This is a genomic window from Massilia jejuensis (assembly GCF_042656795.1).
Taxonomy (GTDB): Bacteria; Pseudomonadota; Gammaproteobacteria; order Burkholderiales; family Burkholderiaceae_D; genus Telluria; species Telluria jejuensis.
This window is the reverse complement of the sequence record NZ_JBHSMS010000026.1, coordinates 55737-112403: the sequence shown is the minus strand read 5'-3', so window position 1 is coordinate 112403 and position 56667 is coordinate 55737. Positions and strand designations below refer to the sequence as shown.

Sequence of the window (56667 nt, the reverse complement as noted above, 5' to 3'; positions counted from 1 at the left end):
GCTCACTTTTTCAATTGCCGAGTTGTCGCAACGAACAGTGCACACCAGGCCTTCCGCGTCGTTCGTCAGCGTGGTCTCGCGCACATCCACACCTGCCATGCGCACCATCTTCGTCCGGATCACGCGGCCGAAAAGCGCCAGCGGCAGCCAAGGACGCTCCACGTAGCGCAGCGACAACGCCACCATGCCATCCTGGTACGACACCGAAGACGCGTACTTGCCGTGACCATCCGGATGCGCATGGGTAGATGCGTGCACCGGCGCGACTGGATGTCCTACTGGTTTAGTCATGTCGTTCATTGGTTGTCCTCTTCTTTCGGGAAGGCTGCTTTCGAGCCGGCCATCAGTTTTGTCATCTGTGCATCCTCGAACTCGCGGCGGGCGATCGCCTCGGTAGCATCGAAATCCGAATCCGCACCGGGCTTCGGCACGCTGTTCATGCCAGCGCCCAGAAGACCCACCACGTGCTCGCGGAAGAGATCGGAGTCCAGTCGAGCTTGCTCTTGCGTCATCCGGCCCCAGAGCGACTCCTCCGTCTCCCCAGCATTGGCGGTGCGCCAGAAGTTGTATTCGTCCTCCAAGCTCTTGAGCGCCGCCACGACGACCGGCAGGATTGGAATGCGGTTCAGGCGCTGGCACTTCTGCTCGTGCTCCCAGTGCTCGTGCGCGCCGGCGGCTTCGGCAAAAGCCGTGCGTTGACGGCCGACACTGTTGAGCGCGGCATACAGCGAGTTCGCATTCGGGCGCAGCCAGCCGACGAATTCAGCCGTCGTGACCTTGCCGGCGCGCTTGCACAGCTTGTAGACCTGCATGAGATACGTGACCGAGAAGTGGTGCGAGCGCCAGAGGTTATTGAGCAGCGGGTGAGCCCGGTACTTCTGGTACTGCTCGTTAGCCAGGCGCAGGTCTGGGGTTTGCGTTTCGTTCACAGCCGAGTAGTTCAGCTTGTCGAGCAGATCACGGAATTCCCCAAGTCCATCCTTGCCGTGGATGGCGGCCGGTGCCAACAGAGCGAAGATTGCCTTCTCCCAGTCATTCAGGCGATCAGCGAAGATGGTGTCGGATTTATCGATCCCTGGACGATAGACGCGCGTGCCGAGCTGGGAGAGCAGGTAGTGTTCGGCCTTCTCGTGATCGAGGTCGCCGTTTGCCTTGGCCAGGCCGAAGTGCTCGACCACCTCATGCGGGTGCCAGGGTGCGTGCCAGCGTGGATCTTCGTTCTTGTACAGGTGCTTTGCGATCGGCACGATCGGTGCGATCGCCGAGTGGATCTGCGCCTGGTAGCGCAGCAGCGCGTCGACGCTCAGACGCCCTCGCAGGCCGCCTTTTTCCTTGCCCATCGGGTGCTGCCAGGCCGTCCAACCGAGGCGAAGCGCCAGGCCGGCGACAATCAATGCCGGCAGGCGCCAGGCGTCGCTCGTCCATTCGTAGAACTTGCCGACGGTCGGCGGCTTCACGACATCCTGGGCGATCTCCATGCGGTACGCGTGCACGGAGTCGATCAGGTCAAAAGGCCACAGCATGTAATAGGCCATCTTGCCCGAGCCATAAAACAGCCCCTGGCCCATCGCGAACCACAGGATGGCAAACAGGACGACGATCAGCATCGGGATAACGAAAATGCCGGAGACGTCCGCGTTTGGTGTTTGCGAGTTGCGCGCCATCAGAATTTGCCTTTCGAGGTCATCTGCTTGTAGGCGCCATACACCAGGCGCACGTACTTGACGTGGTGCTTTGGCGTGCGCGAGTGGTAGTTTCCGATGCCCTTCCAGAGGTCGCCGCCGGCACCATTGATCTCGGTGCGGATCGCAAACCCCATCCCACGCACCGCCTGGCACATGTCATTGATCAGCGCCTCGCGAGGAATCTTGTATTTTTCGATCAGGAGCTTTGCCCACGTTCCAGTATTGAATTGACCAGGGCCGAGGTCGTCGGTGCCGTTGGTGTTGCGGGAGACGAGGCCCATCCTGCCGCCGCTTTCCACCTTCATGACCGACAGGATGATGAGCGGATTGAGGTTGTAGGCGCTCGCGCTCGAATGAATGCAATGTGGCGGGATGTGCTGGGGCACCAAGACATCGTATCGACCGGCATGGCTCGCCGCCGGCGCTTCACTGCGGGCCGGCGCTGGGCGCGGCGGCGCAACAAGGTACCGGGCAACACGCTCGTCTGCACTCTCGGGGTAGCCGGCGCCAGCTGGAGCAGGCGCGATCATGGCCGGCAGCGGCGGCTGCGGCGGGGTGTTTTCGATGGTGACCATAAATTAGTCCAGGAACCAGAAGGCGCGCCGCCAGATCCAGGCATTCGGCCGAGCGATAAGCTGGGTCAGGCTCCACAGGGCGCGCTCCTGCAGCTGGGTATAGAGGCAGGTGGTTTTGATGCAGGTGGCGGTCAGGTAGAGAGCCGCGGCACTGCCATAGATGATCGGCCTGATGCCAAACATGATGGCCAGCCCGACGGTAATGATGACGGTGAAGATAAGGAGGCAGAAGCGGATCGCATGGCCCCGTGACAGCGCGCGCATCTTCTCGATCAGGGCTTCCTCAGTCCACCCGAGCTGCTCGGCCATGTAATCAAAGCGATCATGCTCCTCCAGGCTCAGAACGATTTCGCGGCCTTCCATTTCCAGCTCATGGCGCTTGAGCTGGATGTCGTCCATTTCCTCCGGCCGGACAGTCTTGCCGCGGCGCGCCATCTCCCTGATCCTGGTGATCGATTCCTTGGTGCTGACGAGGTTGCGCCAGGCGGCGACCGGGAAGACGGCCCACAGAACGCCCCTGCCGACTTTGCGTGCGGTTTCGCGGATCTTCATTCGAGACCGCCTCCAAATTGTGACTGGTATTGCAGGACGTCCTGCGTGATGCGGCGGATCTTCGCCGGCGCCAGCAGGTTTGACAGGCCGACAGCGCGTAGCACGCGCGCCAGCATCGCCTTGGTGCACGGCATGTGGTTGAGCAGGCGGATGTCCTTCTGGACGATCGTTTTGATCAGGGTGCGAACTTCCTGGGCATGCAGGTTATCGATCAGGCAGGCGTCGATAACGCCGACGGCGAGCGTCAGCCGATCATTCACCTCGGCCGCGCCCAGCTGTTGAATAAGCGCGTCGCAGAGGTTGAGCATGTTCTGCACTTCCTCGTCCGTACCGCGATAGGGCTCTTGGTAGATCACCTCGAACTGCCGGGACGACAAAAGGGCGATCACGTGCGCATCGGACATGCTGTTGATCACATTCATGACCGGATCGGGCCGGGCCACGACAGCTTCGGACATCGGCGGGGGGTTTTGAGTCATGAGGGCGGTCGTCCAGGGGTTGCTTAGAGGCTTACGGTATTTTCTAGGAACAACCTTTGTGCTACATTGTAGCTATAAAACGTGACAAAATACAAGAATTGCCACGTGGCAATCACTTGTTTTCGTGCCTTCTTCCCATGACAGCAACGCAAATAACCCCGCAGCCGAGTGTCGCCCCGAGCTTTGAGCTGGTTTGCCGCCCGCTTGTCTCTATGGCCGCGCGGGGATTCGATAAGGCGTGCCTGTTGCAAATGCAGGACGCAGCCTTCCGATACGCTGCACAGTCGCTCCAAAACAACAAACCGGGTACCGCTGAATACGGTATTTCGCTCTGGGAGATCGTCGACCAGCGCCTGGGCGGCGCCGGCCACGCGCACGCCGACGTATCACCGGGCCATATCGCGGCCTACATGGGAGCGAAAGCCCTTCTCAGCCAGTTCGTACAGCGGGACGCGATGTTCGACGTCACCGTGCTGCTGGCGGCCGCGCCACACTCAGCAGCTGGGGCCGGGCCGCGCAACCGCTGGCTTGCCCGCACCCTGGTCGACCTGCAGCGCGATGCCGATCGGCTCTCCGCGACCACGCCTATGTTCGCGTCGGAGATCTCGACGCTCGTGGGGCAGTTCACGTCGAACCGGGATCTGACGCTGGCCATGCGCGCCGTCATGGAGAGAACCGAGGAAGCGGCGGCCGATGAGCAGTCCGGCGCCGACGAGCACCACCGCCCTACCTATTGCTGACCTATGACGATCCACAATTCCACCTTCGGCTTCATCGACTATTTCATCGCCGACTCCCGGCAGCGCGTTCCCTGCCAGTTCTTCCGCGTTGGGAAGGAGATGCTCGCCCGCCTCGATGCCGGTGGCGCCGCACCAGTGCTGACGGCCGTGTCGCCGCTGATGCAGGCAGAGGTCTTGAGCTCGTTCCCGACCGTATTGGCACGCTACAAGGCCGAGAGCTGCGTGGTGCTGACGGCAGAGAACTTCTGGCACGAGTGCGAGGCAGGCGGTGCGGGAGCGCTCAAATTCTTCCAGGTCGTGCACCACATGCGGCTTTTCGGCGCGAGCGTTTCCCAGGCTATCGACGCGACCATCGCGCATGCTCGGAAGCTGCGCGCCAGCGAAACCAGCGCTGCTCGCGCGATCTACGACATCTTTTCAGCCGACCTGGCGCGCTTGGGGATCGATGCGCTACCAGGCACCCATGCTCCGATAGCGCCGCGAGCTGCAGCCTATTCAAGCCTCTCCTAAGTGAACGTCATGAGTACCACTGAAAGCATGCAAGCCGGGCCGGAGGGCCTGCCACCGATGGAGGAGAAGCGGTTCCGGAGCATGTGGGGCCAGCTGTTCGGCGACGCCTCGGTTCAGGTCTACTTTGCCGACAGCGAGCTAAATGCGCGCGTCTATACGCTTGACGGCGAATCTGGCTATAAGGTGCAGCACAAGAAAGTAGGCGGTACGCATCCTGTTGACGAACCGGAAGACTTGGCGAGCCAGCGCCTGGCCTTCCCGAAGAAAGCGCGCCGTGGCGAAAAACACGGACGGGCGCAGCTCGACGAACATGACGTGCGCGCGATCCGTGCCTGGGCGGCCGAGCTGGCAGCCAGGAAGGCCACGCCGACGTGGACGGCAAAGGCTAGAGAACTCAACGTCAGCGAGGGCACCCTGCGCGACATCGTGAGCCGTCGCACGTGGACGCACCTGTCGAGTGACCCAGTTACGCTGCCGCCGAGGGTTCGACTTGAAGATCATGAGGTGATCGCACTTCGTGATTGGGCAGCAGAGGAAGAGATGAAGGGAACCCCGGACTGGGCTGGCAAAGCGAAGGAACTCAACGTCAGCGAGGAAACCGTGCGCAGCATCGCCACTCGGCGAACCTGGACGCGCTTACCAGGTGGGGAGCCAGCCGCTCCAAGGGCCAAACTGGACGAAAGTGATGTGCGAGCGATCCGGCAGTGGGCCGCCGCCCTGGAGCAGAACGGCGGAACTCCAAACTGGGAGGAAAAGGCGAAGGAGTTCAATGTCAGCGAAAGCGCCCTCCGCCATATCGTCACTCGCCGAAGCTGGTCACACCTGGATTGACGGACGCCGGCTGACTCTCCGCGCGCGCGGCTTCCTCCGCAACCCTACGAAACAACACGCGCCTGGCTGCGCAGGCCCTCGCCACACTCAGTCCGAACGCCACTTCCGCATACCGCAGCAGCATCCCGCGAGGGATGTCCCCGCGCGGAGTACGCACCATCTCCGCCGGTGATCGGCCGGCTGCCAGCTCGTTGCGGAGCTGACGCATCGAGCGCCTCAGTTGAAGCAAGTTCCTTATCTCTACCGCGATGGTGCGCCGGTTCGCGGCGAAAGGCTTCTGGGTCATAAATCTCATTCCTGATGCTGTAAAAATGGCGCTGGCTGGGTGCCCAGGGCTCCCGCGCTTGACGCACGGGCGCTCTACCGGAGCGATCGACTGCGCGCTGGCAGCCGGTGACCGGTCAAAGCCCAGATGATGTAAAACGCGACCCCGGCGCTTACCGCGCGAGCGAGCGCAGGCGGGACGGCCAGGTACAAGCCCTTAGCGCAAGCTACGGCTCCCACCACAGCCCCGATCAACACTCTCCCCAGCAGGTGCGTCGCCTTCCATCGCGGCGCTCCAGGCGCGCATCTCGGGCAGTCGCAGCGGTCGATGTCGACAGCAGGAGCAGTTGAAGGGGTCGGGCTTTTCATGTCACGTATTATGACGATCCCACGCCACATCTAACAAGAGTTGAGTGCAACCACGGGCGCGAATGCGAGAAATAATTCGGCACCTCCATTACCTTTAAAAGAACCGATATGTCCCGAATTGCGATCATGGTGCGTCTGGCCGGCGGCGGCACCGACCATAGCAGTCATGAAGAAGGCACCGACCAGCCGCAGCTCTACCCTCTCTTGAGCGAGGCGAGGGCCGAGCTGCAGACCACTCTCCAGGACGTCGCCGAAGCTGTGCGGGCCGGCCATATGGATGACGACTATCCCGTGACGGACTACTTCCTCCACGATACCCAGACCGGCCGCTCCTACGACGTAGCCTGGGCGCCGGACAAGAGCAGCGTCCTGTTGCGCATCTCTCATGAAGAAGCGCTCGCCCAGCTCGTGAAGCTCCTGGCCGAGCAAACGTGCCCGGCCGAGGAACGGGCCTTCCAGCTCGATGTAGCCAAGACCGCCCTCGATTTCGGCCTGGCAGATCACCGTGATACCGTGGCTATCCTCCTCCCATCGCAGGACGGGCCGAACTGGGATAAATACGCGACCGCGCCAAGCAGCATGGCTGGCGCCGTGGCGCTTTCTTTCGTCGACCAAGCATCTCTGCGCGCGAACGACCTGCAGGCTGCGATCGACGTGGATGGGTTTGACGACGACGAATTGACCGTGGCCGATCGCATCGATGTTTATCTGGAGGAGGCCGGTTTTACTGTGCTATCAAACGATGAAGGGAACCTTCGTATTGCGACGCCCTGGGACGCGGAGCCCGAGGTTGCCGATGAGCCCTCGTCTTCCCCTACTCCATAATTTCCCTCTCCCTCTAATTCAACCGAGGCGCGCTCCCCCTGGCTCCCTGGTTTTCCCCGGCGTTTTACGGCTGGTGTTGTTGCGATCCACCCTCCCAAAAATAAATTGAAATCTTTCGTCCCTTTCGTTGTGAGAGTGAAAGGTCGATTGCTAAAATGTGTGCATAGGGCAAAACAAGTTGTCCAAATTAACGGCTCACAATGGAGATTTAAATGCAAAACAAATTCGCTCTGACCACCATCGCTGCAACCCTGTCGATCGCTCTCGCAGGCTGCGGTGGCGGCGGCAGTGATTCGCCAGCAAGCACCCCTGTAGCGAACACCCCGGCTCCAGTTGTGCCGACCCCAATGCCGACTCCTACCCCTCTCGTCCTTACTGCTACCACCCAAGCTGCTGTGGCGCCGACCTACATGGTAAACTCGCAGGAGCGCCGCGCTTTCGACGCCCTGGCGACCTTCCGCAACGCCTTGAACCTCGGCCCTGTGAATCAGAACGCCAAGGTCGATCTGGCAGCCAAGGCGCACTCGGACTACGTGGCCACGAACAACGGCGGCGCAACCCCCCACGATGAAGTCGTCGGCAAGCCTGGCTTCACTGGCGTGACTGTGAAGGATCGCCTCGTGACCGCTGGCTACGCTGCGACCGACGCAGCCGAAGTGATGGGCTGGACTAGCGCCAACGCCGACGCTGCCGAAGTGATCGAAGGTCTGGCCGCTACGGTGTACCATCGCGTAATTATGATGAACCAGGGCTGGACCGATCTGGGTATCGCCCCACCAGTTGTCTCGGCCGACATCAATGCCACCCGCCCGTCATTTATCGACTTCGGGACGCTGACGTTGAGGCAGAACGTCGCTGGCAATTACGTGGGCGTCTACCCAGCGAATAATCAGACCGCAATCGGCCTGACTCACGCGCCAGAAGCGCCGAACCCGTTTGTTGACGTTGACGGCACTGCTGGCTCGTTCTGTGCTAAGACGAGCTACCCGATCAGTCTGATGGTCCAGCAAAGCACTAAGCTGGCGGTGACTTCGTTCACCGTGACCGAGGAAGGTCAGATTACGCCAGTTGAGGTGCGCCTGTTGACCAGCGAAACTGACAAGACTGGCTTACTGCCGCAGTACGTTGCCTTTATCGTCGGCAAGCTGCCATTTAAGGCAAGCACCAGATACAATGTCAAATTCACCGGTACTGCAACTGGCTCGGCGACAGGTGCTACAAACGGCGTCATGAGCATTGACAAGTCGTGGAGCTTCACCACCGCCGCCAAGGACTACCGCTGCCAAGGTTAAATAGTGATTTACCCTGTAGCGTTTTTTCTCGCATCCCTTGTCCCGTAAAATAGGGCAAGGGATTTTTTTTCGACCCGACTAATGTTCTTGTCAGGTTAAAAAGGGTCGAAACCATCCATGGCTTCGACCCTTTTTCAAAATCGACGAAGTGCTCAATAATACAAAGAAGTAAAAGCGACAGTTTACTTCAACGTCGTGTAGCCGGTCCGGCAGTTCCTGATGCCTGAATCTATCGCACCCGACTTGGTACGCGAGGTTGACCCGTCGGAATATGTGCAAACATCGTACTCAGTAAAAGTCACTGTTTCCTGGAAGTAACCGGATGCGCAGTTACGCGGTGAACCAGAGGTGATTGTTTCTTCCCATTCGACGGTACAAGAAGGGGCGGTACTCACACACGATGAACCGTTCCAAGCGGAGCCAGCAGGACAGGTCGGAGTATAGGTGCAGTTTCCAGTATTCCAGGTACCGTATGTGACCGCGCCAGTGCAGTCGTTTCGAGTCACTGTACGGTACGCAGAGCCGGAATAGTTAGCGGGACATGCCCCCGTTTCATTCCATGATGAGCTACCACACGACTGGGTACAGTTCGCGTATGACCAGGCGCCATAGGACGTCCCGCTGCACGAATTCGTGGTCACGTTGCGATAGGCAGTGCCGGTATAACCAGCCTGACAAGAGCCCGACTCAGTCGACGTGCTCTCGGTACAGGCGACAGTGCAGTTCGAGTAGTCCCACGAGCCATAGCTCGTGGAGCCGGCGCAGGAATTTGTCGTCACCGTCCGGTAAGCCGTGCCGTTGTAGCCGGCCTGGCACGAGCCGCTACTGGTGGACGTAGTGGTGCACGGGCTGCACGACGCCCCGTTCCAGTATTCACCGGCCGAGCAGCGCGCGACACACGATGGGTTGCCCAGATAGTCATACGTGACCTTCTCCGATGAGAGGCAGACTGGATCCACATTCACGCAGTGGGCGATCCCACTGCCGGCCGTCGACCATTTCTTCCCGACCGGGCAGGACTTTGCAATCGGCGCCGTCAGGCATGCTTCCGGGTTGGTGAGGCACTTGACTACATCCTGGGCATTTGCCGAGAGTGCTGTGAGCGCAAGCCAGAGGCCCACGAGTAGTTTTTTCATTGCGTTTTCTCCTTTTCTTGTTGATCCTGGAGGCGTGCTGTACTGCCCCCCTCTTCCCTAATTACGCCCTCGCCTGCAGCCTTTTCATCAGCGCAGACCAGATTGTCGTACTCGTCGCGCTGGGCGGGCTTTCCGTCCGCGCAGTTCCTGTCGTCCTCCACGCAGTGAGCAAAGCCGCTGCCCGCTGACGACCAGTGGCGCCCTTCCCCGCAGCCTCGTGCGACCGGATCGGTCATGCAGAGGTCAGGCGAGATCGAGCAGTCGACCTGGTACTTGCTGGCCGGCGCCGCCGCCGGCTTTGGCCGTACCGGCTTCGGCTGGGCGGCGGGACGGCTGCCGCCGCGCTCGACGGGCACGGCCGGGCCAACCAGAGCGACCAGCAGCACTACGGCGATAAATTTCGGTGTGGCGCGCATGCCGCTCTCTCTTATGGGTATTTGCATTCCAGGTACATGAGTGCCTGGAGGTTGTAGACGTTTGCCGAGGTCTGGTTGCCCATGTCATCACGCAGCTTGTAGGAGACCGTCCAACTGTTGGCGTTCGCGATCGCCGTGAGATTGGTGACTTGCTTCGGGGGAGCCGAGCTGACGTCCACGGCGGTCTGCACCATGCCGAAACGGAAGGTAGGGGTGCCGCCGACGTCGCATGTTGCGTGAGGCACTACTGAGCCGTCCACAACGCTCTGGCGGCTAATCTCGACGTACTTGCCAATCTGGTTTGCCAGCGAGACGTAGGTGGTGCCGCGACACATCACAGCTTCATCTGTCGTCCAGGTCGTTGCGAGCTGGCCTGGTCGCGTACACGCATCACCTTTCTCGGCGAATGGCCCGACGTTCGCACGCCAGGCGTTGCCGCGGCATACGAGCACGGCTCCATTCGCGGCCGTGCCGATGGCGCGCAGGTCGGTGCAAGAAGCGCCAGGTGTCTGAACGCCTGGGGCGAAATATGTGCCCGACACCTTCCCGTTGGTGGCGGTGATGTTGCCGCTTGCGGTCGTGATCGAGCCCGAGCTAGTCGTGATCGAGCCCGAGGTCGTGGTGATCGACCCCGTGTTGGTGGTGATATTGCCGCCGGTGGTCGAAATGTGGCTCGTCGCAGCGATGGTCGACGCGTCCGCGATCGGATTGCCGCCCAGGCGAAGTGTCCCCGCCATTGGCCGGGAGCCGTCACGCGGCAGCAGGTGATCCAGTCCATTGGAAGCGACTGACCCGTATCCGACCCGCATGGCCAGGATGCCAGGGACGTTACCGCGGGGGTTAGTCAGCGCCCAATCGCCGGCCGGCCCGGTAAGAAGCGTACCGGCGCCGACCTTGGAGCTCGCGGCATCGATTCCGATCTTGTTCGCGATATTGCCGACTCGCTTACCGTCGGCCATTGCAGGATTCGTTGTCGGGTCAAGGAGCGGAGCGACGGAAACCACGGTGCCGGTGACGTCAGTGCAGTTTACGTTCGGTGTGCAGCCTGCCGGCAGCAGCGACAGGTTAACCGTATAGGTCATGCCGAGCTGGTTGGCGAGGTTGTAGCCAGACGGGATGTATGGATTATCTGCGGGGCTTGCCTGCAGCTCCCGCATAGTCGGGGCGAAAGGGGCTGAGAATCCAGTGATCGCCGGCGCGGCGCTGTTAAGGAAGGTCAACCGGTTGTCGTTGATGTACTTATTGACACCAGCCTGGATTAGGACGCCGTGTTTCGCTACACTCGTATCGGTTTCGTCCATGGAACGCGCAACCTGAACCCGGTTCCACACTAGGAGCATCGCACCTGTAGCCGCGACCAGTACCAAGACCTCGATCAAGCCGAATCCTGACTGTCGAGGCGTGCGCCCAGAGCGCGCAACCTGCTTTTTGCTATACCAATTGATCACTTCAGCTCTCTCGCCTTGAATGAAAGAAAGCGATGGGGCCGCAAGGCCCGGCATCGCTTTCGCTGCTACCAGAAAAACAGGTTTATTGCGGCGGCAGCGATCGAGTGAACGTCGCAACGATCGTCTGGTTGTCGTTCGTTGCTGTTGCATTGCACTGTGCACCCTTAGTGTCGGTGTTCAGCTCTTGACGCAGGGCCTTGACGTTGGTGCCATTGACCGTCATCAACCAGGCGCTCGTGTTGAGCTTGTCGGCCACTGCGTTGCACATCTCGTTCGACAGCGCTGGGAAGGTCAGCGTGTAGCCGTCGTTCTGGCCGGCGACGACAACCGACGCTGGTGCGCAAGTAATCTGGCTGTTCGGCTCGGCGCTATAGAAGACCGTAGGCGTTGCCGGGTTGGTGCGATCAACGCGGAACGACGTGCTGGAAAACACGCTGTTGTTGGCCAAGGTGGCGCAGGTCAGGCCGGTGAACACGCCTGGGTACACCTTCGGCGCTTCGTTCTGGACGGCAGCGACGCTGTTATAGAGCGCCTGGGCGTTCGTGGTGACCTCGGCACCCCGTTTCGCCCGCATGATGGCAAACGTCGCGATCCCGATCAGAGCCATGACACCGATGAGCTCGAACAGGGTGAAGCCACCCTGGCGCGAGCGACGGCCGAAGACTTTACGAATAGTAGTTTTCATTACAACAAAATCCTTGGAGGAGTGGTTTAGATTGAAATATTCGGCGGCGTTTTTCGCCTGTTAATTCTTGTTACGTTTCATTAGCACAAAATAACACACGGAAATTGTTGATGCAAACCAAAATTGAGACAAAACGTCAATTTTTTGGGTGTGGTCAGCGCCGTTGGCTCGTATCGCTCGACATTGCCTGGGACGCTTCCGAAAAGCCGACATTGCCGAGCATGAGGATGCCGACAAAACCCAGCAGCACCAGTACCGAGAGCATGGTCACGAACTTGGCCGTGACCTGCATGCGCTCAACCATGCTTTCGGTTTCGTCCATGCAGCTCTTGATCACCAGCTCAGGCAGCGCGTCGGCCAGCTTTTCCTCACCAGCCAGCACAACGATCCGCGCTGCCAGCATTTTGGGGAGCGGCAGCTCGCGCAGCGATGTCAAGACGGGCCTGCCCCTTCCGGTGTGGACGCGAATCTTGTCCATCTGGTAGGTCATCCACGCAGAGCCATTCGACGCGACCTTGTTGAGCGCAACCGTGTCAGCGATGTTCGCCTGGATCATCGAGCAGATCGCTGTTACGCTTGAGATCAGATCCATCTGCGCAAAGAGCGTGTACGGCGGCATTTTCCTGTCTAGCCAATCGCGGCCGGGGCCGGTGTAGTTGGGAAGACTCCAAGCGACCCAGGCAGCTAGGCCGACCACCGCCGCCAGCACGCATGCTCCGCCGAAGCCAGTCGAAAATTCCAGTACGGAGTATGCGAACTGCCCGTAGCTCGGCCAGTATTTCAAGGGCACACCCTTGAGCATGTCTGCGTAGATCACATTCTTGAAGAAGAAAAGGATGCCGATTAGCACCAGACCTGTAACCGCCGGCATGATCAGGGGCAGGGTTACGGCCCGGATCATCGAAGCTCGCTGCGCGAGATTGGCCGCATACATCTGGTAGAGCTTGCCCGCGCCCGACGGATTCATTTCCGCGGCCGATATGATGACGGTGTCGCCCTCGGAAACCAGGCCGCTGGTGGCCCGCGCCAGGGAGTCAGGATGCGCAAGCATTCCGTCGCCCCAGAGCGTCATCATCGGCCCGATGCCAGGCACATCATGTTTCGCGTATTCACTGATTAGGCTGTTCAGCGGCGCTCCGGCCGTCAGCGACGCCCCGAGGTCTCGGTAAAACGCTGGCCGCTGCTTGTTGAAGGCGCGACGCGCGCTCCAGACCTGCATAGCTTCGGAGATAGAGCTCATTCCGCTTCCTTATTTATTGCGCGCTCACACGCTGGGGTTCGGGCAAGGCCATGACGGTGCTCACGCTTGGCGCCGGGCGAGTGGCGGGCACGAAACCAGCTGGATTGACCACCGCCGCGTCCTCGAAACGGCCGCAGAGACGTTCGACCGAGCGCAGATCTACCCCGCCCTGCAGCGCGGCTTTCAAGCCGACTTCAAGGGCAGTGTTGCCGCGTGTGCTGGTCATATCGTCAAAGCGCGAATGAGACTCGCGCCATTTCCGCTCCAGCGAAACGAAATCGCGCTTGCTGATCAGGAGCCTATCGTCGCTGTCCGGCTCGAAATACTCGGATAGAATCCGGCGACCCTGGTATCCGATGCGCGATACGTGGCCTTGAGCCCGGCATACCTCGCAGCCGTCTGGGTTATGTGCGTCAAGGCTGTCAACGTTCACCTGGTAGTTCTTGTCGATGTGGCGCAGCAGCTGCAGCCCGAGCGCTTCTTTCGCTTTGCCGCCGCGCAGGGCGCACGTGCAAAGCTTTCGCACCAGCACCTGGTGCAGGTTCAGGCCCAGAACAGCGGAGTGCGACAGCAAATCGGCTTCCAGCCCCATCTTCGAGCTAAGGAAGTACGGGATCTGGCCGAGCACAGAATCGGAGTGCGTCGTCGTGTAGACTGGGTGCCCCGACAGAACGATGTTCATGACCATCTCCAGCGTCTCGCGCGAGCGCACCTCGCCCACCAGCAGGGCGTTCAAGTCTCCTCGCTTCAGCCGCTGAAGGAACAAGTCGATCGCGGCTGCAGTCGAGACGTTGATCTGGGCCGTGTCGGGGTGCGTGTTTTCGATCGGATCTTCACCGGCGTATTTCGCCTGATTATCGGGGACGAGCGCGAAAACCGAGCGCAGCGTCGTCGACTTACCCATGTTCATCGAGCCGGAAATGCACAACATGCGCTTGTGGTTCGCATTGAAGCGATGCACGGCGTCGATCACGTCCGGGAAAAAACCAAGGGCTTCCAACGTCGGGATTTCCACGCGGTCGACGTAAATTAAGCGCAGGACGAGTTTGAACGGTTTATCGCCGTTCGCCGCTACGGCGTCGCCCAGATCGAAGGTGGTAAACCGGCCCCTGATGGTCTCGGCGCGGGCGCCGACGACACGATCATTGAGCGTGGCTTCCAGGAAGTTGCCAGGGTTAAACTGCGTATCGGAGCGGTTCGAGCACAGCTCGTTGTACATGTAACCGATCATCCCGCGCAGCTCGGCCGGATCCTTCATTGCCGGCGGCAGGTCTTCAACGGTCACAATCTCGCCGTCGACCCTGAACTGGATCAGGGAGCGATTGCGCTTCGTTTTTTTGTCTTGGTCATACCGGACGAAGATGTGGATATCGGCCGTGCCCAGCTTGACGGCTTGCGTCAGTAGCTCGTTGATCATTCCATTAAAGCGGTTGCCGGACTGTGCCTGACGCTGCTCATGGTCGCGGCGAATGATCTTCGCCTCGTGCTTCGACACCCCTTCACCGGCTTGATGCACGTTCGCGTCGACACCATTGATTTCGGCGATCAGGTTGCGTGAGGCTTCCAACGGTTGCGCTGGATCGAGCAGCACACTTTTCTGCTCGGCGATCGCGCCTAGCTCGCGGTTAATCGCCAAGCCGTGGCGCATGTTCTCCGGGCTTTCCGACCAACCGGCCACCGACAGGCGCACAGTACCGAAGCGCTTCGTGCCAATTGAAGGAACGGGGAAGGCAATAACCGCAACGGTGTGCAGCAGGGAGTCGGTCACGCCCAGGCGACCGGAAGGCGCCTTGTTCCCGCTCAGGGGAAACCAGCCTGCGGGCAACTGGTCAGCGCTGTCAAATACGGTGCCCGGTGCGATGTGCAGCTCACTTTCCGGCATGTAGCCAGCAGTCGCAACGACGCCAGGCGCGATTACGCCCTTTTCCGTGTCGCCTTTAGCCGAGCCTTTCAAAAATCCGAAGAGTGTGGAAAGCATGTTCTTCTTTCTTTAGCGATCGCCGCTGGCCAGCTTCGGGCTCGGGAGCGCACCGGCCTGCACGATGTTCCGTGCGCCAGGGGTTGGCTCACTCGCCGCAGCTGCGGCAGCTGGCTCGACGACGATGGAGCGAACCTGCAGGGCCAGCGGATAGGTGACGGCGCCTTTACGCAGGGTTACCCACTCGTCCTTTACGTCAACGACATTCCAGCCTTGGACGGTCTCGCCGATCCGGCGATCCTCGAACTGGCCGCTGGCCGTATAGAAGCGGATAGTCGTGTCGGGATTAACACCGAAGATGGCGCGCACCTGCAGGCCCTCGGGAACGACCGGCTTCGGTACCGCCTTCACTTTTTTCTTCACTGGCGCCGCCACAACTGGCTTATCCTCGATGCCCTTCGCCTCGCGCAGCGCGCGGCGCTGCTTCTCGAATTCGACATCGCGCTGCATGTCCGCGAGCTGGCCGAGCGTGTACGTCTGCACTGGAGCTGCCGGCGCGGCCACGGCCGCCGGCGTTGCGCTCGCCATTGCGGCAGGCGTGGCTACCTGGGCGCTCGCCGCACACGGGAGCACCAGCGCGATCGAGGTCAGAAAGGCCTCAAGGATTCGTTTTTTTTGCATACAATTCTCCTGCCAGGGTGACTGCGCCGCTGCCGGCGGTGAGCGTTTTCCAATTGATGGCGTTGGTGAATACCCCACCAGCTGTCGGGATCTCAACCAGATCCCACAGGGGATAGGTCACGGCGACGCCAGTCGAACGCACGATCATGGGCACGGCGGCCTCGTTGATGCCCAGGTTCTGTGGGAAAACCTTGTATTCCTTGGTCAACGTGCCAGACACCTTCTGCGTCAGCACGAGCTTCTGGATTCGCGGCCAGAAAAGGAGCGGCGATTCGGTCTCATTGGCCAGGCCGTCGAGGCTCGGCACCGTCGCCGCCGGCAGATTCTGGAGCGTCATACTCACTTCCACAGTCTGTCCGTCCTGCCCGAAGGAAGTGACCACGAACTGGCGGCGCACATCCGCGATGAAGTCGTTGAACGTGGCCGAGCTGTCGGCATCCTTCTTGTAGCTGAAGGTGCAGGTGCCGCTGATAATGTCGCACGTGACCGGCGTCGAAATCTTGAAGCCGCCCACGTATTCCCTGACCTGACGAATGTGCTGCTGCATGGCGCGCGCGCGGCCCAGGCTACCCCATGGCTGGGTCGACCACTGGGCGTTCAGAGCGTTCTGATAGACGACACTTGGGGCCTGCTGCTGCGCCAGCGCCTGTGCATTCTTGGCACTTTGCGCGAGCTGATAGTCTTCCCAGGCCAGGTAACCCAGGAAACCGGCGCCGGCAATTACGATAGCCGTCGCGAGCTGGCGCACATCGGTGCCCACCGCGCGTACCGCAGGCACGGCTGCAGCATTCAGAGCCAGCTTTTCGAGGGTCAGGCTGTGCGCCACAGCACCCCAAGTGCCGTACAGAGCCGGCTCGCCAGTCGTTCCCAGCAGACGCAGCTGCTTTTCCCAGTGCTGTAGCGTCGATTCAACGGCTGAGGCTGGAACAACGACATCGAAGTCGCCTGGTGCGGGGTGGCCGTTGATGGACGTGCACATGGCGAAATCGGTTTCGCCTGGGATCTGCGCGATTAAAATCGCGCAGACGGGAAGGCTCGGCTGTGCGCTGAAGAGTTCTGCCAGCGAGTACACCTTGGCGAAGCGCGGCGCCTTGCTCAAGGCCCGCTTTTCCGAAGCAGTCAGGTATCCCCAAGCATTGCGCGTGCTGCCCGCTGCATGGGTCGCCTTCTTTGCGGAGATAAGCGCACTTTCGCTGACGGCACCGATGCCCTTCGCGGGCTTGGCGAATTTCGACAGGAACGACTTGCTCTTTTTCGCGCTTTGCTTTTCCGACTCTGGATAGAGCCAGTGCATCCCAGCAAGCAGGAGCACTCCGTCGGCTTTGATAATCTGCGCCATTGAATACCCTGTGCTATCAACGCAACCGCATCGTGACGACCAAGTAATACTGGTCGTCCGCGCTATTGCCACCGATGTTGCCCCCGAAAATGGCCGACACGTGCTTATCCAGGGTCTGATCAGTGCCTTCATTGGTGCGACCACTGATGGATGCCACGACGCGCGATTCCCCGTTGGCCAGCGTGACGCGTTGACGCGCCAGCTCGGTGTCTTTGTCCAGCAGCTGAACCGTGGTTTGGCTGTCGCCTTTGCCACTAGTGTTGGTGCCGAACGGGTTCTTGACCGATTCGCGGATCGAGATGTCGACGGTCGCTTCCGACTCGCCAGTGAGGGCCGGTACCAGCATCAGGGTGCGACCGGCGTTCTCTGTTTTCGTTTTTTGGCCAGAAGACACGCCAGACAGCGATGACGCTGCCGATACCTCGTTCACGTAGTCGAAGGTCTTGTTAGCGGCATGCATCACACCGATACGGTTCTGGGTTTCCAGCATAAAGCGGCGTACGACGGTCGCCTGCCCGGTCTCGTTGAGAGCCGAAATCAGCGCCTGCGAACCTGCGAAACGGTTTTGCCCATCCTCGCCGCCCATCAGGGTAGTGCCGAGGATGCCGGCGCCCTGCTGGATCGCCTGCACCGGAGCCAGGTAATTCGTGCTGACATCCTTCAAGGCCTTTGCGCGCTGATACACGACTTGCCAGTTGAGTCCGGTCTTGCCCGCGTTCTTGCTGGAGTAGCGAACGACTTCGACGTCGAAGATCACGCCGCGGTTCATCAGGCGCTTCTCGCTGTCGATGTATTCGCCGATCTTGTCCAGTGCTTCGGGCGTATCGGTGACGGTCAGGGAGCCAGTTGCCGGGTTGTAGGTTGGCTCGGGCGCGCCCTTGCTCATCCACTGCTTGATGCCGGGAATGAGGGATTTCGGCGCATCTATCTCCTGGAAGGTCGACTTCATGCTGGAAGTGGCGCTGAAACCGCCTTCACCACCACCACTGTCTACGCTCATCGTGCCGCCGGCCGTTGCCGCTGCCACACCGATCACGTAGCGGCGAGTGGTCGTGCGGAAGAATTCCAACTGGCCGTTCTCGAACTCGGTATGCACGCGATAGCGCGCCGCGAGCTGCTCGAACAGCGGCACCAAGCTACCTTTCGACGCCACCGGGATTGTGACGGACACGACTTTTCCAGCTTCATCGAGCAAGGCGTCGGGCTTCACGCGCACCGGGATGCCGGTAGCGACATTGATCTTCTGTGCGAAGTCGGCCAGCGGGATGATGGTATTTCCGTTCGTGTCGAGCACGTTATCGGCGAAGCGGAGATTGACTTGGGCTTCGCGACGCAGCGCGGCCGGCCACTGGGTCGACTTGTGTGGCGTGATCTGACGGCTGCCGGTGTACGGTGTGTCGACGTCCTCGACCATACCGCGCACAGCCGCTTCCTTGCGCTGCTTGTCCAGGCGCCACTCGGCGATCGTGCCTTCGTTCGATTTCACGGTCGAGTGCGCCTTGACCGAATCATTGTGCGCCGAGAAGCCAGCGCAGCCTGCTAGGGCGAGGGAGGCGGCGATAACGGTCAGCCGCAATGTGAAGGTCGTGGCCATCAGATGTTTCCTTTGCAGCGCTCGTCGAACTTGATGATGCGCAGAACATTTTTCGGTTTGTTAGGGTGAATGCAGGCGCGCACGCGCGTGCTGCCGGCCTGTTCGGTCTGGCTGGTCTGCACGGAGGTCAGCAGGTCGCGCACGGCGACGCGCATGTCGGTGCCCCAGTCGTTCTCAGCACTGATCTGGTATTCCACGCCGCTCGGCTCCCACACGTACTGCATGTTTGCCTGTGCGGCCCAGCGCTGGAGCACGGCCGAGACCTGGTAATCGGAGCCCGTCGTGGTAAAAGAGGCTGGTGCCGCCGGCGCCGGCACTGCTGCGCCACGTGGCGCCGCTGCGCCCAGGCCATCAGTCGCCTGAGCGCCAGGTGCGCGCACTGGCGCGACAGGACGGTCGCTGATCGTCACCCGTTTGTTCGCCTGGTCGACGCCGATGCGCACTTGAGCGCCGACTGCCGCCTGGCCCAGCAGCTGAGCCCAGGTACCCGAGCCGCTGATCTTGACGTGTTTCTTGCGCAGCTCGGGAGCCGCGTAATCGATCTTCACGTCACCAGGGACGATGTCCGCAATCAGGTCTTCAACCGAGATCGACTTGTAGTTGACTTCGATAACCGCGTCGCTTTTGCGGTTGTCGACAAAGGCTGCGTACGACGAACCGGCGCCCATCATGAGGGCCATCAGAAGTGCTAATTTTGTGATTTTCATTTGCTTTACTCTCAATATTTTCCGGTTCGTACATATCGCCAATACCGCGGCGTGCGGGCCAAAATCACTCCTCGGCGGAGCCAGTAGCGCGCCCTGCGCCACAACCACTGCATCGAGCGTCCACGGAACGACATGTAGAAACTGACCCCGGCGTAACACATCAAGAACACGATCGTCGCGTAGTGGAAGACGACCGCCGCCAGCAGGATCGGGAACACGACGGAGCCGTCGATCTTCCCGATCTTTGTTCGGTACCCTGCGTTTCGCCAGTCCATCAGCCCCTCGCCTTGTCGAAGTAGAGTTGCGCCTCCTGGCGACCCATCTGGGTGATCTCGCGGAACTGCCGAAGGCTCATCTCACCGCTGCGGATATATGGAACGCACTGCGAGGCGAAGTCCTGTCCGTGCTCGATCAGATAGTTGCGCACGAAGCGCGACCAGCGCGCGTACGGCCACTCCTCGCTCTGCAGCGCATCCTTGATGTCGGAATCGAAGGCGATCCACGAGGTCAGAGGAACCACCGGGCCGTTGTCCAGCTTGATAATCTTGCGCGAGCAGATCATGCGCAGCGCGCCGAGCATCTTGGAAGCCGCGGCTGAGCGCACCTCGGGCGGGAACATCTCGACCAGGCGGAACACCGTCTCGTTCGGGGTATCCGCGTGGATGGTGGCCAGCACCGCGTGGCCGGTGATCGCCATCTCGACGGTCTTGTCGGCCGTCTCCTGATCGCGAACCTCGCCCATGAGGAGAATGTCGGGCTTGGAGCGCATCGCCGCCGGCGCCGCGCGGTGCCAGCCATGCAGGTGCTTACCGATCGCCGCCTGGGCGACCAAGGGGCCGCGGCCCAGACCGGCCATGCCGTAGCTGATTTCGATCGGCTCCTCGAATGTCTGGATGCTGGGTGCAGGCGATTCTTTGGTGCGCTCATGTAGAACAGAAGCGATCAAGGTCGTCTTGCCCGAGCCGGTGGCGCCGCTGACCAGTACCAGGCCTTTATCGACCAGCATGTCGTCGGCGACGCCTTCAGGCAGCCCTTGCTTATGCAGTTCCGGAAGGTTTTCCGTGATGGTACGCATGGTGATCGACACACCATTTTTCTCGCCGCCGACGCGAGCAGCGATTGCATGCAGTCGCAGACGGACGAGAGCACGGTCGGCGCCTGGGCGGAAGAATTCTGGATCCTCGTCGACCTCGTCGCCCTTACCGAGCTTCGGGATCGCAGCCGGGCCGCAAAGGGTAGACAGGATCTTCTTGGCCTCAGTGTCTTCGAGGGTGCGGGTCGTCAGCGGGTACCAGCTGCGGCGCCAGTACACGGTGACGTAATCGTTGCTCTGGACTTTGATGTCGGAGCAGCCCTGGTCGAGGGCGGCTGTGATCATCTGATGCGTCTCACGCTCACCGAATCCAGCATGCAAGGTGAACGGAGTGAGCCCCTCGACAGTCGCCGGCGTCATTTCGTGGCCTTCCAGTCGGTACCGTTGCCGTTGAATTCAGGCTGCGCGGTGATGAGGAAAACCGAGTCGCCGATGATGATCGTGTTCGGATCCGGGCGGCTGACGCTATCGGTGGCCGCGGCGAACTTCGGCGCGCTCACCAGGCCACGGCCGTACAGCGTGTAGAACAGGCGCATGCCGTTGAAATCGCGCTCCAGGCGCGCCAGGTTGAGCTCGAAGATCTTGCGCGATTGCTGGCGCCCTTCCGCGTGCGCGGCCCGCACGATCGACTCCCAGTACGCCTTCTCGACGTCGTCCTTCGGCAGGATGTTGCGCTGCGCGTCGCCGACGATCTGGTCGTCGTTGTCGGTGAGGCCGAGGTAGAGGTAATTGCGCCAGTTGTTCTGGTTGAAGGTCGACGGCGAGACGATGCGGTACATGCGTCCTTGGACGCGCATCGAGTATTCGGTGATGGCGATGACGTCGCGGGCTTCCTCGATCACTGGTGGCAATGCGCCCGAAGGAAACGTCAGCGATCCGAAGTTGAACTTCGTGTCTAGGATGGTCTTTTCCTTCGCGATCTCCGCGACGATCAAGCGGCTTTCGTCTGCCAGTCCCGCGCGCATACCGAGGCCCACTCCCAGCTGCTTGAGAGCTGCGGCGCGCACTTCGGAGATGCCGGAAGGGATGGTGGAAACGCGATTCGACGCAGACAGAACCTTTTCCAGGTTCGACTGCGTCGAGGAGGGAGCGGCGGTCGCCAGTGGAGCTAGGGCGGCACAGGCGCACAGCACCGCGGCCCGGATAAGATGTCTCGCCATGTCAGTACAGCTTCGAGCGGAGTTCGATGGAGGAATCGTTCAGGATCACGTCGGCACGGCCTCCGCACTGTTCGCCAATCGCGGCCAGAGCGTCGGTCAGCGTGACGTCCCGCAGCTTGATGAAAACAGGCAGCGCCAGGCGAGGTTGCGGCCCGGTGTGCTTGAAATTCAGCTTCTGGGCAGCAGCGATGCGCGCCAGGATTTCTGCTGCGTCGCCTTCCCAGATCACCGACATTGTGTTGCCGGCCAAGCTCGCGGGCGTCGCTGCATCGGCCATCTCTGCTTTCTTCGCATCAGCCCGCACTGCGGCTTGGACGATTGAAACCCGGACACCAGGAGTGTCGTCTGGTTTTGCAGGAGGCGGCGGCGACGCGCAAGCACCGAGCATACCAACGACGACCAGCGCGATCGCCGAGCGGGTTTTCGTGGAAGTGGTGCGCGTCATTTGTTCTGTCCTGTAGCCATAAAATGAATCAAGTCCGTAATTTAACCTGTCACGTGCCATAGCGCAAGAAAAAGGATGCATTCAGGCAATTCGTGTAGCTGGCAGAGAACGCAGAGAAGGCGCGCACGGCCGTGGAGCAAGCGCGTGCAGATCGTGGCCACGGCGATTGGCCTGGCAAAGCTAAGGCTTCCATGTGCACAGCTGCTGGCCGGCGACAGTTCGTTTTTGCTTTTCGCTTTTGACGTTGGGTTTTAAAGTTTTTTCTTCAAAAAAAAGCAACAACGACGACAGGCCGACGACAGGCGGCTTGTTGTTGTTAACTTTAAAAAACAACACCTTTAAAATCGTTTACGTTCCCCAGAGCTACAGCCAGTGCGGGTTACAGAAGAGTTTCGCCATAGTTTACGGGGCGTCATGCCATAGTTTCCGGGGCGAAGCGCCATAGTCCTCGGGGTATCGCCATAGTTTACGGGGCGTATTGCCATAGTTTTCGGGGCGGTTTTCGAGGGAATCCAGGCTATTGCCATACTCTTCGGGGCAGACAAAAATGCATCATTGCCATCTTTGTAATGGTGGTTGTCATCTCAACCAGTTGCTTTATAGCAATAACGTCTTGCCAGTCACAAAATACGTGCAAAACGTGCAATCTTGCGGATATTTACTTGCTCCTGATCCAAGGAATTAACAAAAGTTGCATAGGATTTAACAAAACGGGTTGACAGCTACCATTTTCAATGATCGTGCTATGTGGATGCCACATAGGGAAAATTCCCATTTTCGCCAGCTGTGGTCGTGTCATATGGTTGCCTTCTGCAGCGGTAGTTGTGCATTGCACCACTCAAGGGTCGCGCTAATGCCATAGTTTTCGGGGCGTGGTTGCACAAAAGCACCTAGAACATCCCGTAATGCCATAGTTTTCGGGGCGGATCACCACGTTTTTTAGGGGGCAAATGCCATGAGTGCATTTTTTGGCATTCAATTGCCATAGTCTTCGGGGCCAATGCCATAGTTTTCGGGGCGTGGTTGCACGGCCGGACGTTTCAACGTGCTTTACCATCCGCCTGCCCGTGTCGCTGGAACCCATCACACCCTGGAGCACGGGAAGCTAAATGCATCGAATTGCCATACTCACTGTTGTGAGACTATGGCTTCAACTGATAGCATTTCAGCAGTCCGAGAAATCCTGGAGTCGTTATGCCCCGCAAAACAGCAGCAAGCCCCGCAGATCAGCCATCTGGTGTGGCCAGTGAACTAGCCGAAGGCACGCCTTCGGCCGAGAGTGGTTCTCTCACCACAGTAGTCGTACGCTCAGCCATCCGTCGCGGTGAGATCGTAGGAGGGAAGCAGGAGGTGAAGAAACACGTCGCTGCCATCCACACCTCGGGTGAGCTGGGACTCGTCGAGCGCAAGCTGGTGAACATCCTCCTGCTCAACGCGTACGACGAGCTTGCGACGGCGCGGCAGCACCGGCTGCCCACGAAGATGCTGATGGCAATGCTTGGGTGGACTGAGAGTGACGATACTGTCGGCCTGAAAAAATCCTTGCTGCAAATTGTCACCACCCCAGTGGAGTTCGATCTGATGGAGACAGGGGACTCGCCGACGAAAAAACCTCGTTGGACAGCGACTGCGCTTCTCGCATCAGCTGACCTGGAAGACGGCTTCTGTGTGTATGAGTATTCGACACGCCTGGCAGAGGAGCTGGCCGATCCTGACGTCTACGCAATCATCAACGTAGGCATCCAGCGGCAGTTCAAGTCGGGCTACGCCCTTACGCTCTACGAAAATTGCGTCCGCTTCCGGCGCACGGAATCGACTGGTTGGATGACCGTCGAGATCTTCCGTAAGCTCATGGGCGCCACCTCCCCTACTTACGACGATTTCCGCCGTTTGTCGGAGCTCGTGATCAGCAAGGCCGTCAAGGAAGTCAACAAGGTCTCCGACATCGAGATCGCGGTCGAATACGAGCGCAAGGGGCGCAAGGTGACACGCCTTCGTTTCGCAGTCGCGGAGAAGGCCCAGGCGACGATCTTTACCGAAAACGAAAATGCGGTCGAAGAGGTCAAAGCCGGCGAGACGTTCAAGCGGTTGCGCGCGCACGGCATCGGGGAGAAGCTGGCGATCGCCTGGGTGCTCACCGACGAGCAGCGGGCGAAGGCGGCGCTGGACATTACGGAACAGCGCGCGCGCGGTGGCCAGATCAAGTCCAATACCGGCGGCTACGTGCGTCGGCTTATCGAGGACATGACCATCGACCTGTCCGGTACCGCTTTCGAGCAGCAGCTGGAAGCCGAAGCTGCCGCGCAACGCGCAGCCGCTGCAACGGCCGCGGCGCAGAAACAGCAGGGCGATGCGGCGCGCCAGGCCCGCAGCGATCAGATTCGCGCACTCGTCGAAGGTCTATCGGTCGAGGAAATGAAAGCGTACGCGAACGAATATATTGCCTTGGCCGGCGCTGACAAGGCGACCAGCTACGACGCGAGCACAGGTGTGTTCAAGAAGGCCATGGAGAAGGTTCCCTTCATGGCCTGGCTGCGTCCTAAGGTCGCGGAAAAGAATGGTCTCGGTTCTGATCCTGAAACAACGCTTGTCAGTTAACGCCGAAACTGAGAAATAATACCGATTCGTTGAGTTTTCATCGAATCGGTTGTATGCTCCACGGAATGTTGTTTACTTGCCACTGGCTACCGCAGTGGCTAACTTCCCTGGAGCCTCGATGGAACCCGGTAACGCCCCCCTGCCGCAGAATGTAATTCCTCTCTTCCCAAGAGTCACCGCTGACGATCTGAATAATGTGGCCGAGCGATCGGCCAGAATGCTGCAGCGTATCCGCGACTCCATGCTTCAGCCGCATCCGCGGAAGGAGCCCCCCGTCTTTCCAAGCAACAAGGTTCAGGCGCTATGCGGAATCGACAAGACGAAGATGTCGAATCTGCTCAAGGCGGGCAAGCTGCCGCAGGGAACGCAGGACGGCAAGGGGAAGATGCGCCGTTTCACTCTGGCCGAGACGATCGAGTGGGTAGCAGCTACGCTCAAGCCGAAGAAACGTGCGAAGGGCCAGAAGGGCAAAATCATCACCGTCGGCAACTTCAAGGGCGGTGTCACCAAGACCACCACTGGCATGAATCTGGCCCAGGGGTTGGCGCTTCGCCGCTGCCGACGCGTGCTACTCATTGATCTTGACCCTCAAGGGTCGTCGACGACCCTCTACGGTATCAACCCCAATGCGGAGGTCGACCACGCCCAGACCGTCTTGCCCTTGATCGAGGGCACAGAGAAGGATCTGCGCTATGCCCCGATGAAAACGTACTGGGAAAATCTGGATCTCATCCCAGCTTCGGCCGACCTCTTCAATGCGGAGTTCATCCTGCCAGCCCAGGTTCACCAAGGCGACGTTGGGTTCGAGTTTTGGCAGGTCTTGCGCAAGGGTATTGAGCCGCTCCTGGACGAATACGACTACATCATCATCGACACCGCGCCGACCCTGTCTTACCTGACGATCAATGCCCTTTTCGCGGCTGACTCGATGATCATTCCCGTTGTCCCCGACGTCCTTTCCTACTCTTCCATGGTGCAGTTCTGGTCGTTGTTTGCCGACCTGGTGAACGGCATGAAGCGCTTCAGGAGCAAAGGCCCCACGAAGTCGTTCGATTCGATTGAAATCCTCATTTCGCGAATGCCAAACAAACAGACGGCGCAGGTTGTACGCGACTGGATCAGGAAGACCTACGGCGACTACGTGTGCCCGGTCGAGATTCCAGAAACCGAGCTGGCCCGCACGTCGAGTACCGAGTTCAAGACCATCTACGACATGCCGAATTACGACGGAGCAGAGGCGTATCGCAGAATCCGCGAGCCATACGACAACCTGGTCGACCTGGTGGACGATCGCACGTGTCGGATGTGGGAACACGAAGAACAGCAAGCAGTAGCATAGGACGGACAGCAATGACAATGCTCAAAGATCAGGCCGCACGTGCGGCCAGCGTAAATCTTGACGATGACGGGCCGATCGTGCGAGGAGCACCTGTGGCCGAACGCGAACCGAAAACGGCGCCTGGCCAGCTCATGAGCCTCCAGGGAAAATACAGGGACGCGCTAGAGAAAATCGAGCAGCTGCAGAAAGGCGGCGTTGCGATGGATCTCGATCTGTCGCGCATCATCAAAGTGCCCGGCCGGCAGCGTCCACTGACCCCTGATGAACGCGCCGAGCTCAAGGCCAATCTCAAGAAAAACCCGCTTGCGCACCCTGTAACAGTGTTGCCAGAGACAGAGGCAGGTTTCGAGCTGCTCTCCGGCTATAACCGCGTCGACATCTACGAGGAGCTCGATCGGAAAACGATCAAGGCATTCGTGATCGACGTGGAGCCGGAGAAGGTCAAAGTGTTGGCCTTCTATGCCAACTTGCTCGCCCCTTCCCTGCCCGACTTCAAGAAGTATCAGGGGCTCAAGGAACGCCAGGAGGAGACCGGCTTCACCTATGAACAGCTGGAGGAAGAATCAGGCATGAGCCTGTCGACGATCTCTCGACTATTCCAGTTCGATAGCCTGCCGGCAGCGGTTCACCAGGTACTTGAGCGGAACCCATTCGTCCTGGGCGCCACGGCCGCGGTGGGCTTGGCCAGGGCAGCGGAGGCCGGCCGCGGTGACCTGGTACTCGAAGCCGTGAACAAACTGGTCGAGGCAGCCGGTAACAAGGAGATCAAGTTCACCGAAGAGAACGCCGTCGCTTACGCCAATGGATCGAAGCCTGCAGCCGCCAAGCCGCCGGCGCGCCCTGAGCTGGTGGTCAAGCAGGGCAAACGCAACTTCGCCAAGCTCTCCGTGCGCGGCGACCAGGTAACGATCAAATTCGCTGATCCGGCAGCTCTGCCCGACGACTGGGCCGAGCGGTTCAAGCGGTTCATCGAACAGGAAATCGGCAAGGACGTCGGCTGATGGCGCCCTGCCCTGTGGAAAAGGAAGAATCATGAACTAGATCTCGCTGCGGTAAAACACGAGTCCAGAAAAGACAAAAGCCCAGGTCGCCAAACCTGGGCCTTGCTTTTGAGAAGACTTTGACCTGCTCCGTCCCCCAACTACACACCGACGCCAATCGGTCTATAGGTGCTTGATAAGCCTGCAGTGTAGCAAAGAGACGGTCGCTGTCAAGTCTCGGGGACTCTTTTTCTCTACGAAAAGGAGCTTTCATGCTGCACTACCAGTTAATGGCAGGCCGCGCCGTCGCGCTTGCCCGCCCTCTCCCGCTTCCATTGATCGAAGCGCGAGCCCACGTATTCCACGATCTTGCATGCCTCGACCTGAACCAGACGGCCCGCCGCGTGCTGTTCGGGATCCTCACGTTTGTCCGGGTGAACGCGCCCACCAAAGAGATCTTCCCCCGGCGAGACACGCTTCGTGCTGAAGCTCTGCTCCACTCCGATTCGACGCTCTATCGCGGCCTGGCTTTGCTCGAACAAAAGGGCTACATCACACGTGCGCAGTCCCGCAAAATACGTGACGGAAGGTTCTATCTCTCACCGATCCATCTCACCGTGAAAGCTCTGGTAATGCTCGGCCTGGGGGACGTTATCCACAGCGCTCCGTCTACCAAAGTGGGAGACGGCCATAAAGAGAAGGAACTTACCAAAAAGAGTCAGTCTATTCAGAAAACAACCGGTAGCCCAGATTCGGTGAAGAGTAACGAAATTGACCGCGAAACACGGCTTCCAATCGAGCTGGTGCCGTTGCTTGCCCAGGGCGTAAAGCGCTCGGCCGTGTGCTGGCTGATGGCCAAAGCCAAGGCCGCCGGCGTTCGCCTGGGCCACGTCCTTCAGGTCGTGTCCGGAAACATCGCGGCACTGCGCGGCCGAGAGGTTGTCGGGTACCTCTCCTCCATGCTTCGCAAGAACGTGGACTTCGCCTGGGTTGCGGGACAAGCGCGGGAAGCGAACGCAGCAGCGCGCACAAACAAGGTCGCGCAGGAGAAGCTGGCCACGCTCGACGCTCGGTACGACGGGTACAGCGTTTGGGCCGAGGATGGGTCACTGCTCGGCGTGTTCGAGGCCGCGAGTTCGCCTTGCCAGCTCGCGCTCATCCGATCGCCAAACGGTTCGGCTCCGGTCAACCTGCGTTTCGCTAGGGCCTGGGTCGACGGCAAGGTGCGCCTGGCGCCTTCACGGCACGCACCAGGTGGAGAGGGCGCCGGCGAGTCCGATGAATGGTAAGGCGTCGATGCGTGCCTGCTGCTGGAGTGCCAGGCGCAGGCCCTTCCGGGCGAACCCGGCCCCGCTTAACCGGCGTGGTGCCGCTGGCACCTATGACGGCACCGCGCCAGCCGCGTACACTGCAGCGCTAAACGCACGTAGGGCTGGACGAGCTGCATCCTGCCCTGCCCTTGCCCATCAACCATATGAGATGACCTCCTCATGGCGATACCGAACCTGAACCTGGCTGAATTTGAATCGATCGAAATGGACTTCACCGGCACTGCTTGTTGGGCAAGTGTTCCGGCCGTGCCAGGATGGTATGCAATCGAAACGGACGCGCCGCTTGACGTGCTGGCCAAGTGCCCAGTGCCAGCCGCCGGCGGCCGTCACTATCTGATCGCCAAGCGTCTGCAGGATGCACAGTTCCTGATGGAACAGGGAGCTGTGATCGTTCCCGCTAGTGAAGGGGCGTTGTACATCGTGTACTCGGGCGAGCACGGCGATCTGAAGGCGAGAGCTCGCGAGCACATTCGGGGAAGTAAGGGAACCGGCTGCCTGTCGCTTTCGCAGTACGAAGTGGCCGCCGCCTATCGATGGACTTTCTATTACCGGCCGTGCGAAGTACACGTCCCCGGCAGCGCCGGCAACAAGACGCTCCGTAATTATCTGGAGCAGAAATGGCGGGCGGAGAACGGTTGGCCGATTCTGTGCTCCAGATAGGCGTTGCCAACGCTCTTTCGGCCGGATTGCAGCGGCGCAGGATGGCCGCAAGAGTTCGCGACGTTTCCCAAGTTGGGAAGTCTTTAAAATCAATGACTTACCAAAAACTCAAAATTACGGAGAGTCGTGCGGTGAAAATGGGAGCTAGGCAGGGAAGGGCGGAGCAGCTTTTCCCAAGTTGGGATTCCTTAAAAATCAAGAACTTACGAAAAGTCCAAGATTTTCAAGGAAGGGCAATTCAGTGTGCGAGGTTGCGGAGGTTGCCAAGCAGTTGGCTATCAAGCTGATTCGCTGGAGCGGGGGTGGTTGCCACGGGCGCGCCAGCGGTCGACGGCTCGAAAGCTGCGGCCGCGACCGCAGACGGCAAGGGTGTCTCAATCGCGACTGGGCGCGGTGACGGTGCCAGGGCGGCACTAACCGATGGGGCTGGCTGCGATGTCGAAGGCTGTGCTACAGGAAGGCTTGCCTCTGGAGCGGTTGCAGCTGAGACTGGCACGGAATGAACCGCGAGCTGCGCAGTAGCCGACGTTTCTGTACCAGCCGGCCGTCCCGCCTGGAACAGCGTGTTGCCGTCCAGGCGAAAGCCTGCTTGCTCGCACATGTAACCCAGCTCAATCCACCGCCGCGCCTCGGCTTGGCGATCCGCGCCCTCCGCAGTTAGCCGATCGATGATGATCCTGCCGACGAGCGTGGGCCGGAGAAATAAGCGGAAGTTGAAGTGTGCCATTGCAGTTCGCCGTTAAGCCGCTTTTTTACGGGCGCCAGCTGCGATGGTCGGGACTTCCTCGACAGCCGGAACGTCAACCGTCCGGTCTTCGGCCGAGAGCAGGAAATTCGCGAACTTCCACATGCCGCGCGCATTGGCGAACTCTGGATCATCTGCGACCAGGCATTTGCCCTGGAAGATGCTGGCAAAAGCAGTATCGCCGAGAGCGCTGCGAATAAGTGCGGTGCCCCCGCCAACGAAGATCACCGCGCCCAGATCGGAGCCGTCGCCTGTCTTAGCAACAAAGAACTGCGCGACCTCGCCAACATACTCCTGGACTGCCTGCTCGACGATCTGGGAGACGTCGTGCGATTCGCCGAAGAATTCGTATTGCTTGGTGCGCAGGGCTTCCTCGACGTATTTGGCTGGTGGATCGTTGCTCAGATTGAACTGGGACTTCAGGCGAGCACCGACCTTGGTGATCAGGTTCAGGACGCCAATGTTCTCCGTGCCGCTACGGTGGCCATACACACCGCCCACGTTCTCGATCACGACAGCGATGTCGAGCGTCTTGCCGCCCATATCCACAACCGCCACAGGGCGACGGGCGATGATCTGCTGGATGCTCGCGTTTTGGGTGCCGTCGTGATTGATCAGTGCATCGTAGAACGCGGCGATGGCTTCGCTGACCACCTTCTGGCGCACTATCTTGGCCAGTGGTGCGCCGGCTCCGATACGGGTAACAGGCTTAGCCAGGCTCTGCATCTTGTTCTCGATCAGCTCGACGTTCGGCTTGCTGTCCTTGTAATACTGGTCGACTGGCAGTCCAGTGACCAGGTAGAGCGATTGGCCGCCGAGGCCGACGTCGGACAGGGCATGGTTGACCAGGGTGCGGTTCAGGTCAGAGACGGGGTAGTTCACCATGCGGGTGTCCATCGTGCGCAGCAGCGCCTGGCCGGTAGCAACGGTGAACTGCTGGCCTTCGGTCTCGTAGGCCGAGCCATGCTGATTGCCGACCGACATGACCTGCTGCAGACCGGCGCTGGCACGAGACTTATGATAGCCGTAGTGATACGTGCCAGTGGCCGTGTCGTAGCCGAAGCAAGTTTTGATCGTGTCGTGGCCGTCGTCCTGGCCGATACCCATGAGTTGCTGTTTCATCTTCGTTCTCCGTTGCAAAGTGGCGAGGCGCCGAGTTGTTACGTTTTATGACTACGTGACGACACTTTACAGGACGGGAGAAGGTTGTCAAGTTGCAAGGGGTTGCAACCACGCCCTTTTCGGCCCCTTAGTGCATTTTCTATGCCGCGAAAGCTCATAACAGGCACGAAAAGCCACTGTGGAAGGATGCATTCAAGGTCTCTCAAGGCCCGCGCCAGCCCTTGACTGCATCGGAAATGCGGAAAAATGCACTTCCGGCATGCGCAGCGCGACTCAACGAATAGTGGGGGTGCGCCGCTGTGGTTAAACCGAATAGTCAGTATATCTTCCAATACCACTGCTCATTATAAATATACTGTCCAATATAATGAGCCTAGTTATATAAGGGCGGTCTCCCGATATAACGCAGAGTGGCTCCCTTATACCGTTAGAGCACGCGCAGTAGCGCTGGCGCCGTCGCGGCCCAGGTGAGGAGGGCAGGTGCTCGAAGCCTTGCTTCGTTCGCGCTGCTCCTGGCCTCGGGCACCGAACCCCGGCTCATTTAAGCCAATTCGCTAGTGTCGAAGAAGTGGCGGTTTTTTGCCTGTTAGCTGCTGCGTCTGCACCATGGATTTTGCGGTTAGGTCATCACCGCAACCTAACCGCAGTACACGCTGGAATTAAAATCGTTACCTAACAAATAGAATCAAGGGGTTACCAGGTGCACGGAGCGGCTCAACGGGCATCGAAAAAGAGTTAAAAAGTCGGTTAGGTAGGCGTGGTTGCACATGCGTGAAATTCACGCCTGTGCGACACTCGAACCATGTTGCATTTTGCCAACTCACCGGTGGTCGAAAAAAGCGGACTCCCACCGCCTTTCATCGGCTTTAAATGTGAACTTGGCTCGTGTAGATGGTTGACAGTTGTGCGGCAGCCGCACCCCTGTCGAGGGATTCGAGGCCTCACGAGGCGGCTCCGCCGTCGATTGTCGTCGATATACTCCGCCATCGCCTTTCGGGGATGGTCGCGGCGTGGTTAGGTACTGGGTCAAAGGGGGGTCTCGACCCGACACCTAATGGGAGGGTAGAGGCCTCGCATTATAAAAAACCAGTTATACTGTTGACGCCCGGAAATACCACGCTCCACGCCTGGGGAAAACCCTTTATTCCCCCTAAAAAAAACGCTCCAGACCGATCAAGATATACCGCCCAATGCTGCAAGAACCCGCCCCGAAATCCTCTGTCCCCCCGCAACCTCGCCCGGCCGTACCCACTGGCACGCCCACTGCAGCCGCGCTCCGATCGCTCGATGCGGAAACCCTCCTGGAGAACATGCCCCAGGACGCGGCCGAACAGATCGTCGCCGAGTGGCGCCAGGCTCGCGCGACAGCTGGCATGGGAAATCCCAACGCCCGCTCGATCGCGACGTACGAGGAAAACTCGCGGATGCTCGAAATCAAGTATTCCAACGAAGTTCAGTCTGACGACGGAATACTAAGCCCGGTCGATATAATCCGACGATTATTCCTTCACAGCGCGGGTATAAGTGCAGCCACCTGGAAGTTATACCGGGCAGGTTTTATATACACCATGAACGAGCGAGCGCAGCTCTGTGCCCTTCAAGGTCAGCCACAGCCAACGCTGGAGCGTGCGCTCGCGACGCTTCTGGTCGTCTCCGCGAAACCGTACGGCGTCGGGCGCCCACAGGCGACGCGTTCCGTGCGTAGCAAGTCGATTCCCGCGAAGGATTTCGACAAGGTCATCACGCACCTCGCAACCGCGTACTCCGAACGCAACCAGTGGGCGCGCCGCGCCCAGTCCTTCGCCATGGCCACCATCGCGACCGGCCTTCGGCCGACCGAGTGGGTGAACGCCGTGATCAGGCCGGCGCTGCCGGCCGAGGTGCCCCGCGGCGAACACGAGGCCGGCTGGCTCGCGGTCGTGGTCGACACGGCCAAACGCAAGGCAGGCGAACCGGACTGGGAGCGCACCATCGTTGTCGAGCCAGGCGTGTACCAGATCCACGTGCGTCAGCACTACGACGAGATCCAATCGGCGCTCACCTCGCGCGCGGAGCCGCACGACGCAGCGAAGAACTACTCCAAGCGCTGCTCGGCAGCTCTCGGCCGGGCCTGCAAGGAGCTGTGGCCAACGGCCACTCGTGGGAAGGATCCAATACGGATCACCCTGTATTCGCTCCGGCACCAGGCTCGTGCAAACGTCGCGGCCGCCTACGGCGGGTTCGTTGCCGCGGCGATGATGGGTCACTCCCCACACACCGGCAATAATTGGTACACGGGCAAGCACCGGGCAAATTCGTTCACCGGCCCGCGCAAGGTACTAAACGCCGGGATACCCGTGGCGCTCCCAGGCCTCGATGTCCTGGTGAAGGCAGAGCAGTTCGAGCAGAACCCGGCGTTGTTGCGCGCACTGGCCGCTCCAGACGACGACGCGGAAGGCGAGCGCTACTGATTTCGTGAAACATATAACCCGACGGCGCGAAAAATCTTTTTCATATGCGTCAATGGGTTACGTGCGAAATAGGCCTGAAAACAGCGTCTTAAATTGGAATGTTTCACGGTTTTTCCGCCGCCTCGCACAGCTGAACCGTTTTTCTGTACCATACGGTACTTTACAAGACCATATGGTACGGCGATGACGTCAGAATACATTCGGCCCCTGATCGCATCCTTTCCCTGGCTGACCGAGAGTGAAGCGAGCGGCGTAGCCGCCGCGCTGCCGTCGCCCGATCCGGCCGCCCCTGCCGCAGACCACATGAGCCGCTTGGCTGCTGCGCTCGACACTGCCGGCCTGTTGGCGACATCGACCTTGCTGCTCGCCTTGAGTCATGGATCTAAAGGTACCGCTGTGGCTGTCGCACGGCGCGCAGCCCGATCCCGTTTCGAGCGTGCAGGCGCCGCCGCGGCTCTCCCGTCCGACGCCGACCACGGCCGCACGCCCTCACCAGCACCAGGGCCGATGCCGGCACCACGAGATCCATATATAGGCGAGGAGCAGCTGCGTCGGTGCGTCCAGGCGACGGTCGAGGATGTGCTGGCCAAGCTGCCAGGCGCTTTCGGCGCATCCGACAGTGATCGCATCGTTCCCCTATTAGAAGGCTTGGCCGGCGAAGTGCGCTGGCTGAAGTCGACGATCGACACGGAGCGCCAGCTTCGCCGCTACCGGGAAGCTCACGGCCCGCTGCCCGAGCACCAGGCGCCCCAAGGGCCAGCGTCGGCCGCCGATCGCCGCTCGGTAGTGGCAGGCCTTGCCAGTTCGTTGGAACAGCAACGATTCACCTCGCATGTTGCGCCGTCGATCGATATGGCGGACGGCCGCGAAGAGTAGAGGGTGCAACCACGCCCGGCAAAGCCTTCCAGAATGGCAGCCAAAGCCATCCTGGAAAGGCACCTATGAAACAGACCCACTCGATCAGCAAGATCCCTCAGTTCTCCACCCTCACCCGCGAGCAAGGCGGCGTGATCGTCTCGCAAGGCAAAAATCTCAAGGTCGTAGCACGCGCCGGCTCCGGCAAGACAAAAGTCGCCATGGCCTATGCAGCAGCCCGCCCGAAAGCGCGCGGCCTTTACCTGGCCTTCGGCAAGCCGACCCAGCTCGAAGCCAGCAGCCGCCTGAAGGATCTGTCGGTTAATACCGAAGCGCGTACCGGCCACAGCCTGGCTTGGGGCGGTTTTGGCTCGAAGCTGGAAGCGGCCGGCAAGCTGTCCTCGAATGGGTCGCTGCGTACCGGAACGACCGCACAGCTCCTGGGGTCGAACTGGCCAATCGCGAAAGCCGTCAACGAAGTCGTCAAGAACTATATGTGCAGCGCCGACCAAGTGATTTCGGAGAAGCACCTTCCGGACGAACGGGATTGCCCGATCGTGCGTTCGGCCGCTGGCGCGGTGATGGACAACGCGAAGACGTTCTGGAACCGCCTCACCGACCTGAACGATCACGATGCGAAGGCCGTCCCCGATGTCTATATCAAACAGTGGGTGAACTCGAAACCTGTGCTCGGCTACGACTTCATCCTCTTCGACGAGTGCCAGGACGCGAATCCCTTGATGTCCGAGCTGGTGAACCAGCAGGATCATTGTTCGCGCCTCTATATCGGCGACCCGCACCAGTCGATCTACGGCTTCCGCGGCGCCGTCGACGCCATGTCCGAGCTCCAAGTCGACGAGACCCACACCCTGACAGCGTCGTTCCGCTTCTCCAAAAACATCGGCGTCCTCGCATCAACCTTCCTGCGCCACTGGAAACAGGAGCCGTTGCCGCTGCGCGGCCTCGGAGCTGGCGGCCACATTGTTCCGGGCGACCAGCAAGCGTATTTGGCGCGCACGGTGGCAGGGCTGATCGGCAAAGGCTTCGAGCTGCACATGAAGGGCAAGCGCATGCACTGGGTGAAAGGGTTTGAGGACTACCGTATTGCACCGATCATGGAGGCGTACCGCCTGTATAAAGGGGAAAGCAGCGGGGGCTTCCATGATCCAGTGCTGAAGCTGATGCGCAGCTGGACGGAACTGGCCGATTATGTCGAAGTGACGGGCGATGCGGAAGCTGGCTCTGTTTTCCGCTTGATCGAGCAGTACAAGGACGAAATCCCGAACATCATCGACACCCTGAAGCGCGAGCAGGTGCGCACCGCCAAGGATGCACCATACGTCCTTACGACTGCCCACAAGGCAAAGGGCCTGGAGTGGCCAGTGGTGCGCCTGATCAATGACTTCTTCTCGTTCAAGGATCCGTCCGACGCGACGAAGTGGCTGCCGCCCAAGCGCATCGACCCACAGGAGGCGAACCTCGCCTATGTGACCCTGACCAGGGCAATGAAGGCGGTCGCGCCGACCCCGGAGATGGTCGAGTGGTTCCGTCAGCAGCCTGACACCCAGCACCTTTTCCCAGCACCGGTCGAGAAGGCGGCGCCAGCGGCCGTCGCAGCGCCGGCTGAACCCGAACCATCGTCGCTGCAACGCGCGGCCTGATCTGGGATACGCAATGACTAGCCAAACCAAACTTCAACATGCCCGGCCGTCGCAGCTCGCAGTGGCGTGCGCGATCGCGCTGATCGCAAACCATAGAACTCTGGCCAGCGCCCTGTCGGCGGCGGCGAAACCGCCGGCGGACGCGGTAATCCCCGCCGGCTACGCTGCACCTGCAGGCTACGACTGGCAGGCTATCGGCGAGCAGCTCGAACAAACCGTGGATCACGCTATGCACAGCATCAGTGCCCTGCACATCGCCGCCGCTGAAAACCGGCCTGCAGTGCAGCCAGACGTTTCGCGCGCTACCGCCCAGCACGCCCTGGCTTGTCTGGAAGGTGTTCTCGCACTCCACGATCCGCTTCTCGCCGCGGTGCGGAATTGCGCCATCCTGGGTGGTGGTGCCACGTGGCCGAGTATCTGGGCCAACATGACCTTCCAGCTCCATGGGATGCGTGACCAGGCGCGCGGCTCGATCGAGAGTGTCCAGACTTCGGCTCGCCAGGAAGCAGCCCAGATCGAGGCCCAGGCGGAAGTGTTCGGCGAAGGCGAGCACGAGTTCGAGGTGATGGTGACCCTGCAGACGACTGCTCACCGCTTCATCCACGTGCGTGCGAACGATGCCGGCGAGGCTCGCGAGGCAGCCTTGAGCGCGGCACGCGACGAGCAGGGCGCGCATTTCATCCTGAACGAGGGCAATCACGTCAGCTCCGACGACCTGCACGCCAACGCTGTATATGACAGTAGTGGGAATGAGGTGTGGAGCGACGACCCAGGCTTTCAAGACCACACAAGCGGCGGCGAAGCTCCTTCCATGTAAGACCAGGCGGCCGGCGCCATTCCGCAGGCCGCGGTGCAACCACGGCATCGCTCACGCGGCAAACTGCAGCTTTCCCCAAGCGCAGAGACCGATGCCAGCACCGACATCCCACTTCGATCGAGCCATTGAGCTCGCCAGGCACCTGACGGCAACCGCGGTAGCCGTGGACGGGCAGCCTGTCGTCGTCTACCGCGGCGAGCATGGCGTATCCACCGACCTCATTCATGCGCGCACCCGCTCCGTTTCCTTCGGCAGCGCCGCAGCAGCCAGCGAGTACGCGCAGCATCCGAATCAGCGCGGCGATGTCGCTGTGGCGCCTCGGGTGATTGCTGCGTACCTGGCGATCGCCAACCCGGTGATCGACAACCGGGACGACCCGTTCATCGAGATGGGCACGATTGTCGAGAAGCTCGGCCGTGACAAGGCGGAGCGGATCGCACGCCGCTTTGCGGGCCACATCGAGAACACTGGCAACTGGGTCGAGGGTTTCTCCCATGATTATGACTCGGTAGAGCACATGCTTGACCTGGAGCCTGACCGTATAACCGACCTCTACCTCGACGCCTACCCAGTTTTCGACGACGACGAGGTGGTCGGGTGGTTCGCTCAGGCTGGATACGACGGCGCCATCCATCTTGGGAATGGAATTACAGCCCTGGAGCCCGAATATAAGGTCTTCGACCAGGCCCAGATCCACTGCGCGATCGGGATTGACCGGGTCGCTCTCCTGCGCGCCATGGTACCCGCTATCACCACGCAGCTGCGCCCGGCCGATACCGACCAGGCTGGCGACAGCTCGACACATGAAAAGGAAGAAATCTTGAACGCATCCACCTTGCTGCAGTTCTGCTCGAACTACCGGGGCGAGACCGAATATCTGGTGCTGAAAGGAGCCCTGGCTGGCCGGCGCGTCAGCTATCGCTACATGAACCGCGAGTTCTACGAACAGGATTACGCTGATTTCGGCGGCCGCGTGTGGAGCGGCGATTCAGCGAGCTACCGCAGGGAGGTGCTGGGCAGTGTTGGCTTGGTCTGCTGCAGTGGCGCCTTGGTGCCCCCGGAGATCGTCGACGAGGTCAATCGACTTTCGGCTGACTGGCGCGATCAGCACCCAGACCTCTGTGCAGGCCCAGCTCGCGCCGGCGTCTACGTGCAGGGCCGCGGTTGGAGCGAGGCGGCGGACATCGTCTTCCAATACGGTTACGTCCTTGAGCGCTTCCCCAGCGTAGCAGCGGCGGAGCAATGGCTTTCCCAGCCTCGGCGCGCCCAGCCAGACCAGGTATGGGAGGAGGGCGGCGGGCAGGTGGTGCGCGAGTTTTCCGTGTCCGTCCTGGGCAATCGCATTGTTCTGGTCGAGCAGGATGGCCAGGAAGTGGGTGAGGTTGAGGAGGAGGGAGTTGGGATGACTGTTGCCTGTTGACCGGCAAGCCGGAACCCCGCGCACGGTGGATTTTGGAAACTGGGCGGTAACTTTGTATAATCAACCACAAGGGCCGAGTGATCGGCCCTTTTTTCCAACGCCACCTGTTCTGTTTTATAAACACGATACAAACGCATGCCCCGCAGCCGACTCCTGACAGAAGAGCATTTACCAGAGCTGCGTAGGGCACTCGAAACGCAGACGCTGGCATCGCTTGCGACCAGGTACGGCGTTTCCTTGAGCACGATGGGCACCTTCCTGCGAGCGCATGGGGTGCTGCCCCAGTACGACGGGTGGCGGCCCGAGCGTTACGAGCGGCTGCTGACCGCAACGGTGGAACAATCCAGTGTAGCTGAGACCGCAGCTCTGCTTGCGACAAATACAGCGGAGGTGCAAGTCAGGCTGCGACAGCTGATCGAGATGATCAAAACTCGTGGCTTCACCCTGGCGCAGCTGGCCATCGTAACCGGTGTACACCGCATATATTGGCGCCAGTACATTGCGGAAGGGTGGCTCGGCACTGCAGCAGGCAGCCGCTCGATGCGTGTACCAGTAGCTGAACTCCAGGGCGCCTTGCGCGCGCGGCCGGAGCTCTTCGACTATCGGGCAGTACCGGCGGCACTGGCGGGGCCGTTTGGGCTGCTGGAACTACCTGATCCGCTCCCCTACAAGCTCGTTACCTGCCGCTCTGGTGCGATCGGCGCGCGCCTGGTGGACGTTCAAGCCGACGATGGTACCGAAGCACTGCGTTTCGAGGTCAAGAGCTGTGGTGACCTGGGTGGTCTCGATCTATGGGCGCCGATGTACTCGATTCCCACGTGTCCCAGGTGCGGACTTCGCGTAACGAGGTTCTCCGAGAAGGGATGCTATGCGGACAAGCCGGGGGACAGCAGCCAGGTGCGGGATGCCATGGCCGGCAAGATCGGGCTTCGCTGGCGAGACGGCCGCTTCGAGACGCTCGCAGGGGAGGTGCTCGATGGCGCGGGGCTGGAGCGCTACATCGATCGCCTGGTGCAGCGAAATAGCCGCGAGCGAGAGCGAAAGCTCAAGCTGGTCGATGATATTGAACGGTATGAAGTAGCTGGCCAGCCGCCGAATTTGTAACCACGCCTGCCCAAAAATCCTATCGTAGCGACATGGCACAACCGCCAATAACTTCGATAAGGATTGTCATGACCATTCACCGCTCCCAACCAACTTCCGCAGCTGCCTCGATGCCTGGCGATTTCGTCGTCCTGGCCAGTGCCACCGGTGCTCGTTACGCACTCGCACAACTCGCCCCTGCAGTACACATGTTCGGGCCCGGCCTGTTCGGCAAGATCGCGCGCCAAGGCGATGACATCGTCCTCGTCCCAGACGATCGCCTGCCTGACCTGGTGCGCTCCCTGGGGCCGGTGATCCTTTCGAACGTGGCGCTGATCGAGCGCGTGTCGGTGGATCGCGAACACGAAAAAGCGATCCTGGGCCTGCAGTACCTGCGCCGCTTGTCCGACGCTGCCCGCGAGCGCGCCCGCGGCCAAGACGGCGTCGTGCAGGGCCAGCTGCTGGCTCAGCTGATGGGTGAAGGTGCCAACTCGGATCTGCGCCGCATCGCCGACGAGCTCACCAACGCCGGTATCCAGGTCGTGGAAAAGAAGCAGGTAACCACCGTCGAGACGACCACCATCTTCCTGACCGCAGATCCGGAAGCTGTGCGCGAAGGCCGTCAGGTGGCCGACACCATGACGTTTGCCACGGCGCCGAAAGAATCGAAGGCGGAAACCGTCGAGATCTTCGATGCGTTCCGTACCCGCGAGCTGCTGCTGTCGACCCAGCCCGTTCAGGAAGTTGCCGAGCTGCCGCAGGCAGTTCAACCTGCCGGCCCTGCGCTGCAGCCCGCCCATACCAACATCATGAGCCTGCTGAACCTGAATGGACTACTCCCCGGCGGCACGCTAACTGCTGACGACATCGGCCTCGGCCACGACTTCCCGCCGGAAGAAGACGAGCCAGAAGGCCCAGGCATGCGCTGATCGAACGCAGGGCGTGTCCGGCACGCCCTGCTGCAGCCCGATTGTGTTTGCCAGCCAACGCGCTTGGGCAAACACAATCGCACCCCCTACAAGACCACCTGCCGCCGACACCACCTGGCGGCGACTCTCTCCCACGAGGCCATCATGACCAAAACCCTGATCATCGCCGAGAAGCCATCCGTCGCTGCGGACATCGCCAAGGCGATCGGCAACTGCACCAAGACCGCAGACGGCTTTGAGCGCGCCGACGTCGTCATTTCCGCAGCTGCCGGCCACCTGGCCACGGTCGTTGCACCAGGCGCCGATAAAGGCGGCAAAACCCTTGAGACGCTGCCGGTGATCCCGCAGCAGTTCGAGGTTCGTCCGATCGAAGATCCACGCGCTCTCACCCGTTTCAAGCTCCTTCAACGCCTGATGAATCGTCCGGACGTAACCTCGGTCGTGAACGCGTGCGACGCCGGCCGCGAAGGCGAGCTCATCTTCCGCCTGATCTACGAGGCCGCCGGCTGTCGCAAGGTGTGCAAACGCATGTGGCTGAAGTCGATGACGCCGGATGCGATCCGCGAAGCGTACGACCGCATGGCACCGGCCTCCGATTACGATCGCCTTGGCGACGCAGCGCGCTGCCGCTCCGAGGCCGACTGGCTGGTGGGCATCAACGGCTCGCGCGGCGTGTCGATCCTGCACCAGATCGTCCGCGGCGCCTATCAGTCGATGTCGGCCGGCCGCGTGCAGACGCCGACCCTGGCTATCATCGTCGACCTCGAAGAGAAGATCCGCAATTTCAAGCCGGTCGACTACTTCGAGGTGCACGGCACGTTCGGCGCCGCAGCAGGTAACTATCCTGGTCGCTGGTATAACGCTGGTGCTGGTGGTGCTGCAGGTGAGGATGGCGAGGGCGCCAAGTACCGCATCACCAAGAAGGAAGATGCCGAAGCAATCCTCGCTAAGTGCCGCGGGGCCGCGCCGTCGTCCGTTCGTGACGAGACGAAGCCACTGACCGAGATCGCCCCGCGCCTGTTCGACCTCACGACGCTTCAGCGCGAGGCCAACAAGAAATACAAGCTCTCGGCAGCCGACACCCTGAAGATCGCCCAGTCCCTGTACGAACACCATAAGGTGGCCACCTACCCGCGTACCGATGCGACTGCGCTCCCGGAAGACTACGTCGAGCCAGCCAAGCAGATCCTCGCAGACCTGGGCGGTACCAAGTACGAGGTTCACGCCCAACGCGCCTTGAAAAGCGACTGGGTGCGTCCGAACAAGCGGATCTTCGACGACGCCAAGATTTCTGACCACTTTGCGATCATCCCAACCGGCGTGAAGCCCCAGGGCCTGACGGAAGCGGAAGACGCGATCTACGACATGATCGTGCGCCGCTTCATTGCCGCCTTCTACCCAGCTGCCGAGTACCAGCAAACTGTGCGCATCACCACGGTCGCGGGCGAGCAATTCCGATCGAGCGGCCGTGTGATGCAGCTGGAAGGCTGGAAAGCGGTCTACGGCGCGCTGATCGACAATGACGACAAAACCCTAGCCCTCCCACCGCTGGCGCCTGCAGAGCGCGTTTCGACGAAGGCCATGGCCATCAAGGCACTCAAGACCCAGGCGCCAAAGCGCATGACCGAGGCGGCTTTGCTGTCCGCCATGGAACACGCCGGGCGTCTGGTGGATGACAGCGAGATGAGCGAAGCGATGGCCGAGCGTGGCCTGGGCACCCCGGCGACGCGCGCCGCCACGATCGAGGGTCTCCTGAGCACGGCCGGCTCTGGTGGCAAGACGAAGGAGCCGTACGTCGTGCGGGACAAGAATTACCTGGTGCCGACCGAGAAGGGGATCGGCCTGGTCAACTTCCTGCGCCAGATCGGTGTCGGCGCGCTGACGTCGCCGGCAATGACCGGCGAATGGGAGCACAAGCTCAAGCTCATGAGCGAAGGGAAATACCAGCGCACCGCCTTCATGCACGAGATCGAGCAGGCGACGCGCGATATGCTCGATGCTATCCGCTTGAAGGCGCCCGCTGTGGAAGCGGTCACCCTCGGCGTCGCTTGTCCGAAGTGCGGGGGGGCGGTGAAAGGTGGAATTTCGTCGTACTCGTGCGAACGCCAGTGCGGCGTCGACATCAAGCGCCAGCTGCTGTCGCGCACCCTGACGCCGGCCGAGGTAACGCAGCTGCTGCAGGCGCGGGTCACGGACAACCTAGAAGGGTTCGTCAGCGGGAAAACCGGGAAAGCCTTTGCGGCGATGCTCAAGCTGACCGACGACTGGAAGGTCGAGTTCGCTTTTGCGCCGCGGGAGCAAGCTGATCCGGCCACGCTGGCGGCGGCGCCGGCGCTCACCAAGCCGTGTCCGAAATGCAAAGGAACGATGCGTGCGCTCGAAACCACCTTCAGCTGCGAGAAAGGCGACTACTTCTTCTATCGCACGATCTCCGGCCGGCGCATGAGCGACGTCGAAGCCGACTATTTCCTCGACAAGAAGAAAACCCCGGTGTGCGGCGGGTTCCTGAGCACTCGCACGGGCAAGGGCTTCTCGGCCGGCTACAAGCTGACGAAGGAACATAAGGTCGAGCTGTTCTTCGACTGATCACCGCACCTCCCCGCCCCTCAAATGCAGGGGCGGGCCTTCACTGCACTTTCTAGTCCTCCTGCACATGAAGATTTTCCTCGCCATCCTGATCATCCTGGTCGCCGCGGCGATCATCGCGTATGTGCTGCTGTCGTCCAGACCGAAGGCGCCGGCATACCGCAAGCGCGCCGTCATGACGCCAAACGAGCTGGAATTCCAAGGTAGGCTGGCTCGCGCGCTGGTTGGTATGCACGTATGTCCCCAGGTAGCGATGCACGCCCTGATCGAGCCAACCGCGCTGAACGGCCAGACCAGGCTCCGCGACTTCCGCCGCGTCTCCCAGAAGATTGTCGATTTCGCTGTATTCGATGCCCAGTGGGCGATCGTCCTCGTGATCGAGCTCGATGACCGCACCCACGTTGCAAGCCGTGACGCCATCCGCGACAGCTACATGAGCGCCGCCGGCATCCGGACGTTGCGCTATCAGTCCCGCGCTAAGCCGAGCGAAGACCAGATTGCTGCTGATGTCTGCGCTGTTCAACAGGCCGCAGCTGCCTTAGCCGCGGCATGACCATTACCCCACACGACGTCTTGAAGCAGCTCGCGCTGGCGGCCGGGTACCGGGTGCACGTGTGGGACGCCGTCGAGAACGGCGATGCGGCTGACAGCTACTTCTGGAAAGCATGTGGCACCGGCGCGCTCGATGCGCAGTCGCGTGAGACCTTCGCGTCACCCGAGCTGGCCTGGCTCGATTGCTGTGAGTCGACCAGGCTGCTGCTGCCTATCCTGGACGAGGTCGAGCGGGCCGGATGCCGGCTCACCCGCGAACCCGGTTTCATCGCCTACCAGTGGGTGAATGCCGAGGGTGGTGCGTCGCCCGAGCGCTTCGCCAGCCCGGCAGAGGCCCTCATCGCCTGTGCGATGGCGCTGGCCCATACAGACGCACCGGACGAGCAGCAGCATCCCTCGCCCTTCTAGGTATTATTCATTATAAATCTAGTATATATAGCAGTATTGTTTGACAGAGAGGAATAATGCTTTATATACTGATTACTCGAATATAGCAGGGGTTAAATGTGACCGAAGCGGTAGACAACGCAGCACCCGAAGATCAGGAGCTGTTGAGCGCCATGGAGGAGCTTCAACGCGCCCAGGAGCGGGTAGCCAAGTTGCGCGAGCAGAACCGCGTGAAGGCGATCGCTGACGTGGTTGAGAAGATCCGGATGTACGACCTGAAGCCGGAAGAATTGGGCTTCGCGCCAGCTACAACTCGCTCTGGTGCTCCCCGTAGAAGTGGGCTTTCGTCGACCGCTCAGCCAAGTGTGCCAGGTGGCGGCGTCCCGCAAATGATCGAGGGCGTCAAGGCTGACGGCAGATCGCAGGTGAAGGCCAAGTACCAAGGGCCAGACGGTCAGGGATGGTCGGGGCGTGGAAAGCCGCCTACGTGGATGGTGCCGCTGTTAGAAGCAGGGGCAAAAAAAGAGGATTTCCTTGTGAAGTCCGATGTCGCAGTGAATAACAAGGAATAATCATGACCAGTATAGTTAATATAACCTCGAAGCCCGCCCGACAAATACTGGATGCGCACCACCTCGGTGCCGCAACCCTGCTCGATGATGCAGGTGAACTGAGGATATTCCTCCACACCGAACCAGCGTCGGCCATGGAGGTGCACGTGGCCACCAGCGAACTGGAGGCCGCTACGGGCCGCGTCGTTCAGATCGCGACCAGGGAAAGCCTCAACCCAGCACAGCAGGCCCAACTCGACCGCGTCGGCACGGTCATCTAAACCCCTCATCGAAAAGCACCAGGCGTGGCAGCGAGACTGTCCCCTGGTGCTTTTTTCATTGGTCAGCCGGAATAGCCCGCGGTGTCCGTAGCAGCTGTCTCGTCCACATCCAGTGGCTCAGCCCGGCCGGCGACACGTCCCGTCAGGCGATCCATGTGCAACATGCGGTAGAAGAGCTCCACGTCGAACCCTTCCGGCAGGGCGTCGGCCCAGTGCTTTTGCATCGCTTGCGCCACCTGGGGCTCGGCGTTGATCGCCTTCCAGTTGATACGGTCTGTTGCCGGCATCTCGATCGGGCAGTCCTGATCCATCCACCAAAGCATCTGGCTGACAGGATGTAGTAGGGGCGGCCGATCCAAGTCCATCTGGATCGACTGCTTCGCGAGCTGCAGCCAGACTTTCGCCCCTACAGGGTAGATCACAGTATCACGCACCCGCGGTACCGATCGTGACGGCCGCCACGGTACGGCCACGTGGAGAGTGTCGCTGTCGCACCATCCCACCCGCTTGAAGGCCGAGGCGCCCACCAGGACGATATTCGTGCCGACGCATTTCTTCAGGCTCTCCAGGATCAACCGATCCTTGTCGCTCTCGGCCAGCACGCTCATGTAGATGCCTGGTGCCGTCCGAAACACGGTGCCCTCATTGGCCCAACGCTGAAGCAGGTTGGCGGCTGACCGTTCTGTGATGCCAAGCGTCTTGGCGACATTTTTGTCGTTCAGGATCTCTTTCGACATCAGCAACTGGGTCTTGTTTCGGAGAGGGGAGGGCTTGGCCATGGTTGTAGCGGGGCGTATTCCCGCAAAGCATTATTCTGATGTGAAATTTTTCGGGAAAGCGTATATTCCGCCATCCTGCGCACTATACCGATGTATTTCTTTGCGTTTTATAGCAGGACGCCGGTTATACCGAAATATACTGTATATAAGCACAGTAGTTTATTCGACCTACGTGCGGAGGTCACTCTGACCCACCTCGGCCATGATAGTGCCGCGGCCGGGCGTGGTTGCACTCGTGAGGCCGCCTTGTTGCTGGGCGTGGTTGCACTGACCGACAGAAGAGCTTGTGCCAAGATGGCACCATCAGTTCAAACCCACACCGGTGACAGCAAAATGGCAAAAAAGGTATTCCAACTCACAGGCGGCGCGTTCCCAATGTTCGCCTGGCGCCTGCCGCAAGAGATCGCGGCTTATAAGCAACCCAAGCAGCAGGCCCAGCAATGGATCCACGTGATCAATGGTTTCTCCCAGAAAGGCATCAAGCAGTCCGAGATCGTCGACTCCAACGTGATCGAGTGGCTGCAAGACCAGGGTAAACGCCAGGTTACGCGCGAGGAGCTGGCCGAGGTTGCTTCCTTTGCGCTGCCTTCGATCAAGGAAGCCCGCCTGACCGGTAGCAACACGCACTATCGCGATTATTCTTTCGCGGAAGCCGGCGAGGACTATAACGAGAGCCTGTTTTACTTCCCCACGGTGGACGAAGACCTGGCCGACCGTATCGCTGACCTGGATGACCGGATCGCCGCGCTTAATTTCGACTTCGAGGAGCTCGGCCGAGATCCAGACGCCGTGTTCCGCCTGGATGCCCGCCGGTCAACCCTCATGGAAAAGCAGGATGGCGTGGCCGCCGGCGTTACCCTGAGCACCCACTTCTCGTCCTCACTCCAAGCCATGTGCCCGGACGCACGTGCCGACTTCGCCCACATGCGCTGGTCGGTAAAGGTGATCAACGGCGTGAGCACTCTCTTCGTGCACGAGCTGCAGAGCGACTGGGCACAAAAGGGCCGGGCCAATGACTGGAAAGGGGTGTACAAGCGTGCGCCGCTCGTGACCGAGACCGAGCACTGGACGAACTTCCTGCTGCGTCGTGCGATGCTGGTGGCGGTCGAGCAGGGGTGCGCCCAGCTGACCTGGATCAGCGGTTCGTCCATGGCCAATGGTGGTCGTTTCGGCAACCCCGGCCTGGACGAGTTCTACATGAAGATCGTTCCAAGCCTGGCGAAGAAGCTGGCCAAGCCGTTCCAGTCCGAGCTGCACCTGGCTGATTTCGAGCTCAAGGGCCAGACCCGTCGCATGGCGGTGATGCCGGTGACCGAGCTGATGCGCGAGAAGTTCACCATGAACGCCCCGGTCTATTCCCATGCCCGAGTGATCGAGCAGGCCAGCTTCGACCCAATTCGCGCAGCACAGCTGGAAAAGGCGCTGCAGCTGCGCGCCGACACCAGCCTGGGCGACGACGTGCGCATGCGTGTTTCGATCGTCCGCGAGATCATGTCGGCCCACGAGGAGCAGCGCCCGGCTGCGGAACTGGTTGGCCGCACCGCGCGCATCGCCTTCAACGCAGCTGACCCTGTGGCGGCCCTGGATCACGAAGGCTTCCACCTGGTGCTCGACCACCACTTCAGCGCGCGCGAGCGCGAGGATGTCCAGCGCCAGTTTGCTTACGGCGCGCCGCTGCTGGTGCGTACCGTCCGCCTGTTGCTGTCGCACGGTGAGCACGATGCGGCGAAGCAGGCGATGGCGAGCTGGGAGGAGGCCGCCGCCCACGCATACGCTCTGTGGCGCAAGGGCCAGATGCCGCTCTCGCGCATCGAGAACCTGGCGATGAGTATTGAAGCGAAAGCCGGCGCCAGCCGAATTCTGTCGAAGGTGTTCCCCAAGGCGCAGGACCTGGTGAAATCGGTGTGCAGCTGGATTCGCGGTAATGCCGTGTCCCCGACCGATTTCCTGGCCAAGATCGTGCGCGCCCACAAGGAAGGCCTGGCAGAAAGCGGTCATGCAGCGCCAGCGGGCGGCCCAGAAAGCGCCCAGGAAAGCCGGCAGCACCGTGATGACGCTGCCGACCAGGCGGCTCAGGCAGATCCTCAAGAACTTGTATTTAACTGATGAAGGAAACGACGATGCGTATTGAATTGAACCGGTTTGACAGCCAGGGTGCGGTAAGCACCTCATTCGTGGAGCTCACGCAAGAGCAGATCCAGGAGATCGTGCAGCGCTCCGAAGAAGTAACGCGCCTGCGCCGCGCCGGGCAGCCGCTGGATGCCGCCCTGGATGGTCTGGACAGCGCCATGGTCTCGGCCCAAGTGATGGAGCTTGCGGGCGAAGCGTCGTCCGTCAAAACTGCCGTGCCCGCAACGACCTCGCTCGTACAAGCCTTTGCAGCCCTTCGCGAGTCGGCGCAGCCGGCGGCCGACGGCACCGTCGTGGTCAGCCAGAAGTCCCTTGACGCTGTAGGTGAGGCGTTACAGGCAGCTGTCGCGGGCGGCGGGGTATCGGCCTGGAAGTGGACGAAGGTTGCCGTGCAAGGTCAGTCGGGCCAGGAAGTACACTCGCAAGACCTTCAGGCGGTGATGGAGAAGATGTCGCGAGCAGCTGCCCTGGGCGGTGCGCCGAGCGCGAAGGAAGCGATGGCGAAATACCCGCTCATGTTCTGCCAGGCCTTTGCCGAGCTGGTGCGGGAAGAGCAGACGATGCGCGAGCGCAGCGCCAACGCGACGACCATCGTGCACCTCGATAACGGCAACCCGAACCAGGTGGTGTCGTTGAGCGCGCCGGCCGGCATGAGCGAGCAGGACGTCCGCGCGGCTGTTCAGGTGGCTGTTGCGAACGCCGGGAACTACAACGACATTCCGGCCAAGCTCGCTGGTGCTGGTTTCGAGCAGATCGAGCACATCACGGTGAGCCTGCCGGCGCCGCCTGGGGACGACAACGACCAGGACTTCGACCTCGACCCCGCGCCACGCTGATTCCAGCAAAAGTAGTTCCGTTTGCCCCGGCTAGTCCGGGGCTTTTTCGTTTAGCGCTGGGTGAGCGCAAACGCTTCTCGTAGCCATGCTTTGGCCGCCTTCTTCGTGGCCATGATGGATTCGGCCGGGGCCGTGCCTGGGGCAGTCAAAACGCCGCGGTACTGCCCCTCGTCATCCTTGTAGATCACGAGCTTGCCGCCGCGGCCTTCTGCCACGCATGCGCGGTCGACCTGCAGCGCGCGATCGCCGGCGGAGATGCTGCTGATCGGCAGCACATCCTTGATCACGCCGGCGGCTATCCCTGGTAGCCCTTCGATTGCCACAGCTGCAGTCTTTTCGGTGCGCGTGGTCGGGCGGAACCTGATCCGGACATCCTCGGTGGCGCCGCGGCTCTTCACGACCTTCAACGTGCCTTGACCGAAGAGGAACACGGTTTCTCCCGCGGCCAGGCCCTCGCCCATTCGCTGCCCGATCTCGTCGAAGAACAAGGCGCCTTCCTCCAGCGTTACGCCGAAGCGTGCGGCGACGAGTTTGCTGAACTCGCGCTTGTTGAAGCCGGCCGAGCGCGCGGCGGACGCAGTCGAGTTGGTGTCTGCCTTTTGCAAGGAGGAAGAGGTTGTCATGACGTTGCGTGAGGTGAGGTTCTACAGGGATATGTCGGAGAGCCCGACTGGCTCGGCATCGAAGGGCGTGTAACCTGGGAATCCCTGCGGCAATGGCGGCACGTGCGCAGCGCCGCCGGAGCGGGCGCCCGCTGCAGGCTTCTGGCAGACGCCGAACAAGCCGGCGCCTGCGGGCGGTGCAGCCTGCGCGCGTGCCTGCTCAGCTTTACCTGGTGCGCGAGCGATCCTCGATACCGAGTCTGGGGCGGCCACAGCTATGTTCTGGAGGGTGTCTACATCGAACTCCAGGCGGCCGCCCACGCTGACGATGTCGCCTGCGGCAAAGCCGGTATTCGGGTTTGATACCAGCTTGAGCAACTCGGGGTCTTGCAGCTCGACCGCAACCAGCCCTTTGGCCGGGCCAGGCCCTCCGATGATCAACTTCAGGCCGCGTGGCACAGGGATCAGTCGTTCAATTCGTCCAACAGCAACAAAGCGATTCTCATTCATAATTTTTTTTCGGTTGTTACGTTGTATGAGTATGGCACAAAAATTCTGCTATGCGCGTAGAAACGCAAAAAGCAGGTCTTTCCCGAGCGTTAGGTGGCTCCCGATACCTAACGCTATGCAATTGACCGGGGTTACGCTTTGTGAAATCATCTTGCCTGACGACAAGTATTCGTCGATATTTTCGGAGATTGGCAGTGCCTGAAATCGAGCAAAGTGGTGTCGAGGAAGCAGCGGAGAGCGACTACGAGAGCTACCTGAAGCAGAGGTCGCTCAACGGCGCCTTAGTCAAGGCTGCAGTGGTCTCCGGGGCATGGCTTGCACTTGGCGCGGTTGTCCTGGGATCTGGGGCGATGATGCGCTCAGATGCTGATGTGGTCGGAATGGATACTGCTGGCCGTGAACACCCGATCGTAGTGATGCCGATTCAGGCAGTAGGAGCGAAACAGTAATGGCTGAACAAACCCAAGCCCCCGATCTGTTCGGGATTGACCTGCACACGGAAGTCGTCCGCCTGCGTGACCTGAACACGAAGCTGACAAAAGCGATCGTCCCAGCTGTGCTCGCGGGCGCGATCGGTATTATCGGCGGCTTGGTTATGATGACCAGCAAGCCTGAGCGTGAGCGTGTTGCGCTCGACGCCAACGGCCGGGCTTACCCGCTTCTCCCGCTGACCAAGGGCGACCCGCCTGACGCGCGAATCACGCGCATGGCCGGCGATTGCCTCAACGGACTGTTCAACCACGCCTTCCACAACTATCAGACGACCGTTGAGCGCACTATCGGCGAGTGCTTCACCGGCGGTGGCAGCGAGTCGGTGCGCAAGGTGATGGAGCCGTTCCTGGAGCGCATGAAGAAGGACGACATCAACATGGCCGGCAGCTACGTCATCCAGCCATTCATCAACACCAGGTCGGTGATGGGCTCCGGCGCCGGCGCGCGCAACGTGTTCAAGATCCAGGGCGTGATCGAGATCGGCTACCGTGGCGGCAAGGCCAATACCACCTCGCGTCCCATCGCGTACGCATTCCAGACCGACGTCGTCCGGGTGTCCTATGATTCCCACATCGAAGGGATGCGCCTCCAAAACGTCGTTCTGGTACCGTGGCAGCAATAACAACAGCCGGCGAAGCTGAAGATAAGGAAGTATCACCCATGAATATTGAGACCAAGACGTTGAGCGATGCAGAGCTGCAGCTTCTGCTTGCCGGCGACGAAGCGCAAGTCATCGAACTGTGCCAACTTGAGCATGAGCGTGTCCTGCTCCAGCACCCGGAGTTCGCAGAGTGGATCGAGGACATCGACCCCTATATCTGCCCGCGCCTGGAACTCGTGGACGCGATGCGCCGCGCTCCAAACGGCTACGTCCGTCAATACCTGTATTCCATCTTCTCGTTCCGCCAGAGCATCAATCTCGTGGCCGGTCGCAGCTTCTTCTGAAAGTCCCTCCCATGAAGTTAAAAGCATCAGTCGTGGCTTTTTTTGCCTACTCGTGTTCTGTTGTATGTGCACAAAACGTGCAGACCGCCGCTGCAGCTGGCCAAGCCGCCCCAACGCAAAGCAAGGGCGTCGTGGTCGAGAACTTTCCTTCGCGCCAGGAAGCGCAGCAGAACTGGGATAAAGCCAATCCACCGAATAAGAACACCTCGGCAAATGGCCCATCGAACGACATCGGCCCGGCCGGTCGCGCAAGTGGCCCTGCAACCGGCGCAGCGAGTGGCCCGGCCGGTGGTCGTCGCGTGTCGGGCGGTGAACTGCCTGATCCGAACCTGAAAGCCGCGAAGATCGACTACCCGGCCGAGGCCATCGAGCGCGTCTCGCCAATGGATCCTGAAGAGATCCGAAAGTTCGAGGCACTGATGTACGAGCGCGCGCGCGCGATGGCGGAAACCCCTGGCGGCCCTTACACCGTCAAGGGCAGCCGGATCATGCCGATCAGCTTCGAGCCGAACTCGCGGCCTGGCTCGATCGACATCGCATTCAATCATGGCGCTCTGGTGACGTTTGTGGATCGGTCTGGTTCGCCCCTGATCGTCGACGGCGCCAAGAGCTTTTCCTACGCGTTCGATGTGGGCGTCCTGCAGACGGACGAAGTGAAGGAGCGTGGCTCGTCGACCGTTGAGGTGACGGCCAAAGCTATCAGCGGCCGTGGAAACGTGATGATCCGCCTGGTCGGCGTGCCTAACCCGATCCTGCTGCAGGTACGCGTCGGCAACGAAAGCAAGACCGTCGACAGCATGATCCAGGCCGTGGTGCCTGTGCTGACTCCAGCGAAGAGCGTTCTGCCTGGCGACCGCCTCGAAGCTGACGGTGGCACCCAGGTCGGCGACATGCAGGGCTTCCTGATGGGCATTCCGCCAGAGGGTGCGGTCGACGTCAAGGTCGCCCAGGTCGCTACCACTTCCGCATGGATGTGGCGGGGTCACCTCTACGTGCGCACGCCGCACACGATCTTTAGCCCTGGCTGGTTCAACCGTCAGGCAGCTGTTGATGGCACCGCCGTCTACAAGCTCCCCTACACGTCCCTCATTCGCATGGGTGTCGATGGCCGCGAGGTCAACGCGGTGCTCGATCTGCCGTATATCCCGCCAGTCGCCACCGCGGCTCGCCTGAAATAAGAAAAGGAAATCTGATGGAAGCAAACGACACCCCGATCCCAGGCGCAGCGCCTGCATCGAGCGCCTCGATCGGCGGCGGCGCCCCTAGCCCTGTGCGAGCGAAGCCACGTTGGGATCCAAAGGGCAAGCGCAACATGATCGTCATCGGCGGCGTAGTCGGCACCGCACTCCTGCTGCTGCTGCTCCTGTCGTTTGGTGGCGGCGATCGTGAAGAAAAGAAGGCGTCGGCGATCGTCGAGTCCAAGTCCGACCAGCCTGTCGTCACCGGTATGTTAAGCGAAGCCGACCGCGCCGCGATGGCCAAGCAGGAAAACGAGCGCATCGCAGCTGCCCTGACTGGCGGCCAGAGCGCCGTGGGCAATCAGGTTGGTGCTGGTGCGGCTCAGCCGAACATGCAGGGCACGCAGCAGCAGCCGATCACCCAGCAGGGGGAAATGCGCGTCGATCAGTATGCCCAGCAGCCAGCACCTGCTGCTCAGGCGCCTGCGCAGACCGCGCCGGCCGGCACTGATCAGGATCGGCTGAAAGGCCTCGAAAAGCAGATGGATTCAATGATGACTGCTTGGGGAATGGGGCAGGGCGACGGACAGCGCACTCTGTCGACCTACATCCGCGACTCACGTAAAAGCGGAAATGCTTCGGACTCCCAGGGTGGCCAGGGCAACGCTGGCCAGGCATCGACGCAACGCCCCGCGAATGACCTAATGGTCGTGGAAGCGTATGACATGCCGCATGCCGCAGAAATGATCAGCGGTGCCGACTCGGACACGCCAGGCAAACTGCGCGCGCGTATCAACAGCGGCCCGCTCGCGGGCGCGGTCGTGAAAGGCTCGGCCCAGCGGATCGGCGACAAGGGCTTCCAGGCGGACTTTACCGAAGCAACATTCAAAGGTCGCACGTTCAAGATTTCGGCCTACGGTATGGATGGAGAAGTCGGCGGCGACATCGTCCGCGGCGAGTACGACGGCCGCTACGCCCAGCGTTATGTCTTCCCAGTGCTCGCGGAAGGCGTGAAAGCCTACGCTGGCGCGCGCGCGCAGGTCGCTACCCAGGTCATCGCCGTCCCGATTCCAGGAGCTGGTAACGGCGGTGGCATCGTCACCGGTGGTCAGCAGATCCCGGCACCGTCGGCCGAGCAAGCCCGTAACGCCATGTACTCGTCCGGCGCCAACCAGGTGTCGCGCGCACTGGCCACCGGCCCACAGGAAGGTCACGTCACGCTCGCACCTGGTACGCAGTTCGGTCTCGTGTTTGAAGAATCGATCTACCAATCCGATCTCGCTGGCCGGGCTCGCCAGGGCAACAAGTAAAAAGGGAAAAACAACATGTCTGACAACCTCTACGGCGCTTTGGGCGCAACCCAGCCAGGCCTCGGCGCTCAAATGGATCCTCTGGGCACGGCCAACCAGCACGCTTTCGGCCAGCCTGCTCCGAGCGCAGAGCCCGCAGCGGGCTTTGGCGCCGCTCCCGCCAACGCAACGATCGGTGCAGCACCGGCGGCGTCGGTCAAGATCGGCAAGGTCAAGACCAAGAAGCCGCTCTCGACCGGCAAGAAGGTCATGTACGGTGCCGGCGGCATCCTCTTCGCCTTCTTCGCTTTGATCCTCGTTCTCGATCCGGGCCCCCAGAAGATCAATGCATCTCCGACCCCGCCTGCCACTCCGCCAGCTGCGGCAGAGCAGATGGGTGCACCTGGTGCTTCCGGGGACACGGCGACCCTGATGGGCGGCGCGCCAGCGCCAGCGCCGGTGGATGCCGCCCCAGGCGCGCACCATGCGGTTGTAGAGACCCCAGCTGCCGCAGCGCCAGCAAGCGCTCCAGCGCCTGCGCCTGCTGCGACACCAGTACAGCCCGCGCCAATGCCCACACCAGCACCGACACCCGCACCAGCGCCGGCAGCCGTCGCGGCCGCGGCACCTGCGCCAGCGCCAGCAGCCCAGCCGGTTGAGCCGAAGCCTGCAGCAGCCCCGCCCGAGAAGCTGGTGATGGTCAAGGAAAAGGCCCCAGCAGTTACCGCATCGCCTGACGAACTCGCGTCGCGCGTGGCCACACTGGAGAAGCGTCTGGCTCGCTACGAGCGTGAAGAGGCGCGCCAGCGTGCACAGGCTGCGAAAGCGGCGGCACAAGCCCGCGTCGCGCCAGCTCAGGCCCGTGTCGCTGCGCCGGCACCAGCGCCAGCCGCACTGCCAACGGCAACGTATCGGCCAGTTTCGGCTTCGTCGGCGGTCGATGTGCGCCGGCCTGCGATGCTCTCGAATGACAGTGTTCGCGTGATCGGCGTCTCCACCCGTCATGGCGCCACGACTGCGCTGGTCGATTTCGGTGGCGTGAAGCATCGCGTCGCAGCAGGTGAGGCCATCCCAGGGCTCGGTACGGTCGGATCGGTCGCGGTCGACGCCGCCGGCAATCCAGTCGTTGAGGTCAACGGCGTTCGTTACCAGTAATAGGGCGAGAGAGCGTCATGGATCTTCAAGCACTGCTCGCCTCGTTCACCGAAGGCGCCGAGGTCATCAAGGAATTTGCGATCGGCGTCTGCTCGTTGTGCCTGGGCTGGTTCCTGGTTGGTAGCGCCGCGCAGCGGATGTTGAAGTGGAACGACGCACGCCGCACCTACGGATGGGGATCGGTGTCGGCGAGGTTCATCGTCGGCACCTTCTTCATCAACGCACATGCCTACCTGAACATGCAGGTGCTGACCGTGACAGGCCTCGCGATGCCTGTGACGAATTCCATGTCGGTCATGCCTGGGGGCGGCGACAGCGTGCCGAAAATGATCCTCCAGTGCGTGCTCGCCTGGATGGCAACCCTCGGCGTCCTGGCGATCCTCAAAGGCACGCGCTTGCTCGTGAAGATAGGTGATGGCGGCCAGTCGCAGACCGAAGATCCGGGCTGGACAGCTGCTGTCTTTATCGTTGCTGGCGCCTTTGGCGTCAATTTATGGCGGTTCGTTGCTCCGCTCATCTGAGCTTGCAACCACGCAAAAAGAATTCGGTTATACACCGGGTATGTAGTTAGAAATCATCTCAATCTATAGGGAAGTCCAAATGAAAAACCTCAAAAAAATCTGGTCGGTTTCGATTCCAATGATCGTGGTTGGCATGCTCGTGTCCACGCCGGCGCGCGCTGAGAACATCTTCGATCGCATTCGCTCCATCACCTCGAACCTGCCAGTGATCAAGGAAGCGCTGATTTACCTGTTCTTCCTGATCGGTCTCGGCGCCATCGGCTGGGCGATGATGGAAATGCTGAAGAAGTCGAAAGGTCGCGACGGCGGCGATGTTCAATGGAGCCATATCGGCATCAAGGTCATTGCTGGCGCCTTCCTGGTCGCTATCACGGCCACCACTGACACCATGACCCAGACCTTCGTCGGTTCGTCGGCATCGAGCAACACCACCAACATTCAATAAAAATGGCCGAGCTCATTCCAGGCGTCAGCCGTAACACGTTCCGCGACCACGATCCGCAAGCGGAAGCGGCGGACGCCGCATATCGTGCGAAACGGCCAGCAGTGCTCCAGCGCGCGCAGTTCACGTGCCAAGCCTGCTCGGTCAAGTCGAACGGCGGCCTGGAGATTCACCACAAGGACTGCAATCACGCGAACAACGCGGACGAGAACTTCGCTCCGCAATGCGTGTTCTGCCATCCGGTGAACCACATCGGCGAGCTGGCGAGCCGTCTGCTTCGGGCCGACGAATCGGAGCTCGCGGGAAGCGTGTCGCAGCTGGCATACCTGCCTGACCTGAAACAGTCAGATCTCTCGCACCTGATGCGCACGATTGGCCATGTCCTGGCCAGCCCGGATGCGTCGGAGGAGGAGAAGGCTGATGCGAAAGTGCTCCATGCAAGCCTGTTGGAATACTCGCATTACATCGAGTCGGTCTGGGGTTCCTCGAAAGCGTCGCATTTTGCGATCGCGATGAAAGAAGTGGCCGAGCCAGTGTATGCAGCGCGCGCGGAGCCTCTCAAGGGCCTTCGTGTCGTCTTCGCCCTGGGCGTGGTCGTCAAGCAAGCGAGGAAGTTCGCCGACGAGTTTGCGTCGCTGCCTATCTCCTCCTGGTCGTCGATCTTCACCAGGCGCACAGCAGCCCAGTAATCACAACAACAAGCATAGAAGTACAAGGATCAGATGTTTGAACCGAATGTTAGGCATCGTAGTGCGGCGCTGGCCGAGCCGAAGCCGACGCCTCGCGAGGTGGCGGAAAAGCTGATGGTTGGCATCGTCCTGCACGACAACCGCAACACGCTGGCCGAAGGGTGGGCGTTCCTTCCGCACCGCGAGCCGTTCCGCGTGCGCGGGCTCTTCGATTTGCCGAACGACGCCATGTGGATCTCCTCGGGCGACTTCCAGGACTTCCGCAAGCTCGGACAGGCTCAGCTTCATCATGTGCGTCGCACTGGGTACCTGGGCCTGAAACTATCCGAGATCGCACAGGACTTCGGTATTCGGATCGACGGGCACCACGCGCTCGAAGGCGGTAAGGCCCTCGTGATCTATGTGCAGCACGCCGTGCGTATGGCGGTCGAGGTGTACAACCTGGACGACCCCACGCGCAACCTCCAAGACGACACCCTGGTCGCCACGATCGGCAAGGCGCTGCCGCCGGCCGCGCCGTCGAAGGACATGCTGCTGCAGAAGCTCGCGGCCGCGTACCAGAGCTGGTCGTCGAATTACACGCCTTTTATGGACAACAGCGTGCGGGTTCGGCTGCGCTTCAACCGCATGCCCTATGCCGAATGGCTGCTGAGTAATCCGGTACCGGACGCCGGCTGGTCGCACGCCCTGTCCGATGTCGGGTTCGACCATGAGGCGGTGATGGCGGGCACGTTCCCTCCAACGCTGATCCAGGCGGTCGTCGAATTC

At 60.8% G+C, this 56667-nt stretch carries 55 protein-coding genes (1 of these 55 cut by a window edge); 34 read left to right on the top strand and 21 right to left on the bottom strand.

What is annotated here, in order from left to right; all coding sequences use genetic code 11:
- The 5 genes from ACFPOU_RS08230 to ACFPOU_RS08210 form a co-directional block, all read right to left on the bottom strand.
- Window positions 1-186, bottom strand: the 5' end (the start) of a protein-coding gene (locus tag ACFPOU_RS08230; protein WP_379719356.1) for a thioredoxin fold domain-containing protein. It extends 777 nt beyond the left edge of the window; 186 of the gene's 963 nt are visible here — the first part of the coding sequence; it begins with the start codon at window positions 184-186; its stop codon lies beyond the left edge, outside the window.
- A 110-nt stretch (window positions 187-296) separates the two neighbouring features.
- On the bottom strand, window positions 297-1664 hold the full coding sequence (locus ACFPOU_RS08225; protein ID WP_379719354.1) for a secretion/conjugation apparatus DotM-related subunit: 1368 nt from the start codon (window positions 1662-1664) through the stop codon (window positions 297-299).
- Window positions 1664-2260, bottom strand: coding sequence for a hypothetical protein (locus ACFPOU_RS08220; RefSeq protein WP_379719352.1), 597 nt, complete (start codon window positions 2258-2260; stop codon window positions 1664-1666). The genes ACFPOU_RS08225 and ACFPOU_RS08220 overlap by 1 nt, the downstream gene beginning before the upstream one ends.
- 3 nt (window positions 2261-2263) lie before the next feature.
- Entirely contained in the window at window positions 2264-2812 is a 549-nt protein-coding gene (locus ACFPOU_RS08215; protein WP_379719350.1) for a hypothetical protein, read from the bottom strand.
- A complete protein-coding gene (locus ACFPOU_RS08210; RefSeq protein ID WP_379719348.1) occupies window positions 2809-3291 on the bottom strand; it encodes a hypothetical protein in 483 nt (160 codons plus the stop codon). Before ACFPOU_RS08210 ends, ACFPOU_RS08215 begins: the two co-directional genes overlap by 4 nt.
- Before the next feature lie 245 nt (window positions 3292-3536).
- On the opposite strand from ACFPOU_RS08210, the gene ACFPOU_RS08205 reads away from it, so the two are divergent.
- The 5 genes from ACFPOU_RS08205 (at window position 3537) to ACFPOU_RS08185 (ending at window position 8122) form a co-directional block, all read left to right on the top strand.
- Entirely contained in the window at window positions 3537-4031 is a 495-nt protein-coding gene (locus ACFPOU_RS08205; protein WP_379719346.1) for a hypothetical protein, read from the top strand.
- A 3-nt stretch (window positions 4032-4034) separates the two neighbouring features.
- Window positions 4035-4541 (top strand): hypothetical protein, encoded by a 507-nt coding sequence (locus tag ACFPOU_RS08200; RefSeq protein WP_379719344.1) that lies wholly within the window; start codon window positions 4035-4037, stop codon window positions 4539-4541.
- 9 nt (window positions 4542-4550) lie between these two features.
- Window positions 4551-5372, top strand: coding sequence for a hypothetical protein (locus ACFPOU_RS08195; protein WP_379719342.1), 822 nt, complete (start codon window positions 4551-4553; stop codon window positions 5370-5372).
- A 741-nt stretch (window positions 5373-6113) separates the two neighbouring features.
- A complete protein-coding gene (locus tag ACFPOU_RS08190) occupies window positions 6114-6830 on the top strand; it encodes a hypothetical protein (protein ID WP_379719340.1) in 717 nt (238 codons plus the stop codon).
- A gap of 212 nt (window positions 6831-7042) precedes the next feature.
- A complete protein-coding gene (locus tag ACFPOU_RS08185; protein WP_379719338.1) occupies window positions 7043-8122 on the top strand; it encodes a CAP domain-containing protein in 1080 nt (359 codons plus the stop codon).
- Window positions 8123-9254: 1132 nt separating this feature from the next.
- On the opposite strand, the gene ACFPOU_RS08180 is transcribed toward ACFPOU_RS08185, so the two are convergent.
- The 12 genes from ACFPOU_RS08180 to ACFPOU_RS08125 all read right to left on the bottom strand — a co-directional run bounded on the left by ACFPOU_RS08180 (window position 9255) and on the right by ACFPOU_RS08125 (window position 21984).
- Entirely contained in the window at window positions 9255-9674 is a 420-nt protein-coding gene (locus tag ACFPOU_RS08180; protein ID WP_379719336.1) for a hypothetical protein, read from the bottom strand.
- A gap of 11 nt (window positions 9675-9685) precedes the next feature.
- Window positions 9686-11053 carry a hypothetical protein gene (locus ACFPOU_RS08175; protein WP_379719334.1) on the bottom strand — a complete coding sequence of 456 codons (1368 nt, stop codon included), beginning with the start codon at window positions 11051-11053 and terminating at the stop codon, window positions 9686-9688.
- Window positions 11054-11204: 151 nt separating this feature from the next.
- Window positions 11205-11807 (bottom strand): pilus assembly FimT family protein, encoded by a 603-nt coding sequence (locus ACFPOU_RS08170; protein ID WP_379719332.1) that lies wholly within the window; start codon window positions 11805-11807, stop codon window positions 11205-11207.
- A 154-nt stretch (window positions 11808-11961) separates the two neighbouring features.
- Entirely contained in the window at window positions 11962-13047 is a 1086-nt protein-coding gene (locus ACFPOU_RS08165; RefSeq protein ID WP_379719330.1) for a type II secretion system F family protein, read from the bottom strand.
- A 13-nt stretch (window positions 13048-13060) separates the two neighbouring features.
- On the bottom strand, window positions 13061-15025 hold the full coding sequence (locus tag ACFPOU_RS08160; RefSeq protein ID WP_379719328.1) for an ATPase, T2SS/T4P/T4SS family: 1965 nt from the start codon (window positions 15023-15025) through the stop codon (window positions 13061-13063).
- Window positions 15026-15037: 12 nt separating this feature from the next.
- Window positions 15038-15646 (bottom strand): hypothetical protein, encoded by a 609-nt coding sequence (locus tag ACFPOU_RS08155; protein ID WP_379719326.1) that lies wholly within the window; start codon window positions 15644-15646, stop codon window positions 15038-15040.
- Window positions 15624-16985, bottom strand: a complete 1362-nt coding sequence (locus tag ACFPOU_RS08150; RefSeq protein WP_379719324.1) for a hypothetical protein — start codon at window positions 16983-16985, stop codon at window positions 15624-15626. Before ACFPOU_RS08150 ends, ACFPOU_RS08155 begins: the two co-directional genes overlap by 23 nt.
- Window positions 16986-17001: 16 nt before the next feature.
- Window positions 17002-18579 carry a hypothetical protein gene (locus ACFPOU_RS08145; RefSeq protein WP_379719322.1) on the bottom strand — a complete coding sequence of 526 codons (1578 nt, stop codon included), beginning with the start codon at window positions 18577-18579 and terminating at the stop codon, window positions 17002-17004.
- Entirely contained in the window at window positions 18579-19388 is an 810-nt protein-coding gene (locus ACFPOU_RS08140; RefSeq protein WP_379719320.1) for a TcpQ domain-containing protein, read from the bottom strand. Before ACFPOU_RS08140 ends, ACFPOU_RS08145 begins: the two co-directional genes overlap by 1 nt.
- Before the next feature lie 172 nt (window positions 19389-19560).
- Window positions 19561-20739 carry an ATPase, T2SS/T4P/T4SS family gene (locus ACFPOU_RS08135; protein ID WP_379719318.1) on the bottom strand — a complete coding sequence of 393 codons (1179 nt, stop codon included), beginning with the start codon at window positions 20737-20739 and terminating at the stop codon, window positions 19561-19563.
- Entirely contained in the window at window positions 20736-21539 is an 804-nt protein-coding gene (locus ACFPOU_RS08130; protein ID WP_379719316.1) for a type IV secretory system conjugative DNA transfer family protein, read from the bottom strand. Before ACFPOU_RS08130 ends, ACFPOU_RS08135 begins: the two co-directional genes overlap by 4 nt.
- A 1-nt stretch (window position 21540) precedes the next feature.
- Window positions 21541-21984, bottom strand: coding sequence for a DotD/TraH family lipoprotein (locus tag ACFPOU_RS08125; protein ID WP_379719314.1), 444 nt, complete (start codon window positions 21982-21984; stop codon window positions 21541-21543).
- A 1350-nt stretch (window positions 21985-23334) separates the two neighbouring features.
- Here ACFPOU_RS08125 and ACFPOU_RS08120 point away from each other — a divergent pair.
- The 5 genes from ACFPOU_RS08120 to ACFPOU_RS08100 all read left to right on the top strand — a co-directional run bounded on the left by ACFPOU_RS08120 (window position 23335) and on the right by ACFPOU_RS08100 (window position 28892).
- On the top strand, window positions 23335-24582 hold the full coding sequence (locus ACFPOU_RS08120; RefSeq protein WP_379719312.1) for a replication initiation protein: 1248 nt from the start codon (window positions 23335-23337) through the stop codon (window positions 24580-24582).
- 118 nt (window positions 24583-24700) lie between these two features.
- Entirely contained in the window at window positions 24701-25921 is a 1221-nt protein-coding gene (locus ACFPOU_RS08115; RefSeq protein WP_379719310.1) for an AAA family ATPase, read from the top strand.
- An 11-nt stretch (window positions 25922-25932) separates the two neighbouring features.
- Entirely contained in the window at window positions 25933-26922 is a 990-nt protein-coding gene (locus tag ACFPOU_RS08110; protein ID WP_379719308.1) for a ParB/RepB/Spo0J family partition protein, read from the top strand.
- Between the two features lie 251 nt (window positions 26923-27173).
- Window positions 27174-28190, top strand: a complete 1017-nt coding sequence (locus ACFPOU_RS08105; RefSeq protein ID WP_379719306.1) for a hypothetical protein — start codon at window positions 27174-27176, stop codon at window positions 28188-28190.
- A 201-nt stretch (window positions 28191-28391) separates the two neighbouring features.
- The gene (locus ACFPOU_RS08100; RefSeq protein WP_379719304.1) at window positions 28392-28892 is read left to right on the top strand and encodes a hypothetical protein; all 501 of its coding nucleotides are present in this window, start codon (window positions 28392-28394) and stop codon (window positions 28890-28892) included.
- A 739-nt stretch (window positions 28893-29631) separates the two neighbouring features.
- Here the strand turns inward: ACFPOU_RS08100 and parM are convergent.
- On the bottom strand, window positions 29632-30759 hold the full coding sequence (gene parM / locus ACFPOU_RS08095) for a plasmid segregation protein ParM domain-containing protein (protein ID WP_379719302.1): 1128 nt from the start codon (window positions 30757-30759) through the stop codon (window positions 29632-29634).
- Between the two features lie 1310 nt (window positions 30760-32069).
- On the opposite strand from parM, the gene ACFPOU_RS08090 reads away from it, so the two are divergent.
- The 12 genes from ACFPOU_RS08090 (at window position 32070) to ACFPOU_RS08035 (ending at window position 44331) form a co-directional block, all read left to right on the top strand.
- Window positions 32070-33209 (top strand): hypothetical protein, encoded by a 1140-nt coding sequence (locus ACFPOU_RS08090; protein WP_379719300.1) that lies wholly within the window; start codon window positions 32070-32072, stop codon window positions 33207-33209.
- A gap of 183 nt (window positions 33210-33392) precedes the next feature.
- Window positions 33393-34085: a hypothetical protein gene (locus ACFPOU_RS08085; RefSeq protein ID WP_379719298.1), complete on the top strand. Its 693-nt coding sequence runs from the start codon at window positions 33393-33395 to the stop codon at window positions 34083-34085.
- Between the two features lie 65 nt (window positions 34086-34150).
- Window positions 34151-35725, top strand: a complete 1575-nt coding sequence (locus tag ACFPOU_RS08080; RefSeq protein ID WP_379719296.1) for a UvrD-helicase domain-containing protein — start codon at window positions 34151-34153, stop codon at window positions 35723-35725.
- 13 nt (window positions 35726-35738) lie between these two features.
- Window positions 35739-36542 carry a hypothetical protein gene (locus ACFPOU_RS08075; RefSeq protein WP_379719294.1) on the top strand — a complete coding sequence of 268 codons (804 nt, stop codon included), beginning with the start codon at window positions 35739-35741 and terminating at the stop codon, window positions 36540-36542.
- Between the two features lie 91 nt (window positions 36543-36633).
- Window positions 36634-37962, top strand: a complete 1329-nt coding sequence (locus tag ACFPOU_RS08070; RefSeq protein WP_379719292.1) for a hypothetical protein — start codon at window positions 36634-36636, stop codon at window positions 37960-37962.
- A gap of 246 nt (window positions 37963-38208) precedes the next feature.
- The gene (locus ACFPOU_RS08065) at window positions 38209-39066 is read left to right on the top strand and encodes a hypothetical protein (RefSeq protein ID WP_379719290.1); all 858 of its coding nucleotides are present in this window, start codon (window positions 38209-38211) and stop codon (window positions 39064-39066) included.
- Window positions 39067-39134: 68 nt separating this feature from the next.
- On the top strand, window positions 39135-39974 hold the full coding sequence (locus ACFPOU_RS08060) for a hypothetical protein (protein ID WP_379719288.1): 840 nt from the start codon (window positions 39135-39137) through the stop codon (window positions 39972-39974).
- A gap of 63 nt (window positions 39975-40037) precedes the next feature.
- Window positions 40038-42560: a DNA topoisomerase gene (locus tag ACFPOU_RS08055; protein ID WP_379719286.1), complete on the top strand. Its 2523-nt coding sequence runs from the start codon at window positions 40038-40040 to the stop codon at window positions 42558-42560.
- 67 nt (window positions 42561-42627) lie between these two features.
- A complete protein-coding gene (locus ACFPOU_RS08050) occupies window positions 42628-43113 on the top strand; it encodes a DUF2726 domain-containing protein (RefSeq protein WP_379719284.1) in 486 nt (161 codons plus the stop codon).
- Window positions 43110-43520, top strand: coding sequence for a hypothetical protein (locus tag ACFPOU_RS08045; protein WP_379719282.1), 411 nt, complete (start codon window positions 43110-43112; stop codon window positions 43518-43520). The genes ACFPOU_RS08050 and ACFPOU_RS08045 overlap by 4 nt, the downstream gene beginning before the upstream one ends.
- Window positions 43521-43618: 98 nt before the next feature.
- Window positions 43619-44071, top strand: coding sequence for an H-NS histone family protein (locus tag ACFPOU_RS08040; protein WP_379719280.1), 453 nt, complete (start codon window positions 43619-43621; stop codon window positions 44069-44071).
- Window positions 44072-44073: 2 nt separating this feature from the next.
- On the top strand, window positions 44074-44331 hold the full coding sequence (locus ACFPOU_RS08035; protein ID WP_379719278.1) for a hypothetical protein: 258 nt from the start codon (window positions 44074-44076) through the stop codon (window positions 44329-44331).
- A gap of 62 nt (window positions 44332-44393) precedes the next feature.
- Here the strand turns inward: ACFPOU_RS08035 and ACFPOU_RS08030 are convergent, their stop codons facing one another.
- Window positions 44394-45110: a hypothetical protein gene (locus ACFPOU_RS08030; protein ID WP_379719276.1), complete on the bottom strand. Its 717-nt coding sequence runs from the start codon at window positions 45108-45110 to the stop codon at window positions 44394-44396.
- 333 nt (window positions 45111-45443) lie between these two features.
- On the opposite strand from ACFPOU_RS08030, the gene ACFPOU_RS08025 reads away from it, so the two are divergent.
- Together ACFPOU_RS08025 and ACFPOU_RS08020 are read left to right on the top strand one after the other, a co-directional pair.
- Entirely contained in the window at window positions 45444-47216 is a 1773-nt protein-coding gene (locus ACFPOU_RS08025; RefSeq protein WP_379719274.1) for a hypothetical protein, read from the top strand.
- Between the two features lie 14 nt (window positions 47217-47230).
- Window positions 47231-48076 carry a hypothetical protein gene (locus ACFPOU_RS08020; protein WP_379719272.1) on the top strand — a complete coding sequence of 282 codons (846 nt, stop codon included), beginning with the start codon at window positions 47231-47233 and terminating at the stop codon, window positions 48074-48076.
- 50 nt (window positions 48077-48126) lie between these two features.
- Here the strand turns inward: ACFPOU_RS08020 and ACFPOU_RS08015 are convergent, their stop codons facing one another.
- The gene (locus ACFPOU_RS08015) at window positions 48127-48699 is read right to left on the bottom strand and encodes a hypothetical protein (RefSeq protein ID WP_379719270.1); all 573 of its coding nucleotides are present in this window, start codon (window positions 48697-48699) and stop codon (window positions 48127-48129) included.
- A gap of 21 nt (window positions 48700-48720) precedes the next feature.
- The gene (locus ACFPOU_RS08010; RefSeq protein ID WP_379719268.1) at window positions 48721-49188 is read right to left on the bottom strand and encodes a hypothetical protein; all 468 of its coding nucleotides are present in this window, start codon (window positions 49186-49188) and stop codon (window positions 48721-48723) included.
- 194 nt (window positions 49189-49382) lie between these two features.
- Here ACFPOU_RS08010 and ACFPOU_RS08005 point away from each other — a divergent pair, with 194 nt between their 5' ends.
- The 10 genes from ACFPOU_RS08005 to ACFPOU_RS07960 form a co-directional block, all read left to right on the top strand.
- Window positions 49383-49637: a hypothetical protein gene (locus ACFPOU_RS08005; RefSeq protein ID WP_379719266.1), complete on the top strand. Its 255-nt coding sequence runs from the start codon at window positions 49383-49385 to the stop codon at window positions 49635-49637.
- A complete protein-coding gene (locus ACFPOU_RS08000) occupies window positions 49637-50302 on the top strand; it encodes a hypothetical protein (protein ID WP_379719264.1) in 666 nt (221 codons plus the stop codon). The genes ACFPOU_RS08005 and ACFPOU_RS08000 overlap by 1 nt, the downstream gene beginning before the upstream one ends.
- A gap of 38 nt (window positions 50303-50340) precedes the next feature.
- Window positions 50341-50625, top strand: coding sequence for a hypothetical protein (locus ACFPOU_RS07995; RefSeq protein ID WP_379719262.1), 285 nt, complete (start codon window positions 50341-50343; stop codon window positions 50623-50625).
- 11 nt (window positions 50626-50636) lie between these two features.
- Window positions 50637-51803: a DotH/IcmK family type IV secretion protein gene (locus tag ACFPOU_RS07990; RefSeq protein ID WP_379719260.1), complete on the top strand. Its 1167-nt coding sequence runs from the start codon at window positions 50637-50639 to the stop codon at window positions 51801-51803.
- 14 nt (window positions 51804-51817) lie between these two features.
- Window positions 51818-53113 carry a TraB/TrbI/VirB10 family type IV secretion system protein gene (locus tag ACFPOU_RS07985; protein WP_379719258.1) on the top strand — a complete coding sequence of 432 codons (1296 nt, stop codon included), beginning with the start codon at window positions 51818-51820 and terminating at the stop codon, window positions 53111-53113.
- A gap of 15 nt (window positions 53114-53128) precedes the next feature.
- On the top strand, window positions 53129-54247 hold the full coding sequence (locus ACFPOU_RS07980; RefSeq protein ID WP_379719256.1) for a hypothetical protein: 1119 nt from the start codon (window positions 53129-53131) through the stop codon (window positions 54245-54247).
- A gap of 17 nt (window positions 54248-54264) precedes the next feature.
- Window positions 54265-54768, top strand: a complete 504-nt coding sequence (locus tag ACFPOU_RS07975) for a hypothetical protein (RefSeq protein WP_379719254.1) — start codon at window positions 54265-54267, stop codon at window positions 54766-54768.
- A 79-nt stretch (window positions 54769-54847) separates the two neighbouring features.
- The gene (locus ACFPOU_RS07970) at window positions 54848-55213 is read left to right on the top strand and encodes a DUF6750 family protein (protein WP_379719252.1); all 366 of its coding nucleotides are present in this window, start codon (window positions 54848-54850) and stop codon (window positions 55211-55213) included.
- 2 nt (window positions 55214-55215) lie between these two features.
- Window positions 55216-55899 (top strand): hypothetical protein, encoded by a 684-nt coding sequence (locus ACFPOU_RS07965; RefSeq protein WP_379719249.1) that lies wholly within the window; start codon window positions 55216-55218, stop codon window positions 55897-55899.
- Between the two features lie 33 nt (window positions 55900-55932).
- Window positions 55933-56667, top strand: a 735-nt coding sequence (locus ACFPOU_RS07960; protein ID WP_379719246.1) for a hypothetical protein, incomplete at its 3' end; no start/stop codon positions are given.

What these genes read in the sequence shown, in the direction of transcription:
- parM (WP_379719302.1), bottom strand. Translation starts at nt 30,759, where the DNA reads ATGAAACAGCAACTCATGGGTATCGGCCAGGACGACGGCCACGACACG.
- ACFPOU_RS08215 (WP_379719350.1), bottom strand. Translation starts at nt 2,812, where the DNA reads ATGAAGATCCGCGAAACCGCACGCAAAGTCGGCAGGGGCGTTCTGTGG.
- ACFPOU_RS08085 (WP_379719298.1), top strand. Translation starts at nt 33,393, where the DNA reads ATGACGTCAGAATACATTCGGCCCCTGATCGCATCCTTTCCCTGGCTG.
- ACFPOU_RS08010 (WP_379719268.1), bottom strand. Translation starts at nt 49,188, where the DNA reads ATGAATGAGAATCGCTTTGTTGCTGTTGGACGAATTGAACGACTGATC.
- ACFPOU_RS08220 (WP_379719352.1), bottom strand. Translation starts at nt 2,260, where the DNA reads ATGGTCACCATCGAAAACACCCCGCCGCAGCCGCCGCTGCCGGCCATG.
- ACFPOU_RS08035 (WP_379719278.1), top strand. Translation starts at nt 44,074, where the DNA reads ATGACCAGTATAGTTAATATAACCTCGAAGCCCGCCCGACAAATACTG.
- ACFPOU_RS08060 (WP_379719288.1), top strand. Translation starts at nt 39,135, where the DNA reads ATGACCATTCACCGCTCCCAACCAACTTCCGCAGCTGCCTCGATGCCT.
- ACFPOU_RS08110 (WP_379719308.1), top strand. Translation starts at nt 25,933, where the DNA reads ATGACAATGCTCAAAGATCAGGCCGCACGTGCGGCCAGCGTAAATCTT.
- ACFPOU_RS08045 (WP_379719282.1), top strand. Translation starts at nt 43,110, where the DNA reads ATGACCATTACCCCACACGACGTCTTGAAGCAGCTCGCGCTGGCGGCC.
- ACFPOU_RS07995 (WP_379719262.1), top strand. Translation starts at nt 50,341, where the DNA reads ATGAATATTGAGACCAAGACGTTGAGCGATGCAGAGCTGCAGCTTCTG.
- ACFPOU_RS07980 (WP_379719256.1), top strand. Translation starts at nt 53,129, where the DNA reads ATGTCTGACAACCTCTACGGCGCTTTGGGCGCAACCCAGCCAGGCCTC.
- ACFPOU_RS07985 (WP_379719258.1), top strand. Translation starts at nt 51,818, where the DNA reads ATGGAAGCAAACGACACCCCGATCCCAGGCGCAGCGCCTGCATCGAGC.
- ACFPOU_RS08180 (WP_379719336.1), bottom strand. Translation starts at nt 9,674, where the DNA reads ATGCGCGCCACACCGAAATTTATCGCCGTAGTGCTGCTGGTCGCTCTG.
- ACFPOU_RS08130 (WP_379719316.1), bottom strand. Translation starts at nt 21,539, where the DNA reads ATGGCGAGACATCTTATCCGGGCCGCGGTGCTGTGCGCCTGTGCCGCC.
- ACFPOU_RS07990 (WP_379719260.1), top strand. Translation starts at nt 50,637, where the DNA reads ATGAAGTTAAAAGCATCAGTCGTGGCTTTTTTTGCCTACTCGTGTTCT.
- ACFPOU_RS08050 (WP_379719284.1), top strand. Translation starts at nt 42,628, where the DNA reads ATGAAGATTTTCCTCGCCATCCTGATCATCCTGGTCGCCGCGGCGATC.
- ACFPOU_RS08145 (WP_379719322.1), bottom strand. Translation starts at nt 18,579, where the DNA reads ATGGCCACGACCTTCACATTGCGGCTGACCGTTATCGCCGCCTCCCTC.
- ACFPOU_RS08210 (WP_379719348.1), bottom strand. Translation starts at nt 3,291, where the DNA reads ATGACTCAAAACCCCCCGCCGATGTCCGAAGCTGTCGTGGCCCGGCCC.
- ACFPOU_RS08000 (WP_379719264.1), top strand. Translation starts at nt 49,637, where the DNA reads ATGGCTGAACAAACCCAAGCCCCCGATCTGTTCGGGATTGACCTGCAC.
- ACFPOU_RS08165 (WP_379719330.1), bottom strand. Translation starts at nt 13,047, where the DNA reads ATGAGCTCTATCTCCGAAGCTATGCAGGTCTGGAGCGCGCGTCGCGCC.
- ACFPOU_RS08190 (WP_379719340.1), top strand. Translation starts at nt 6,114, where the DNA reads ATGTCCCGAATTGCGATCATGGTGCGTCTGGCCGGCGGCGGCACCGAC.
- ACFPOU_RS08030 (WP_379719276.1), bottom strand. Translation starts at nt 45,110, where the DNA reads ATGGCCAAGCCCTCCCCTCTCCGAAACAAGACCCAGTTGCTGATGTCG.
- ACFPOU_RS08090 (WP_379719300.1), top strand. Translation starts at nt 32,070, where the DNA reads ATGCCCCAGGACGCGGCCGAACAGATCGTCGCCGAGTGGCGCCAGGCT.
- ACFPOU_RS08070 (WP_379719292.1), top strand. Translation starts at nt 36,634, where the DNA reads ATGCCAGCACCGACATCCCACTTCGATCGAGCCATTGAGCTCGCCAGG.
- ACFPOU_RS07975 (WP_379719254.1), top strand. Translation starts at nt 54,265, where the DNA reads ATGGATCTTCAAGCACTGCTCGCCTCGTTCACCGAAGGCGCCGAGGTC.
- ACFPOU_RS08170 (WP_379719332.1), bottom strand. Translation starts at nt 11,807, where the DNA reads ATGAAAACTACTATTCGTAAAGTCTTCGGCCGTCGCTCGCGCCAGGGT.
- ACFPOU_RS08225 (WP_379719354.1), bottom strand. Translation starts at nt 1,664, where the DNA reads ATGGCGCGCAACTCGCAAACACCAAACGCGGACGTCTCCGGCATTTTC.
- ACFPOU_RS08080 (WP_379719296.1), top strand. Translation starts at nt 34,151, where the DNA reads ATGAAACAGACCCACTCGATCAGCAAGATCCCTCAGTTCTCCACCCTC.
- ACFPOU_RS08075 (WP_379719294.1), top strand. Translation starts at nt 35,739, where the DNA reads ATGACTAGCCAAACCAAACTTCAACATGCCCGGCCGTCGCAGCTCGCA.
- ACFPOU_RS08115 (WP_379719310.1), top strand. Translation starts at nt 24,701, where the DNA reads ATGGAACCCGGTAACGCCCCCCTGCCGCAGAATGTAATTCCTCTCTTC.
- ACFPOU_RS08015 (WP_379719270.1), bottom strand. Translation starts at nt 48,699, where the DNA reads ATGACAACCTCTTCCTCCTTGCAAAAGGCAGACACCAACTCGACTGCG.
- ACFPOU_RS08065 (WP_379719290.1), top strand. Translation starts at nt 38,209, where the DNA reads ATGGGCACCTTCCTGCGAGCGCATGGGGTGCTGCCCCAGTACGACGGG.
- ACFPOU_RS08105 (WP_379719306.1), top strand. Translation starts at nt 27,174, where the DNA reads ATGCTGCACTACCAGTTAATGGCAGGCCGCGCCGTCGCGCTTGCCCGC.
- ACFPOU_RS08020 (WP_379719272.1), top strand. Translation starts at nt 47,231, where the DNA reads ATGCGTATTGAATTGAACCGGTTTGACAGCCAGGGTGCGGTAAGCACC.
- ACFPOU_RS08100 (WP_379719304.1), top strand. Translation starts at nt 28,392, where the DNA reads ATGGCGATACCGAACCTGAACCTGGCTGAATTTGAATCGATCGAAATG.
- ACFPOU_RS08135 (WP_379719318.1), bottom strand. Translation starts at nt 20,739, where the DNA reads ATGACGCCGGCGACTGTCGAGGGGCTCACTCCGTTCACCTTGCATGCT.
- ACFPOU_RS08195 (WP_379719342.1), top strand. Translation starts at nt 4,551, where the DNA reads ATGAGTACCACTGAAAGCATGCAAGCCGGGCCGGAGGGCCTGCCACCG.
- ACFPOU_RS08185 (WP_379719338.1), top strand. Translation starts at nt 7,043, where the DNA reads ATGCAAAACAAATTCGCTCTGACCACCATCGCTGCAACCCTGTCGATC.
- ACFPOU_RS08200 (WP_379719344.1), top strand. Translation starts at nt 4,035, where the DNA reads ATGACGATCCACAATTCCACCTTCGGCTTCATCGACTATTTCATCGCC.
- ACFPOU_RS08025 (WP_379719274.1), top strand. Translation starts at nt 45,444, where the DNA reads ATGGCAAAAAAGGTATTCCAACTCACAGGCGGCGCGTTCCCAATGTTC.
- ACFPOU_RS08155 (WP_379719326.1), bottom strand. Translation starts at nt 15,646, where the DNA reads ATGCAAAAAAAACGAATCCTTGAGGCCTTTCTGACCTCGATCGCGCTG.
- ACFPOU_RS07970 (WP_379719252.1), top strand. Translation starts at nt 54,848, where the DNA reads ATGAAAAACCTCAAAAAAATCTGGTCGGTTTCGATTCCAATGATCGTG.
- ACFPOU_RS07965 (WP_379719249.1), top strand. Translation starts at nt 55,216, where the DNA reads ATGGCCGAGCTCATTCCAGGCGTCAGCCGTAACACGTTCCGCGACCAC.
- ACFPOU_RS08160 (WP_379719328.1), bottom strand. Translation starts at nt 15,025, where the DNA reads ATGCTTTCCACACTCTTCGGATTTTTGAAAGGCTCGGCTAAAGGCGAC.
- ACFPOU_RS08125 (WP_379719314.1), bottom strand. Translation starts at nt 21,984, where the DNA reads ATGACGCGCACCACTTCCACGAAAACCCGCTCGGCGATCGCGCTGGTC.
- ACFPOU_RS08150 (WP_379719324.1), bottom strand. Translation starts at nt 16,985, where the DNA reads ATGGCGCAGATTATCAAAGCCGACGGAGTGCTCCTGCTTGCTGGGATG.